The sequence below is a fragment of the Dehalococcoidia bacterium genome, assembly GCA_022449765.1.
Taxonomy (GTDB): Bacteria; Chloroflexota; Dehalococcoidia; order Lucifugimonadales; family Australimonadaceae; genus UBA2963.
The window spans coordinates 57,672-115,342 of record JAKUPZ010000004.1; the positions used below are offsets into that span (position 1 = coordinate 57,672).

At 42.3% G+C, this 57,671-nt stretch carries 58 protein-coding genes and 1 other RNA gene (2 of these 59 cut by a window edge); 28 read left to right on the plus strand and 31 right to left on the minus strand.

Annotated features, from left to right (window positions below):
• The 4 genes in view from MK127_02835 to MK127_02850 are tightly spaced (at most 29 nt apart) and all read right to left on the minus strand, a layout consistent with a single transcriptional unit that may run on beyond the window.
• Positions 1-452 carry the start of an ornithine cyclodeaminase family protein gene (locus MK127_02835; protein MCH2531734.1) on the minus strand. The gene continues 661 nt to the left of window position 1, outside the view, so the window shows 452 of its 1,113 coding nt (coding positions 1-452); the start codon lies at positions 450-452; the stop codon falls past the left edge of the window.
• Between the two features lie 11 nt (positions 453-463).
• The gene (locus MK127_02840) at positions 464-1,672 is read right to left on the minus strand and encodes a Gfo/Idh/MocA family oxidoreductase (protein ID MCH2531735.1); all 1,209 of its coding nucleotides are present in this window, start codon (positions 1,670-1,672) and stop codon (positions 464-466) included.
• Between the two features lie 22 nt (positions 1,673-1,694).
• Positions 1,695-2,192 (minus strand): VOC family protein, encoded by a 498-nt coding sequence (locus MK127_02845; GenBank protein MCH2531736.1) that lies wholly within the window; start codon positions 2,190-2,192, stop codon positions 1,695-1,697.
• A gap of 29 nt (positions 2,193-2,221) precedes the next feature.
• A complete protein-coding gene (locus MK127_02850; GenBank protein MCH2531737.1) occupies positions 2,222-2,758 on the minus strand; it encodes a hypothetical protein in 537 nt (178 codons plus the stop codon).
• A gap of 89 nt (positions 2,759-2,847) precedes the next feature.
• Here MK127_02850 and MK127_02855 point away from each other — a divergent pair, with 89 nt between their 5' ends.
• Both MK127_02855 and MK127_02860 read left to right on the plus strand, forming a co-directional pair.
• Positions 2,848-4,368, plus strand: coding sequence for an FAD-dependent oxidoreductase (locus tag MK127_02855; protein ID MCH2531738.1), 1,521 nt, complete (start codon positions 2,848-2,850; stop codon positions 4,366-4,368).
• A 14-nt stretch (positions 4,369-4,382) separates the two neighbouring features.
• On the plus strand, positions 4,383-5,906 hold the full coding sequence (locus tag MK127_02860) for an FAD-dependent oxidoreductase (protein MCH2531739.1): 1,524 nt from the start codon (positions 4,383-4,385) through the stop codon (positions 5,904-5,906).
• A gap of 26 nt (positions 5,907-5,932) precedes the next feature.
• On the opposite strand, the gene MK127_02865 is transcribed toward MK127_02860, so the two are convergent.
• The 7 genes from MK127_02865 to dapF all read right to left on the minus strand — a co-directional run bounded on the left by MK127_02865 (position 5,933) and on the right by dapF (position 11,927).
• Positions 5,933-6,154: a hypothetical protein gene (locus MK127_02865; GenBank protein ID MCH2531740.1), complete on the minus strand. Its 222-nt coding sequence runs from the start codon at positions 6,152-6,154 to the stop codon at positions 5,933-5,935.
• A gap of 46 nt (positions 6,155-6,200) precedes the next feature.
• Positions 6,201-6,551, minus strand: a transfer-messenger RNA (tmRNA) gene (gene ssrA / locus MK127_02870).
• Positions 6,552-6,604: 53 nt separating this feature from the next.
• Complete coding sequence (gene smpB, locus MK127_02875; GenBank protein ID MCH2531741.1) at positions 6,605-7,114, minus strand: SsrA-binding protein SmpB; 510 nt, start codon at positions 7,112-7,114, stop codon at positions 6,605-6,607.
• Positions 7,115-8,422 (minus strand): S41 family peptidase, encoded by a 1,308-nt coding sequence (locus MK127_02880; protein ID MCH2531742.1) that lies wholly within the window; start codon positions 8,420-8,422, stop codon positions 7,115-7,117.
• A 110-nt stretch (positions 8,423-8,532) separates the two neighbouring features.
• Positions 8,533-9,690, minus strand: a complete 1,158-nt coding sequence (hflX, locus tag MK127_02885) for a GTPase HflX (GenBank protein MCH2531743.1) — start codon at positions 9,688-9,690, stop codon at positions 8,533-8,535.
• An 83-nt stretch (positions 9,691-9,773) separates the two neighbouring features.
• On the minus strand, positions 9,774-10,952 hold the full coding sequence (locus MK127_02890; protein MCH2531744.1) for an LL-diaminopimelate aminotransferase: 1,179 nt from the start codon (positions 10,950-10,952) through the stop codon (positions 9,774-9,776).
• A gap of 72 nt (positions 10,953-11,024) precedes the next feature.
• Positions 11,025-11,927: a diaminopimelate epimerase gene (gene dapF / locus MK127_02895; protein MCH2531745.1), complete on the minus strand. Its 903-nt coding sequence runs from the start codon at positions 11,925-11,927 to the stop codon at positions 11,025-11,027.
• Between the two features lie 42 nt (positions 11,928-11,969).
• Here dapF and MK127_02900 point away from each other — a divergent pair, with 42 nt between their 5' ends.
• Entirely contained in the window at positions 11,970-12,548 is a 579-nt protein-coding gene (locus tag MK127_02900) for an isochorismatase family protein (protein MCH2531746.1), read from the plus strand.
• Between the two features lie 29 nt (positions 12,549-12,577).
• On the opposite strand, the gene MK127_02905 is transcribed toward MK127_02900, so the two are convergent.
• Both MK127_02905 and MK127_02910 read right to left on the minus strand, forming a co-directional pair.
• Positions 12,578-13,588 (minus strand): amidohydrolase, encoded by a 1,011-nt coding sequence (locus tag MK127_02905; GenBank protein MCH2531747.1) that lies wholly within the window; start codon positions 13,586-13,588, stop codon positions 12,578-12,580.
• Positions 13,589-13,611: 23 nt separating this feature from the next.
• On the minus strand, positions 13,612-14,628 hold the full coding sequence (locus tag MK127_02910; protein ID MCH2531748.1) for a hypothetical protein: 1,017 nt from the start codon (positions 14,626-14,628) through the stop codon (positions 13,612-13,614).
• A gap of 109 nt (positions 14,629-14,737) precedes the next feature.
• Between MK127_02910 and tcuA the strand changes: the two genes are divergently transcribed.
• Positions 14,738-16,219, plus strand: a complete 1,482-nt coding sequence (gene tcuA, locus MK127_02915; protein ID MCH2531749.1) for an FAD-dependent tricarballylate dehydrogenase TcuA — start codon at positions 14,738-14,740, stop codon at positions 16,217-16,219.
• Positions 16,220-16,226: 7 nt separating this feature from the next.
• Here tcuA and MK127_02920 read toward each other — a convergent pair whose 3' ends face one another.
• Entirely contained in the window at positions 16,227-17,606 is a 1,380-nt protein-coding gene (locus MK127_02920; GenBank protein MCH2531750.1) for an MmgE/PrpD family protein, read from the minus strand.
• A gap of 14 nt (positions 17,607-17,620) precedes the next feature.
• On the minus strand, positions 17,621-18,118 hold the full coding sequence (locus MK127_02925) for a MaoC family dehydratase (protein ID MCH2531751.1): 498 nt from the start codon (positions 18,116-18,118) through the stop codon (positions 17,621-17,623).
• 126 nt (positions 18,119-18,244) lie between these two features.
• On the opposite strand from MK127_02925, the gene MK127_02930 reads away from it, so the two are divergent.
• Positions 18,245-19,312 (plus strand): tartrate dehydrogenase, encoded by a 1,068-nt coding sequence (locus MK127_02930; GenBank protein ID MCH2531752.1) that lies wholly within the window; start codon positions 18,245-18,247, stop codon positions 19,310-19,312.
• Here MK127_02930 and MK127_02935 read toward each other — a convergent pair.
• The 5 genes from MK127_02935 to MK127_02955 are packed head-to-tail and all read right to left on the minus strand — an operon-like array spanning position 19,309 to position 24,213.
• Entirely contained in the window at positions 19,309-20,115 is an 807-nt protein-coding gene (locus MK127_02935) for a hypothetical protein (GenBank protein MCH2531753.1), read from the minus strand. The genes MK127_02930 and MK127_02935 overlap by 4 nt on opposite strands.
• Before the next feature lie 2 nt (positions 20,116-20,117).
• Positions 20,118-20,849 (minus strand): hypothetical protein, encoded by a 732-nt coding sequence (locus tag MK127_02940; GenBank protein ID MCH2531754.1) that lies wholly within the window; start codon positions 20,847-20,849, stop codon positions 20,118-20,120.
• A 40-nt stretch (positions 20,850-20,889) separates the two neighbouring features.
• On the minus strand, positions 20,890-21,783 hold the full coding sequence (locus MK127_02945) for a CoA ester lyase (GenBank protein MCH2531755.1): 894 nt from the start codon (positions 21,781-21,783) through the stop codon (positions 20,890-20,892).
• Entirely contained in the window at positions 21,783-22,946 is a 1,164-nt protein-coding gene (locus MK127_02950) for an acyl-CoA/acyl-ACP dehydrogenase (protein MCH2531756.1), read from the minus strand. Before MK127_02950 ends, MK127_02945 begins: the two co-directional genes overlap by 1 nt.
• A 37-nt stretch (positions 22,947-22,983) precedes the next feature.
• Positions 22,984-24,213: a CoA transferase gene (locus MK127_02955; protein ID MCH2531757.1), complete on the minus strand. Its 1,230-nt coding sequence runs from the start codon at positions 24,211-24,213 to the stop codon at positions 22,984-22,986.
• An 89-nt stretch (positions 24,214-24,302) separates the two neighbouring features.
• On the opposite strand from MK127_02955, the gene MK127_02960 reads away from it, so the two are divergent.
• Positions 24,303-24,722: a pyridoxamine 5'-phosphate oxidase family protein gene (locus MK127_02960; GenBank protein ID MCH2531758.1), complete on the plus strand. Its 420-nt coding sequence runs from the start codon at positions 24,303-24,305 to the stop codon at positions 24,720-24,722.
• Positions 24,723-24,731: 9 nt separating this feature from the next.
• The gene (locus tag MK127_02965; GenBank protein ID MCH2531759.1) at positions 24,732-25,565 is read left to right on the plus strand and encodes a transglutaminase-like domain-containing protein; all 834 of its coding nucleotides are present in this window, start codon (positions 24,732-24,734) and stop codon (positions 25,563-25,565) included.
• Here the strand turns inward: MK127_02965 and MK127_02970 are convergent.
• Both MK127_02970 and MK127_02975 read right to left on the minus strand, forming a co-directional pair.
• The gene (locus tag MK127_02970; GenBank protein ID MCH2531760.1) at positions 25,555-25,959 is read right to left on the minus strand and encodes a heme-binding protein; all 405 of its coding nucleotides are present in this window, start codon (positions 25,957-25,959) and stop codon (positions 25,555-25,557) included. The two genes, MK127_02965 and MK127_02970, sit on opposite strands and share 11 nt — an antisense overlap.
• A complete protein-coding gene (locus MK127_02975) occupies positions 25,952-26,200 on the minus strand; it encodes a hypothetical protein (protein ID MCH2531761.1) in 249 nt (82 codons plus the stop codon). The genes MK127_02970 and MK127_02975 overlap by 8 nt, the downstream gene beginning before the upstream one ends.
• A gap of 232 nt (positions 26,201-26,432) precedes the next feature.
• On the opposite strand from MK127_02975, the gene ilvB reads away from it, so the two are divergent.
• The 4 genes from ilvB (at position 26,433) to recJ (ending at position 32,365) form a co-directional block, all read left to right on the plus strand.
• A complete protein-coding gene (ilvB, locus tag MK127_02980; protein ID MCH2531762.1) occupies positions 26,433-28,193 on the plus strand; it encodes a biosynthetic-type acetolactate synthase large subunit in 1,761 nt (586 codons plus the stop codon).
• A gap of 317 nt (positions 28,194-28,510) precedes the next feature.
• Positions 28,511-29,347, plus strand: a complete 837-nt coding sequence (locus MK127_02985) for an MBL fold metallo-hydrolase (GenBank protein ID MCH2531763.1) — start codon at positions 28,511-28,513, stop codon at positions 29,345-29,347.
• Between the two features lie 88 nt (positions 29,348-29,435).
• Entirely contained in the window at positions 29,436-30,647 is a 1,212-nt protein-coding gene (fabF, locus tag MK127_02990; GenBank protein MCH2531764.1) for a beta-ketoacyl-ACP synthase II, read from the plus strand.
• 5 nt (positions 30,648-30,652) lie between these two features.
• Positions 30,653-32,365 carry a single-stranded-DNA-specific exonuclease RecJ gene (recJ, locus tag MK127_02995; protein MCH2531765.1) on the plus strand — a complete coding sequence of 571 codons (1,713 nt, stop codon included), beginning with the start codon at positions 30,653-30,655 and terminating at the stop codon, positions 32,363-32,365.
• A 45-nt stretch (positions 32,366-32,410) separates the two neighbouring features.
• Here the strand turns inward: recJ and MK127_03000 are convergent, their stop codons facing one another.
• Both MK127_03000 and MK127_03005 read right to left on the minus strand, forming a co-directional pair.
• Positions 32,411-33,673 (minus strand): DUF1501 domain-containing protein, encoded by a 1,263-nt coding sequence (locus tag MK127_03000; protein MCH2531766.1) that lies wholly within the window; start codon positions 33,671-33,673, stop codon positions 32,411-32,413.
• 9 nt (positions 33,674-33,682) lie between these two features.
• Positions 33,683-35,497 (minus strand): DUF1800 family protein, encoded by a 1,815-nt coding sequence (locus MK127_03005; GenBank protein MCH2531767.1) that lies wholly within the window; start codon positions 35,495-35,497, stop codon positions 33,683-33,685.
• A 141-nt stretch (positions 35,498-35,638) separates the two neighbouring features.
• On the opposite strand from MK127_03005, the gene MK127_03010 reads away from it, so the two are divergent.
• The 4 genes from MK127_03010 to uvrC are packed head-to-tail and all read left to right on the plus strand — an operon-like array spanning position 35,639 to position 39,637.
• The gene (locus MK127_03010) at positions 35,639-36,589 is read left to right on the plus strand and encodes a tyrosine recombinase (GenBank protein ID MCH2531768.1); all 951 of its coding nucleotides are present in this window, start codon (positions 35,639-35,641) and stop codon (positions 36,587-36,589) included.
• Positions 36,590-36,624: 35 nt separating this feature from the next.
• Positions 36,625-37,317 (plus strand): cytidylate kinase-like family protein, encoded by a 693-nt coding sequence (locus tag MK127_03015; protein MCH2531769.1) that lies wholly within the window; start codon positions 36,625-36,627, stop codon positions 37,315-37,317.
• Positions 37,318-37,334: 17 nt separating this feature from the next.
• Positions 37,335-37,691 (plus strand): hypothetical protein, encoded by a 357-nt coding sequence (locus MK127_03020; protein ID MCH2531770.1) that lies wholly within the window; start codon positions 37,335-37,337, stop codon positions 37,689-37,691.
• 38 nt (positions 37,692-37,729) lie between these two features.
• Positions 37,730-39,637 carry an excinuclease ABC subunit UvrC gene (uvrC, locus tag MK127_03025; GenBank protein ID MCH2531771.1) on the plus strand — a complete coding sequence of 636 codons (1,908 nt, stop codon included), beginning with the start codon at positions 37,730-37,732 and terminating at the stop codon, positions 39,635-39,637.
• 6 nt (positions 39,638-39,643) lie between these two features.
• Here uvrC and MK127_03030 read toward each other — a convergent pair whose 3' ends face one another.
• Entirely contained in the window at positions 39,644-40,444 is an 801-nt protein-coding gene (locus MK127_03030) for a hypothetical protein (GenBank protein ID MCH2531772.1), read from the minus strand.
• Between the two features lie 239 nt (positions 40,445-40,683).
• Here MK127_03030 and bcp point away from each other — a divergent pair, with 239 nt between their 5' ends.
• Genes bcp through MK127_03055 form a run of 5 tightly spaced genes read left to right on the plus strand, consistent with a single transcriptional unit; the run spans position 40,684 to position 44,175 of the window.
• Positions 40,684-41,145 (plus strand): thioredoxin-dependent thiol peroxidase, encoded by a 462-nt coding sequence (gene bcp, locus MK127_03035; protein MCH2531773.1) that lies wholly within the window; start codon positions 40,684-40,686, stop codon positions 41,143-41,145.
• A gap of 2 nt (positions 41,146-41,147) precedes the next feature.
• Positions 41,148-41,960, plus strand: a complete 813-nt coding sequence (gene modA, locus MK127_03040; GenBank protein MCH2531774.1) for a molybdate ABC transporter substrate-binding protein — start codon at positions 41,148-41,150, stop codon at positions 41,958-41,960.
• A gap of 14 nt (positions 41,961-41,974) precedes the next feature.
• Entirely contained in the window at positions 41,975-42,637 is a 663-nt protein-coding gene (gene modB, locus MK127_03045) for a molybdate ABC transporter permease subunit (GenBank protein ID MCH2531775.1), read from the plus strand.
• Between the two features lie 45 nt (positions 42,638-42,682).
• Positions 42,683-43,573, plus strand: a complete 891-nt coding sequence (locus tag MK127_03050; protein ID MCH2531776.1) for a cytochrome c biogenesis protein CcdA — start codon at positions 42,683-42,685, stop codon at positions 43,571-43,573.
• Positions 43,574-43,581: 8 nt separating this feature from the next.
• The gene (locus MK127_03055) at positions 43,582-44,175 is read left to right on the plus strand and encodes a DUF3105 domain-containing protein (GenBank protein MCH2531777.1); all 594 of its coding nucleotides are present in this window, start codon (positions 43,582-43,584) and stop codon (positions 44,173-44,175) included.
• A gap of 18 nt (positions 44,176-44,193) precedes the next feature.
• Here MK127_03055 and MK127_03060 read toward each other — a convergent pair whose 3' ends face one another.
• Genes MK127_03060 through MK127_03070 form a run of 3 tightly spaced genes read right to left on the minus strand, consistent with a single transcriptional unit; the run spans position 44,194 to position 46,627 of the window.
• Positions 44,194-45,693, minus strand: coding sequence for a hypothetical protein (locus MK127_03060; GenBank protein ID MCH2531778.1), 1,500 nt, complete (start codon positions 45,691-45,693; stop codon positions 44,194-44,196).
• Complete coding sequence (locus MK127_03065; GenBank protein ID MCH2531779.1) at positions 45,690-46,118, minus strand: hypothetical protein; 429 nt, start codon at positions 46,116-46,118, stop codon at positions 45,690-45,692. Before MK127_03065 ends, MK127_03060 begins: the two co-directional genes overlap by 4 nt.
• 2 nt (positions 46,119-46,120) lie before the next feature.
• Complete coding sequence (locus MK127_03070; protein MCH2531780.1) at positions 46,121-46,627, minus strand: hypothetical protein; 507 nt, start codon at positions 46,625-46,627, stop codon at positions 46,121-46,123.
• Between the two features lie 54 nt (positions 46,628-46,681).
• Between MK127_03070 and MK127_03075 the strand changes: the two genes are divergently transcribed.
• Complete coding sequence (locus tag MK127_03075) at positions 46,682-47,146, plus strand: EVE domain-containing protein (GenBank protein ID MCH2531781.1); 465 nt, start codon at positions 46,682-46,684, stop codon at positions 47,144-47,146.
• A 10-nt stretch (positions 47,147-47,156) separates the two neighbouring features.
• Positions 47,157-47,957, plus strand: a complete 801-nt coding sequence (locus MK127_03080; GenBank protein ID MCH2531782.1) for a DUF4097 domain-containing protein — start codon at positions 47,157-47,159, stop codon at positions 47,955-47,957.
• Here the strand turns inward: MK127_03080 and MK127_03085 are convergent.
• Positions 47,954-48,910 (minus strand): LLM class flavin-dependent oxidoreductase, encoded by a 957-nt coding sequence (locus MK127_03085; GenBank protein MCH2531783.1) that lies wholly within the window; start codon positions 48,908-48,910, stop codon positions 47,954-47,956. The two genes, MK127_03080 and MK127_03085, sit on opposite strands and share 4 nt — an antisense overlap.
• Positions 48,911-48,941: 31 nt before the next feature.
• A complete protein-coding gene (locus MK127_03090; GenBank protein ID MCH2531784.1) occupies positions 48,942-49,910 on the minus strand; it encodes an LLM class flavin-dependent oxidoreductase in 969 nt (322 codons plus the stop codon).
• A 105-nt stretch (positions 49,911-50,015) separates the two neighbouring features.
• Here MK127_03090 and MK127_03095 point away from each other — a divergent pair, with 105 nt between their 5' ends.
• The 4 genes from MK127_03095 to MK127_03110 are packed head-to-tail and all read left to right on the plus strand — an operon-like array spanning position 50,016 to position 54,206.
• Positions 50,016-51,260: a Gfo/Idh/MocA family oxidoreductase gene (locus MK127_03095; GenBank protein MCH2531785.1), complete on the plus strand. Its 1,245-nt coding sequence runs from the start codon at positions 50,016-50,018 to the stop codon at positions 51,258-51,260.
• Between the two features lie 24 nt (positions 51,261-51,284).
• Complete coding sequence (locus MK127_03100; protein MCH2531786.1) at positions 51,285-52,538, plus strand: Gfo/Idh/MocA family oxidoreductase; 1,254 nt, start codon at positions 51,285-51,287, stop codon at positions 52,536-52,538.
• 26 nt (positions 52,539-52,564) lie between these two features.
• On the plus strand, positions 52,565-53,647 hold the full coding sequence (locus tag MK127_03105) for a hypothetical protein (GenBank protein MCH2531787.1): 1,083 nt from the start codon (positions 52,565-52,567) through the stop codon (positions 53,645-53,647).
• 13 nt (positions 53,648-53,660) lie between these two features.
• A complete protein-coding gene (locus tag MK127_03110) occupies positions 53,661-54,206 on the plus strand; it encodes a hypothetical protein (protein ID MCH2531788.1) in 546 nt (181 codons plus the stop codon).
• Here the strand turns inward: MK127_03110 and MK127_03115 are convergent.
• Positions 54,196-54,999 (minus strand): hypothetical protein, encoded by an 804-nt coding sequence (locus tag MK127_03115; protein ID MCH2531789.1) that lies wholly within the window; start codon positions 54,997-54,999, stop codon positions 54,196-54,198. The two genes, MK127_03110 and MK127_03115, sit on opposite strands and share 11 nt — an antisense overlap.
• A gap of 165 nt (positions 55,000-55,164) precedes the next feature.
• Between MK127_03115 and MK127_03120 the strand changes: the two genes are divergently transcribed.
• Together MK127_03120 and MK127_03125 are read left to right on the plus strand one after the other, a co-directional pair.
• The gene (locus MK127_03120; protein ID MCH2531790.1) at positions 55,165-56,682 is read left to right on the plus strand and encodes an ethanolamine ammonia-lyase reactivating factor EutA; all 1,518 of its coding nucleotides are present in this window, start codon (positions 55,165-55,167) and stop codon (positions 56,680-56,682) included.
• Between the two features lie 47 nt (positions 56,683-56,729).
• Positions 56,730-57,671 carry the 5' portion of an MFS transporter gene (locus MK127_03125; protein ID MCH2531791.1) on the plus strand. It continues 345 nt past the right edge of the window, so the window shows 942 of its 1,287 coding nt (coding positions 1-942); it begins with the start codon at positions 56,730-56,732; its stop codon lies off the right edge, out of view.

A 57,671-nucleotide genomic window follows, 5' to 3' on the forward strand; every position in this document is an offset into this window, starting at 1 on the left:
GATCCCAACATTCCAACTGTTTGAGAATCTGGTCGGGAAAGGTACCTCACTCCCAATCCAGCTCCACCGCCAACACGCATATGCTGCAAAATGCCGTCGTTAATTATCGCCAATGGCTCTCCATTTTTTGTACTAAATAAGAATATCAAACCACAATATAATCCAGGCTCTACAGAGTATTTATCTTCTTTCCAGTATCCATGTTCATCGGTAGGCCAAAAGAGGATGTCTGATTTCATTCGGATTGCAAAGACACCAAGTTCTTTACTTGCCCCTTCCATTGTGCCCCATCGGTAATAACCGTCTGTTCGTTCCGCAGGCATGTACAAATCAATCCTCGGCCTATGAACTGAGTCCCCAGTTGGTAATCCGCGAAATGCTCTATCCTGAGCATCTATACAATCAATCATAGGTAAAAGTTTTTCTACTTCAGCATTATTAATAAGTAACATTCTCTACTCCTTTAATCTACCGTGGCAGTTTGGTGTTCTAGGAAAATTTCTTTACGTTGAATACCTGAGTTTTCTACTGCCAGTAATAATTCTAATGTCGCATTACCCCAAGAACCATCTGCAGGTAGAGGTCTGTCTGTCGTTATTGCGTCATAGAAAGTATTTATCCTGCCATCTCTACCGTCTTCGTACGTAATCAGAGGTATTTCAACTCTTTCTTTATCTCCATACACTACTAGACCTTCAGGAGTCATTCTCACGTCACCATGGTCAAAACTGGCAACAAATGGGCCGCCCAAAATCCAGCCCGCTGATGAAGGACCGGGTTCTTCAAACATATCGCCTGAGCGATCAAGTCCATACCGTTCTGCTCGTGCAGCCAATTCTTCCCAATCGGCTCCATTTGATGATGCAAGCTCCTTACGTGCAGCTGCATGCTTTTCTGGGTTTGGGAAAATACCTTCTTTGCCAACACCATGAACCAATTCACGTGAGTCCCAATGGTCGTAACCACTATAAACAGCTGTCGCAAAAACTCCGTTCTCAAAATCCACATATGCTGCGTGCGCACCGGGTACCCGCCTTTCAGGGTCCCAAGTCGCTGCCGTACCTCGCACGCTACGAACTAATCCGCCCCCAATGGTTCTGATTATGTCGAATTGGTGCGGTCCCTGCCTCCAGAGAATACCTCCGCCAGGACCAGGCGTTAATTCTTCACCAGAGCGAGGTCTGTATAACCAATCTTGGTATCTCCAGTGATTGATCATTCGCAATTGGCCTAATTCTCCAGTGCAAACCATTTCTCGAATTCTAAGAATTCTTGGTTCAAAGCTATGCTTTACGTTCACTCCTAAAAGTACTCCGTGCTTTTCGGCAGAAGCTACTAGGGATAGTCCTTCTTCAACATCTACTGTCATTGGCTTCTCAATAAGAACATGCTTTCCAAATGACATCGCAAGCTCACAATGAGTTGTATGCAGGTGATTTGGCGTGGCAATATACACTAAATTAATGCCGGGCTGGCTACATAATTTTTCAGCATCGGTAGTTACCATTGCGTTTGGAAAATCTTCTTGAAAACGACTTAATATCTCAGGGTCTAAGTCTGCAGCGCCTCGTATTTCGAATTTCGGATTTATTGCAAATCTTGGGATCATAGCAACTGCAGCACCGCCCAAGCCAATGATTCCTACGCCAATTACTGTCTGATCAATTGTCACTCTATTCTCCAGTTATACAGGTTTATTTATTGTTTTTCGAAGTTACGTCTTGGATTTGTTTAAGAATCTGGGCATCATTTTGTTTGATGTCCAATGCGACTCGGAATGGTTGAGGCCATGACACTGGATTCCCGGTCGCATCTTTAAGGCTATAGTAAATTTCAAGTCTATTTAATTCAGGGTCACGAAAATAAATACTTGCGGTGTTTCCGTGAGTAACAATTGAATCAATTGTTACTTCATCCGCAATAAATCTTTCATGAAACTGCCTCACTTCCTCTAAGCTATCAACATGGAATGAAATTTGCTGGATAATTTTCGCTTCTGCATCAGTATTTCGCCCTGCAGTTAAGAAAAGCTCGTGGTGTTCTAACTCTGGATTAGACGACAAAAAGACCATCTGCCTTTCATTACTATAATCAGTAACAGTCATTCCAAGTGTATTTTCATAAAAATCACGCATTACTCCGATATCATTACAAAACAACCCGACGTGTCCTAGTGAAGTTACTTTTGGCATAGCTACTCCTTACACTTTTTCAGTTACTTTTAGTCCAAACTAGCCATTACATCTCTAGAGTCGAATCCCCCCTCCAAAATCCCAAATATCAAATCCCATTGGCCTTGTCGGTAAGTGAGGCAAGGCACTTGATGATTTCCGTCGGGACTTTTCCAGACGGTTCCAGGAAATACTAACGAAAATCTTTGGAATTCATCAGACAATTGATCTTGATGTTCTAAAGCGTATTCAGCTTGCCATTGGCCTAATAGTCCGTTCATTTCTAAAATCAGATTAACCATAGGGTCGCCAATAATATCTTCTGTCCCTTCTGCAAATGCATTAATCTGGAGTTCCTGAACAGAGAAATTAGTTGGCTCAAGCACATCTTTTATTAGTTCCCAACCGTCATTAGTTTTGTCGTTCTTCAAGGTTCCTGGAATTGTGGGATTCGACAATTCGTTAAGGATTTTTTTTAATCCTTCCGGGTTCTCTATCCATTTTTTTGCAGTGTCCTCATCCAGGTTCTCTGGAATTGACATGATCAATGAAGAAACAAAATTTGAGTACCAACCAGGGAAAGACATTCTATGCTCCAATAAATTACTTATTTTTAATCAACAAGAGTATGCTTCAGCAAGATGAGAAATGCACGCTATTTATTGAGGTGTGAGTAATGACTGAAAATAATTATTACGACGTAATTGTAATTGGTGGAGGATCAGCAGGATGCGTTGCAGCAACGAGGCTCTCTGAGGATCCATCAAGAAAAGTTTTACTTTTAGAGGCTGGCCCAGACCCTGACCCAATCCCTCATATTATCGCAGACGGTACCTCAAGTAATCGCCCCATACTTGAATCACCTTTTGTCATTATGTACCCAACCGAAAGAAAAATTGATGGAAGTGAATATTACCCAATTAGCGGCCGGGTACTTGGTGGAGGCTCGTCAGTGAATATGATGGGGGTAGTGAGGCCGACTCAGCATGATTTAGAAAAATGGGAGTCTCTAGGAAACCCTGGTTGGTCATATGAAGACTGTTTACCTTTCCTTAAACGAATAGAAAGTGATCAAGATTACCCAAACGCCCCGCACCATGGGAACAAGGGCCCATTGACAGTAAAGCGCCGTCTTTCATTTGACAATCCACTTGATGCGCCGCAAGAAGCATTCAAGCAGCGAGCTTTAAACCTAGGATACCCATTGCTACCTGATCGAAACGTCCCCAATCCTTTTGGGATTTCAATGGGTGCATCCAATGTCAAAGATGGAATCCGGCAATCCACTGCCGTAGCATATTTGAACCCTGCTCGAGAAAGACAAAACTTAACAATCATTGCAGATGCTCCAGTCTTATCCTTAGATTTGGTTAATAACCAAATCCGATCCGTTAAATACAAGCATGGATCTCAAATCAAAGAAGCATCTGCTGATACTTATGTCCTTAGTTCGGGTGTATACCACAGCCCTCAAATACTTATGCTTTCGGGTATAGGCTCAAAGGAAGACCTTGAACCATTGGGCATAAATATTGTCCACGAATTACCTGGGGTAGGGCATAACTACCAAGATCACGCGGCAGTTAACATGGTCTTTGAAAGCACTGAAGGGTTTGCTGCTGACTGGGTTGTATCAGGTTTACAACTTATCTATAAGAGTGATCCTCAATTACCCAATGGGGATTTCCATCTGTATATGCGGGCACCTATGGTAATTGAAGGCTTGAAACCTCTTATGCCTTTTGCTGCTAATTTAATTGAGCAAAAATCGAGAGGTCATGTATACATCACCAGCACTGACCCTGATCAATTACCTATCATAGACGATGGGCTCTTGCAGCATCCCGATGATACAAAAGCCATGCAAAGGGCTATGGAATTTATACAAAATTTCGTGGATGACGATACTATGCGTCCATATTTTGGAAGATTAACGCAACCTGGGCCCAGTGACGATTGGATTGAATACGCCCAATCAACTTATGATTGCTACCATCATGGAGTTGGGACCTGCATGATGGGACCGTCTTCAAATAACATGTCTGTAGTAAATAATCGACTAAAAATGCATGGAATTGAAAATTTATACGTAGCAGATGCATCCATAATGCCTACGGTAACCCATGCAAATACCAATATTACTTCAATAATGATTGGTGAAAGAGTTTCAGATTTCATTAACGAAGATTCTGCATAATTTAAGGAGTATTCATGGAAAATAATCAATTTTACGATGTCATAATTATTGGAGGAGGTTCTGCAGGTTGTGTTGCTGCTACACGCCTATCAGAAGATCCTCGTCGTAACGTCTTATTGCTTGAAGCTGGACCTGATCCGCAGCCTATCCCTGAAATGATCGCAGATGGAAAAGGGAATAACCGACCAATTCTTGAATCTGAGTATGTCGTAATGTACCCCACAAAGCGAAAGATTGACGGGAGCGAATATTTTCCTCTAAGTGGACGCGTGCTTGGAGGTGGCTCGTCAGTGAACATGATGGGCGTCTCTAGGCCTACACAGTATGACTTAGATCGATGGGAATCTTTAGGAAACCAGGGGTGGTCCTATGAGGACTGCCTGCCGGTTCTGAAAAGAATTGAAACTGATGAGGATTTTGGTCATTTACCGTATCACGGCAATCAAGGACCTCTAACGGTACAGAGAAAATTATCATTTGATGATGGTGAGCTAGCTCCACCAATGCAAGCATTTGTGGACCGGGCAACTAACTTAGGTTTCCCTATAATGCCTGATAGCAATGTGCCGACCAGGTTCGGACTTTCTCCTTCAGCATCTAATGTTAAGGATGGTAAGCGTCAATCTACCGCAGTAGCTTACATAGGGCTGGCAAGAGACCGAGCGAATTTGACAATTATTGATAATGCGCCGGTTGTAGGCATAAAAACTGATGGCTCGCGCGTGACGGAAGTACAATACGAACAGGGAAATGAAATTCATACAGCGGGCGCAGACACTTTTATTTTAAGTGCAGGAACATACCATAGTCCTCAAATATTAATGCTTTCAGGCTTTGGCCCAATATCTGAGCTTGAAAAGCATGGAATTAAAGTCGTCCACAACCTAGAAGGAATTGGCTCCAATTATCAAGATCATGCGGCAGTAAATATGACTTTTGAAGGGGCAGGGGAGTTTTCTCCCGACTGGGTCGTTGCAGGGTTTCAATTAGTTTATAAAACACACCCAGACCTACCTGTAGGGAATTTCCATATCTATATGAGAGCTCCTATTGGCGTAGAAGGACTTAAGCCAATGATGCCGGTCGCTATGAACCTTGTGGAACAAAAATCTAGAGGACGTATTTCCTTAAACTCTACTAACCCCCATGAACTTCCAATAGTAGATGATGGAATGTTGCAGCATCCAGACGATATCGCAGACATGCTAAACGTAATGGAATTCATACGAAACTTCATGGATGATTCAGTTATGAAACCATATTACGGCAAATTAATGCTTCCATCTGAAGACGAAGATTGGACAGAATACGCCCAGTCAACTTATGACAGCCATCATCATGGTTCTGGTACTTGTATGATGGGATTAGCTTCTAATCCCATGGCAGTAGTAGATAACCGGTTACGCATGCATGGTATGGATAACCTATTCGTAGCAGACGCATCCATATTTCCGACTGTCCCGCACAGTGCTACAAACGTCTCAGCCATTATGGTTGGCGAAAGAGTTTCAGATTTTGTTAAAGAGGCTGGCCATTAGAGTAACGTTACCAGCCCTCTGAAAGATTAATCTATATCAAAGTCTTCAGCGCTTTTTCCTCGCTTCGGACTATTATTAAAGCCAACATTTTCTTCAAAAGGCTTAAATTCTCTCGAGGCTTGGCAATATTTACAAATACCAGCCATCGACGCACTGGGCATACCCAGAACCCAATGGTGAGCATTTGTGGGTGAGTTCGGGCACAAAACATCGCGCTTAGAATTACTCTCTGAAATCTTCGTTGTCACTTGCATTTCTCCGTATCTGCAACCCAAGGATTACCTAAGTTGGTTTTGGTGGAGATGGGGGAGGGTCGAACTCCCCGTCCAAGAGACGTTTAGTACAGATATACTACAGGTTTATCCGGTGTTTATATGGTACATCAGGCGAACCCACCGGCGGGTTGCCTAAATACCTGCCGCCAAATCTTAAGTGGTTCACAGCGGCAACAGAACCACTGCACCTCGGCTATATATCGCCTTCATAGACCGTCGAGGTTAGTCCACGAGACGTAGTTGCGTTATTTACGCAGCTAGAGCGACTTGTTCGTCGGCATTTAATGTTTTGCCGCGTGATTTACGAGTGTGCGACAAACTCGACCTGCAATCCTTCCAAACTAATCCCCTGTCGAAACCACGCATCCCCTTAATATATTTATATATATTGTACTACGTACGAAAAATCAGAGATTTTCTACCTTAGTACGTACGATGCCGGATTGATCGAGCAATTTCTCTATCTGTCTCACGTTGCATAATTACCCGTCTTTTATCGTATCGATGGCGACCTTTGGCAAGTGCAATTTCTACTTTCGCATGGTGCCCTTTGATATAAAGGCGAATTGGTATAATAGTTAGTCCTTTTTCACCAGCTGACTGACCAAACTTGCGAATTTGATCAGAGTGAAGCAAAAGCTTTCTCGAGCGGGTAGGTTCATGCCCCCATGGACCAGAAGACTGCCATTGCGCGATATGAAGGTTATGCAACCAAATTTCGCCATTTCGAATATTTGCGAAAGAATCTCTAATATTCACCCGACCAGCACGGATAGCTTTAATTTCCGTACCGGTTAAAGCTATCCCAGCTTCTAAATGATCCAAAATATCATAATCAAATCTAGCCCTGCGATTATCGGCAATTGTTAAGATGCGAGGCTTGTCGTTCAAACCAGTATTTTTCTGAGGTGTTTTCTTTTTCTTAGAAGCCATCTACGACCTCAACATCCTATCCATCTCAATTACTGCCGTATCAAGAAACAAGTCCGTTAGCTTCTGCTGTTCGATATCAGGTTGGTAATTACAAAGCTGATTTAGTGATTTTTCTAAATTAGGATAGTCTTCCATTTTTACTGAATATTCTGCATGAATTGCACATAAATCAGTAACATGAGTACCTATTTCGCTCAATGTTTTCGGATTCAAAGGGCGCCCTAGAACAATATCAGGCTCAAGCCCATCGCCTTCAATTTGTCGGCCTTTAGGAGTAAACCATCTAGCCATAGTGATATAAAGTCCTGCCCCTGAGTCTAAAACTTCTAAAGTGTTTACTGAACCTTTCCCAAAGGTTCTTGTTCCTACAATCTTAGCTCTTCCATTATCTTGTAACGCTCCAACTACTACTTCAGAGCCCGAAGCGCTGAAATTATTAACTATGGCTACTAACGGAATATCAAAGGCTATTCCTTCACCTGTTACATTCATTACGGTTTCAGCACCACTAGATTCTACCCAGCGTAATACTTCGCCAGTTGATATAAATTCGGAAGCAACAGCAACCGCCGCAGTAACAAGGCCGCCTCCATTATTACGCAGGTCAATTATCAAGCCTTTTGCACCAGCGTTCGTTAAATCTTGAATAGCAGTTCTGAAATTTTCGGCAGTTGTAGCATCAAATCTAGATAGTTGAATATATCCAATGTCATCACTCTGCATGCGTGCAAGCACTGAACTAATAGAAATAGTCTGGCGCAGAATTTGTATGTTAAATGGTACGGGGGTACCAACTCGAGAAATAGTCAAACGAACAATCGTACCTTGAGGACCTCTCACTTGAGTAACCACCTCATCCAAAGTTTTACCCTTAACCAAATCTCCATCTACTGCCAGTAGCTTATCTCCGGGTTTAATTCCCGCCTCCTGAGCTGGGGAGCCAGGAAGAGGGCCTAAAATAACAATTTCCCCACCACGTTCAGTGACGCTTGCACCGATCCCTTCGAAGTCAGAGGCCATGCCTTCCAGTGCGCTATTGAAATGCTCTACACGGGTCTGCGACATGTAGGTAGTGTAGGGATCATCAACAAAATCGATGACTCCTTGTATCGCAGCGCGGTTCAGGTCGTCTGAATTGAGAAGGTCTTGGTCAATAAAGCTGGACTGTAAGCGCTCAATAACAGCGTCAAGTTCATCAGTTTTAATTGATGAGCCTTGCGAGCATGCACTTAGAACGATATGCAAAAAGCAAAAGGTACATACAAATGCAATTTTAAGAATTCTAGACTGCCATAATAAGGTTGGCATAAACACTCCGTAGGTTAGTAGCAAAAAATACTACATAATCAATTATATCGGAGGTGAATCAAAAATACCCTTCACTTTACATAACATAAATAGTGCGTCGTAATAAACTATTATTCAATCGCAAGCAATTTGCCTGGTTCAACCCCTGAGCCAAGATTGAGTTCAGACACTGTTTCTTCAACCGCGATTAGCAATTCTCCCAAGCCAAGACCAGAAACCGCTGAAGTAAGCACTGCAGTTGAACTGCCTATATCTTCGATAAAGCTCCGACTTACATCGGGGTCAAGCAGATCAGCTTTATTCATGCCCAAAATTCGAGGCTTATTTGATATACCTAGTCCATCAATTATTGCTTCCACAACCTCTACTTGCTCTGCTGCATTAGGATGGGAAATATCAATTACGTGAAGTAAAATATTAGATTCTTGGACCTCTTCAAGAGTTGCCCTAAACGCAGCAATTAACGTTGGAGGAAGTTTCTGTATGAAACCAACAGTATCCGTGAACAATGCGAACTTACCACTGGGTAGTCGTACTTTTCGAGTTACAGGATCCAGCGTGGAAAACAATTGGTCCCGAGAAAGAACTTCAGCACTAGAAATAGCATTCAATAAACTGCTTTTTCCTGCGTTCGTATAGCCTAAAAGCGAAATGACTGGAACTCCATTCCTAAAGCGCCTTGACCGGTATTGAGATCGATGTCTTCTCACTTTTTCTAATTCTTGTTTCATCCGATGAATGCGTAAATTAATTAACCTGCGATCTGTTTCTATTTGTGACTCACCTGGGCCCCGAGTTCCGATTCCTCCGCCCAGTCTTTCTAAATGACTCCATTGGCCAGCCAAGCGAGGCAACAAGTATTCAGCTTGCGCAAGTTCTACTTGAAGCCTTCCTTCATGAGTACGTGCGTGCCGGGCAAATACATCAAGAATCAGCGCCGTTCTGTCAATAACCTTCACAATTCCATCGAACGAACGTTCTAAATTACGTTGCTGTGTAGGAGTTAATTCATCGTCACAGATTACCGTTTCAAAGTTAACTACGCTTTTTAATGTTTTCAGTTCATCCAACTTACCCTTACCAAGGTAAGTCACTGATGGAGCCTCAAGATACTGCGTAATTGAACCCACTACCTCAGCGCCCGCAGTAGCAGCTAATTGCGAGAGCTCCTCAAGTGAATCATCTAACGGCCAAGTTGCCGCGCGTGACTTAATGCCCACCCCCAGAAGCATTGCTCTCTCAGGTTTATGTGCTGTTTCAACAGTCATGTTACGTCGTGCTATAAGGCTTATACTCCGTATACATACCTAAACAAGTTTTCCCATTTGAAAAACAAGACGGTAAGTTCTAATTATTCGGTAGGCTTGGTAGGCAATTTCCAACCTTCAAGCCTCTTTAGCCCTTCTTCAACACGTTCATCTGGAGTTGTTAATGACAACCGTATGTAGCCTTCCCCAGCCTCTCCATACCCTCTACCAGGAGTAACGACAACCGCATGCTGATCCAATAATTCTGTCGCAAGTTGCGCAGAGCTCCAGCCTTCAGGGCACTTGGCCCAGATATAAAACCCTGACTTGGGTCGGTTAACCTCAAGACCTATATTCAAAAGAGTATCGACTACACGATCACGTCGACGGCGATATATTTCGTTATTGCTTGCATGCCAGTCACTCGTAGTGACGTCCAAGGCTTCAATACCCATATATTGGATAGCCTGGGGGATGCCTGAATCCAAGTTTGATTTAACTCGCACGAGAGCGTCAATTAAATCTTTATTTCCAACAGCCATCCCTACTCGCCAGCCAGTCATATTGTATGTCTTTGATAGTGAATGGAATTCAATTCCAACGTCTTTTGCTCCGTCAGTCTGCAGGAAACTTGGCGCAACGTATCCATCGAAAGTAACTTCTGAATAGCAGGCATCATGGCATACTGCAATATCGTATTCCTTTGCAAACGCCACAACTTCTTTAAAAAACTCTGGGGTAGCTAATCCACCCGTAGGGTTATTCGGGTAATTGATCCACATAACTTTTGCTTTTTTAGCAATGTCTACGGGAATTAATGATAAATCTGGGCGAAACCCATTAGATTCCAGAAGTGGCATCATATGAGAAGTTCCCCCTGCAAACATTGTCCCAACGCTGTAAACCGGGTAAGCAGGATCTGGTACTAGCGCTATATCACCTGGGTCAATAAGGCACAGGGCCATATGCCCAACACCTTCCTTTGCACCAATCAAAGGAACGATTTCTTTGTCCTCAAGCTCAACATCAAATCTGTTGCCGTACCATCTTGCGATTGATTGTCGTAATTCTGGCAAGCCGTCAGACTCGGGATATCTATGATTTGGAGCATCGTCAATGGTCTTTTTTAAACCGTCCAGTACATGATCTGGTGTTGGGACGTCGGGGTCCCCGATACCGAAGCTAATTACATCAACACCTTGCGAGCGTTTCTCGGCAATTTTCCGGCTGATTTCTAGAAATAAATACGGTGGAAGCTGGTTAAGCCTGTCAGCTATCTGCATCGTCTACGAACCTCCAAATAAGGAATTTTTAAATATACCTGAGATTATACGTGTTACCCGGCAAGAGTACGACTAAAGAGCAATTTGGCCAGAGAAAACTTCAACAGCGTCACCGTCCATCAATATCGATCCTTCTCCTGACCAACTAATTGTCAAATCGCCCCCAGGAACACCCACTTCAACTTGTTCGCTCAAATAACCATGTAACTGGCCGGCAGCGACCATAGCAGAAGCTCCCGTACCGCATGCAAGAGTTATTCCTGAGCCACGTTCCCATGTTCGTGAAATAATTTGGCCTGAACTTACTACATTGACAATGTGAAAATTCACTCGGTTTGGAAATGCTAGATGGTGCTCTACTAATGGACCAATTCTAGTCAAATCGAATTGATACACATCTTCTTCTAAAAACGCGACAACATGCGGGTTACCCATTGATACAGCTGTAAGTATTAACTCCAAGCCTTCAATTTCAAGCGAAGCATCAAAGGTTAATTCGTTTTGATCAACGCTTAACAATGAAAAGGTTTTTTTGTCTAATAGAGCAAAATTGCTTGGCCCAAGGTGTTCTGGGTTTACCGGAATATCTAATGACCTAAAAATTGGAGGGCCCATATCTACTCTAGCCCCATTAATAATGGAGCCATCCTTCAAAGGGATGACTTTCAATACCCCTGCCCCAGTTTCAATCTCTAAAGGTCTCTCGTTCACTTGCACCAAATCACTCTCAAGAACATATTTGGCAAAGCAGCGAATTCCGTTCCCACACATTTCTCCTTCAGAACCATCTGCATTGAACATTCGCATCCGAACATCCGCTAAAGATGAATTCGTAGCAATAATTAGCCCATCTGCCCCGATCCCAAAATGTCGATCAGAAACTTTTCGTGCTACTTCTGCCCAGTCTTTTTCCTGTTCAAAAGCATTCATATATATGTAGTCGTTACCAGTGCCTTGAAGCTTAGTGAAATCCATAATTACTCCTCCTGTATTCTAACATGCTGATACAATCCGGTTATGAATATTTCAAGTACGGATGCCCTAATCATTTTGGATGTTCAAAATGATTTCTGCCTCGGTGGCACTATGCCTGTCCTAAATGGCGAACTTGTTGCAGAGAGATTAACTTTGGTGGCAAAAAAATTTATACAAAAAAAAGCTTTTGTCTTTGCTACACAGGAGTGGCACCCAAAAGACCATTCTTCATTTCTTTCCGCAAATGGGCAATGGCCTGACCACTGCATACAATTCACTAGTGGTGCGGATTTTCACGAATCCCTTCAACTTCCAGTGGAATCAAATATTGTCAGGAAAGGTTCGAACAAAGATATTGATGCCTACTCAGGGTTCGTCGATTCGCAGCTTAGGGAATTGTTATTAGAAAAAAAAATAGCACGCCTATTTATTGGTGGGATCGCTACGGATACATGCGTACTGAATACAGTCATAGACGCCATCAATTTTGGGTACTCAACTCATGTATTAACCGATGCAGTTGCCGCGTATGACGTAGAGCCCGGTGATGGAGACCGAGCTCTGCATCTAATGCATTTTAATGACGCTGAATTAATTAGATCGGATGATCTTTCTAATTAGCATTATTGGGGTACATATCTATAGTTGTTTTATTTGACTCCCGGCAAGTTAGGGTCTAGCAAGGGAACTGCTCTAAAAATATTCTCTCTAAAGATATCCTTCTTATCTTCGTCCGAAAGAAACTCCATCTCTCCTATCACAGGAACCAAGTCATCACTAGGAAGCCCTGACTCAGGTCGCTTCGCGCCTCCTGAGCCTGGTGCTTCAGTGCCAAAAAGTACTTGCTGAGGTGTTTTTTGCTTAATCATCGCCTCTAATACGTTTTTCTCAAGAACACAGGAGTCAAACCACAAATTATTACTTAGATCGCGACTGCCACGATGGTAATCTTCTTTGATGAATCTGTGGAGTGCTCCTCCTCCATGGCAAATGAACACTTTTAAGTTAGGGAAGTCATCAAATACGCGTCCGTGCTCAAGTAACTGCATCGCAATGTATTCTTCCACAACATTATTCATTTGATAGTTGGCAGGGACAATTTCCCATCGTTTGTCGTAACTCATGGATGGGTGAATCATCAACACTGCATTCAACTCTTGCGCCTTTTCGTAGAGCGGGTACCAATATTTTTCATTCATACCAGGTGTCAGGCGGTCCCCTCCAGGGTCAGGGTTAACTAAAGCACCGACGAATCCCATTGTCGTAACAGTACGCTCAAGCTCTTCCACTAAATGGGATCCATCCAAATCTCGATTTTGAGGTAATTGTGCAATTCCTCCAAATCGTTCTGGCCATAGCCTCATTATTTGAGCAATTGTGTCGTTGGTAAAATGAGCCCAGTCATATTGGAGATGAGGGCGCATCCAATGCCACATAGCTATAGGCCTCGGTGAAATCAATTGGTAATCAATACTATGATCATCAAGCATATCCAAATGGCGTTTATTCGCACCTGCCATCGCTTCATCAGATAGTTCAGGAAATGCCCCATGATTGCTTGGCCCCGTGTTCTGTGAAACCCAATTTGCAATTGCCCCGCGAAAGCCGGGCGGAGTAGTCATGTGCCCGTGGCAATCAATAACCTTAGTATTTTCAAACATAATCTTACTTGTTCCTTTCTTGCTTACAAATCTAACAATTGTTCTGCAAACAGTTCGTCAATCCCTGGTTTCCTGGGGATAAATCCTTGCTCATGTGAAAAATCAATCATCGTATTAATCATTTTTTCGTTATCCCGTACTCCATATGTATAGGGATCTTGTCCAAAAATTGACCTCGTTTGATTCATATATTGTGGCCCAAAAACCAAATCTGTAGGAATTTTACTTGGAAGCTCTTTATACCAAGCTTCTTTTGCAGCTACGAATGCAGCATATAAATTAAATGCCAGCCATGGATGCTGTCGGTAAATATCTCCTCGAATTGCGTAGCAATGATTAGCAGGAATATAACCATGAGTTTCAAAAAAGCGTTTACCTTCACTTATAAAATCAGGGAAAAGCGGTTTTATTTTAGTTAGTTCTTCGGGACTCGGACGAATAGTGGTAGAGCGATCAATAACGTTTTTCTCAGGAGTAAATACTCGACCAATAGATGCGGCGTCAATCTCTCCGCGTACAAGCATTGTAGCCAAACTTTTATCTGTTGGGATTCTATTAAAATTGATGCCATCCATTGGCTTGAAACCAGTGGCACCACCATGGCTTAACTCCTCTGAACGTTCCATCCACCATTCAACACTAAATTGATCAACTCCGAAGTCATGCTGTAGAACGCCTCTAGTCCATAGTGATGCTGTTTGTTGGTACTCCCCCACCCCAATGCGTTTTCCATATAAGTCTTTTGCACTGTCGACTCCAGAGTCTACATTTACTGATAGCAGCGCATGCATGAATCGTCTCGAGGGGAAAACAGGAATACCTACCATGTCATTTCCTTGTGATTTTGCAATAAGCAAAGAGGAGAATGACATTTCAAAAACTTCAAATTCATGAAATTTCAGTTGTCTCCAGAATGTTTCGGAAGGATCAGAATTAGTCCAAATTAAATCAACTCCCTCAGGCTTAATATGCCCATCAAGTAATTGATTAATCCTCTCATTCCTTGCGGAAACAAAGCTTAGTTTTAATCTTTCTGCCATTTCTTCCTCCAGAATGATGTTGATACACTCGCGACATTACGCGGGCGCATACCTCATGTCAAACATTTAGTAGTTACTGATTTAAGATTCCTCTGCTAATCTACAAACCATGAGTAATTACGATGCAGACATAATTATAGTTGGAGCAGGAAACGCTGCCCTATGTGCGGCAATTGCGGCACGAGAACAAAATAAATCAGTAATAGTACTGGAGAAAGCACCAGAGCCAATGCGTGGTGGCAACACTTACTTTACTGGCGGAGCAATTCGCTTCTCTTACAAAGGTATTGAAGATGTAATCGCTTTAGTTCCAGATTTATCTCAAGCCGAACTGGATGTCATGGAAGTAGGCTCATATACCGATGCAAAATATTTTGAAGACCTTATGCGAGTCACAGAAGGTCTATCTGATCAAGAAATGGCTAATACTTTAGTAAGGCAATCATTCCCAACTATGCAGTGGATGTATGCACAAGGTGTACGTTTCGTACCATCCTGGACGCATCAGGCTTTTAAAGTAGACAATAAATTTAGGTTTTGGGGAGGGTTATGCCTGCAAGCTGTGGGTGGAGGAAAAGGATTATCAGATCAATTATTTGAAATAGCCATTGAGCGCGGAGTAGAAATCAAATATGCCCATACGGCAATGAAGCTAGAGCAGGACACTTCAGGAAAAGTGGCGGGGGTAACCGTTCGCAACCCCGGTGGGATTATTAAATTGGAATCTAATGCCATAGTACTTGCATGCGGAGGATTTGAAGCAAACCCTGAAATGCGTGCACGATATCTTGGTCCGGGTTGGGAATTAGCGAAAGTAAGAGGCGTTCGGTACAACACCGGAGATGGTCATCGAATGGCGTTTGAAATTGGCGCGCAAGCTTACGGCCATTACAGTGGATGCCATGCAGTTGCATGGGATCTCAATGCGCCGGATTTTGGCAACCGATCAATCACAGACCTATATCAAAAGCATTCCTACCCGTTCGGGCTCATAGTAAATGCTCATGGAGAAAGGTTTGTTGACGAGGGTGCTGATTTTAGGAATTACACCTATGCAAAATATGGCAAGCAAATTTTATTTCAACCTGAACGAGTTGCTTATCAAATTTTCGACCAAAAAACTTTACATTTATTGAGGGACGAGTACCGAATAGAACAGGTTACAAAAGGCGAAGCTAATACTATCGAAGAATTGGCCCAGCAATTAGATATCAATCAAGAAGGTTTAGTTCGAACTATTACTGAGTACAACGCGGCATGCCAACCGGGAGAATACAACCCAACAGTATTGGACGGAGTGCGTACCCATGGAGCCTCTCCGGAAAAAAGTAATTGGGCTTTACCAATTGATTCCCCTCCTTATCAAGCATATGCGGTGACTTGTGGCATCACTTTCACGTTTGGCGGATTGAAAATTAATGAACGTGCTCAGGTAATGGATACATCTGATACCCCTATCCATGGGCTGTATGCCGCGGGGGAACTAGTCGGAGGTCTTTTTTATCATAATTACGCAGGCGGTGCCGGCCTAATGCAAGGCTCAGTATTTGGGAAAATTGCCGGAACTTCAGCCGCAGAAGATCTTAGCTAAGCCAATACTATTTACTTAAGCTGGAGATCAAGTCGTCCATGTTTACTATTGATTCAAGTTCAGTAACTTGAGAAGCAATTACATCAGTTTTTTCCAGCCCCAGTGCAATACCTGCCCATTCACTAAATTTCCCGGTCATTTCTTTCCAACTCATTGGGTTTTCAGGCTCCCCTTTTGGGTATTCAACTCTTCGCTGTAATTTACGGCCATCTGTAAGAAGGATCTCGACATCAGACTCCATGCCAGCTCCCCAGGATTCTTCTAAATTAACCGTTGTTTCTTCCATCAATCTTTGAATTTCTGAGTCATGCATTTTTTCATAATCGGACCATGAATATGCTGCGGATCTTGCAGATGCGGCAGCTGCAAAATAAACACTAAATTGACCTTCCACAACGTTCGTTGGTTTACGCTTCATTTCTGCTGGAGATCCAACTAGGCCGTAGCCAGTAGAACCCATGGTGATGCCTATCGATTTGATATCGGTAGTGGCTAGGTTTTCAGCAACAACCATATCTGTTACAGCGTCAATAGTTGCATGGCTATATCGACAACACGGATAGGGCTTAACTGCAGTGTTCATCACTTCAAAATCTGTCCCAAGCTTGTCAAGTGATCGATCAGCTTCATTAGAGCCATTAGCGTACAATTCAAAATAACCCTGAGATCCCTCTAGCGGAGAAGATGAGCCTAAGTAGTCATGGCGGGCCATAATTAGGCTAACTATTGAATTATGAGCGGCCCATCCGGTATGGAATCTTTTGTTCCAAGATCCATTTTCCAAAAATTGTGTGGATCCAGATGCTTGGCTGATATTCAGACCCAATGCATTGGCGGTCTGCTCTTTTGTATAACCCAAGAGCCGTGCTCCGGCAGCTGTACATCCAAAAATACCTGTGGTTGCAGTAGGGTGAAATCCACGGGCATGAACTTGACCGCCATGAGCCTTCCCTATTTTCCCTGTAACGTCATACCCGACCACCGCTGCAGTTAGAAAATCTCTACCCGATATCTCAGTTCCGTGAGCTAAAGCAAGTAAAGTTGAAAATAGTGGTGTGCCAATATGAATCACCGCGTCACGATGGGTATCGTCAAAATCCATACTATGAGCAAAAGTAGCATTCAGTAACGAAGCGTACTGGGCAGGTAATTTTTCACTACGACCAAGAACTGTGCAATCACCGGTTGAACCTCTGCTTAAATCGAGGACTCCTTGGATAATGGGCTCTGAAGATTCGGCGGCTACTAGCCCTCCGTAAGCAACTCCCAAATAATCAAGAAACATTTGCTTTGTTCGCTCAATCACAGCCGGAGGAATATCTTCATATTTTAGATTCAATGCGTAGTCAATTAAGGAGTTTGTAATTTCATTTTTCTTGTAGCTCATAGTTTTTCCTTTAATTAGGATGATTGAGGAAATACACCGACATTAGGAGCATGTTTTCGCTTCCATATCATTACATCTCGCTCAAACTCAATCACAGTAGCGCCGTCCTGCTGTATACCCTTGGTCTGGATATGAATGATTCCTCGCCTTGGGTCGGATTTCGATTCTCTGATATTAATAACTTCCGTCTCTGACCAAAGAGTATCACCTGCAAACACTGGGTGTGGCAGCCGGACTTTGTCCCAGCCAAGGTTAATTCCGTTTCTACTGATATCTGGGACAGTAAGCCCAGTTACAACTGCTAATGTGACTAAGCTGTTCATTAGTGGGCGTTCAAATTGCGTGTTCTTTGCATACTCCGTATTGAAATGAATCTGGTTGTCATTATTTGTAAGTAATGTCATCCAAGTATTATCTGCATCCAGTAAAGTCCTACCTACGGAAGAGCGATAGATATCTCCAATTTCAAAATCCTCCAGGAATCTTCCTTCCCATCCTGTTTTTATACCCACTTGCTATCTCCTTTTTTGTACTATGCAGAGATTATCATCTCTTGGTTCTTAGGGTTTAATCTCCAAATTATGAAGTATTGATCGATTTGAGTTAGCATCCTATAAATAATTTTTTATTGAGGGCTTATGGGAATTTACAAAATTGCTGTCATTCGAGGAGACGGTATAGGAACAGAAGTAATCGAAGAGGGAATTAAGGTCATGAGTGCTGCTCAAGAAAAATTCCCATTCCAAATCGAATACACCGAATTCCCATGGGGATCAGATTACTACTTCAAGCATGGGAAAATGATGGATTCCAACGGACTAGATGCATTATCTGGTTTTGACGCTATTTTTTTTGGCGCTGTTGGTCATCCCGACATCCAAGACCATGTCACACTAAATGGGTTACTTTTGCCGATGCGACGCGGATTTGACCAATATGTCTGCCAAAGACCAAGTGTTCTTCTCCCTGGAGTTGAGTCTCCATTATCTGGCAAAAAACCAGGAGATATCGACATGGTGGTCATACGAGAAAATACCGAAGGTGAGTATGCAAATGTAGGAGGGTTCCAATACAAGGGATTCCCCGACGAGGTTGCAATTCAAACCTCAGTATTTACCAGAAGAGGGATTGAACGGGTCGTTCGATATGCATTTGAACTTTCCAGAACTCGAAATAAGAAGAAAAAATTAGCATCTATTACTAAATCAAACGCTCAAGGCTACGGAATGGTACTTTGGGATGAAATATTTGATTCAATCGCCGTTGAGTATCCAGACATAGAAACAGAATCACTACTTGTAGATGCAGCCTGTATGAATTTCATTCGAAGGCCCGAGTCCTTTGACGTAGTTGTAGCAAGTAATTTATTTGGAGATGTACTGACAGATATTGCAGCAATAATTACAGGTAGTATGGGCCTTGCACCTAGCGCAAATATCAACCCTGAAAGAAAATTCCCTTCTGTCTTCGAGCCAGTACATGGAAGTGCCCCTGACATTGCAGGAAAAGGGATTTCAAACCCAATGGCGACAATTTTCTCTGCAGCAATGATGCTTCGCCACCTTGGCGAGAGCGAAGCTGCAAATGAGATTGAAAGTGCGACAGAAAATATTTTGCGACTGGGGGAGACGATTCCAGGGGACTTAGGAGGTTCCGCATCGACAGAGGACATCGGTGACGCAATAGTTTCCTCGCTGCTTAATTAGTCTAATGAATAACTATTTGCAGTAGGAACCTGGAACGGTAATGAGCCTGAACTGCGAGCCTCATCCAATGCTACAAGTAGCTGATATTCGATATCTAATCTCTCTCTAAACGCTCGCGAAGCACTTAACTGTCGCTCCGTAGTGCAAGCCCAGTAGCGCAGCCCTTCTTCTTCCCAGTGAATATGCGATTGCGCGTCCTCCAATAGAACATTGATAAAAAGCTGCAATTGGTTTGGAATTTTATAATTGTTATTCAATGCATTTTGTATTTTTGTAAACTGATCAATCCAATAGAGATCCGCCGCATACCACGTTGCAATACCATCCAGCCAGCTCCAGTCCCAATAGCGAGAGTACGTCATCAACGTCCTCATAGAAAAATACGTGCGCGTAAATTGATTCCATTGAAGAACCTCACTACGGTCAACACCCAGTAATTCTCCAAATTGGAGCCATAATTCTTCATACGAAGGAGTGTTCCAGCCAGTTAAATCCTCAACTACATCCTTCCCTTCAACGTCGACCATCCTTCTCAGCATTTGCGTACGCAAGGGTTCATCATTGGTCTTTATGTATATTGCACCAATCGAATATACAAGGGCCTCAGACCAGTACGGGTACAAGTCTTTTACCCACATAATAAGATCTTCTTGGGTTAAATTACTGTCGTACATTGCTTGCAAGAAAGGAGGAGGATTTGAGCATTTTCTCTTTTTTTCTTCATGTAAAAACGCTATGAATGCCGCTCCAGTCACAGGTGGTTTGCTCAGCTCATTTGGTCCAAATGGAGTTTGATTCCCCATAACTAAATTTTCCCTTTTGCGTTTCTTTGCATCGTGAGTATAAAAGCCTTAAGTATCGCTTTTTGCAATTCGGTAGTAGTCGCATTTTCACGTACGACTTCTTCACCGAACATTGCGTGCTCCATATCGGCGCCGAAGGGAGCATGCTCAATCATTAATTGCACCGCCTTATCAATGTCCTTGATGCCCATTCGGGCATACTCTTCACGAGCGTTTTCGATTAGTTTCTCGTAATGCTCGACAGCTCCCGGCAACCGTTTCGATCCTTCCCCTACAAGTGCACTTCCTAATGCAACTGCCCAATGTGAAGACCGTTGTAAATCAAACCAAAATCCATCTTTTACAAGCGTTTCTGGAGGTGTGTCTTCCATTTCAAGTGCATTTATTTCTTCTTCAGATAAACCCATTTCTAAGGAATGCCAACGTGCCAACGTTGGGTGGCTTGGCATCGGTCCTCCAACAGTAGTCTGCCCTCCTTCGTCAATTAATTTACGTAATTGCTTCCGCCTAATCTCTTTATTAGGTGTGTTTAAATATCTCTCACCTTCGAACCTATGATTTGGGTCACCACCTTGGTGAAACTTACGTTTAGATTCTGCAATTTCAAGCTTGGTTCTTCCTGTGAGGTTATCTCCTCTATATGGAGATTTTCCATTAAGGAATTCAGTCCGAGTTTGCTCAAGGACTTCAATGAACTCCCCAGGAGTTAGGGCGTCTTCGTGATTACTCTTCATGATTCACCATCCTTGATCAGGTTTTACTCTATAAATAGAATCAAATTAGGCCAAATCGTTCAGCTAGTTCAATTGTCCTTCTCGCACGAGCCACGACAGGTTCTTCGATAAAAACCCCATTGTAATTAACAACCCCAGTTCCTTCGGCTATAGCCCTTTCCAGAACGCCAATTACCTCTTTCGAGTAAGCCACTTCTTCAGGAGTTGGATTAAATGCGTTATTGATAATATCAATCTGCGATGGGTGTACTGCCGCTTTTGATGTGAATCCTAAACGACGAGCTTGGGCGGCTTCTTGCTGCAATCCTTCTAAGTCATCAAGTGCAGTCCATATAACATCAGTGGATTGAACATTCGCTGCAGAACTAGCATTTGCCACGTGCGATCTCTGGTACAAAAGCTCTTTATCTTCTCTTGTCCTGACTAGCGGTAGTCCCATTTCTCGAGAAAAATCTTCACCACCAAACTGCACTGCAATGATACGTGGATCCGCTGAGCAAATATTATAGGCGTTCACGACGCCTAATGGACTCTCAATCAGGACAATCATCCTCGTCTTACCAGGCTCAATACTGTGCTTCTGTTCTAAGAAATTTATTTCTGCACTTACATGTAGCACTTGATCCACTGTTTCCATTTTGGGTACTACTATGCCTTCAATATTCAGACTCAAAGCTGCATCTATATCATCTCTAAAGAGATCCACATGCCTCGGGTGATTTACGCGAATATACCTTCTCGAGGAACCAATAGGCGGAATAGTGGGTAAGTTCTCTTTCAAAACTGAGCGTGAGAAGATTTTTTCTGCCGGAGGAACTGCATCTTCGTAATCATATATAACTATATCTGCAGGAAGTGAAAGTGATTTCTCTATCATTCTAGGTTTGTGAGCGGGAACGTATAAGAATGAACGAGCCAAAAGGTCTTCTTGCATCAGTAAGACCTCGGCATTTTCAAAATATTTTGACCTATATAAGCCAAAATCAAATTATTGTTTACGGGTGCGGTGATAAACAGGCGAGTTTCACGGAATTTACGCTCTATGTCATATTCCTTTGCAAATCCATACCCTCCGAATGTATTCAAGCAGGCATTACCTGCCTCCCATGCCGCATTAGCAGCCAAAAATTTTGCCATATTTGCCTCTGCCCCGCATCGCTCATTGCTATCAAATTTAGCTGCTGCATCAAATCTCATTAAATCCGCTGCTTCAGTATGAGCATACGCCTGGGCAATAGGTAATTGGACTCCCTGGTTTGCACCTATCGGCTTACCAAAAACTATACGATTGGACGCATAATCTGCTGCTTTCTCAATGAAAAATCTGGCGTCCCCAATTGCTTCTGCAGCTATAAGAATTCTCTCTGCGTTCCACGAGTCAATGATGTAGCGAAAGCCTTTTCCTTCCTCGCCAATCAAATTCTCTGCAGGTATTTCTAAGTTGTCGAAAAATAATTGATTCGTGTGTCGATTAAAAGTCATATCTATCGGGCGTACTTCCAGTTGTTTACCTACATTACGCATATCCACAACAAATACAGATAAGCCCTCAGTCTTGTTTTCTAATTCTTCATAAGGGGTCGTTCTTGCCAGCAATAGCATCAAGTCTGATTGAGCAACCCTAGAAATCCATATTTTTTGCCCGTTTACAATATATTTGTCACCGCTGCGCACTGCAGTGGTTTGTATTCTTGTTGTCTCTGATCCTGCATCGGGCTCGGTTACAGCAAACGCCTGTAGCCTAAGTTCACCGTTTGCTATAGACGGCAAGTATTTCTGCTTCTGGTATGAGTTACCATGCCTCAAAATCACACCCATTATGTACATTTGGGCATGACAAGCCGCAGAATCTCCGCCAGAACGATTTATTTCTTCTAGTATCACACTCGCTTCAGTGACAGACATCCCTCCCCCGCCATATTCCGCTGGAATCAAAGCTGAAAGCCATCCTAAATCAGTCATTTCAGCGACAAATTCTTCGGGGTATTTCCCCTCCTTTTCTAGAGAGCGCCAATATACGCCGTCGTATTTTTTACATACATCACGTACTGCATTTCTAATGTCATTTAAGTTTTCTGCTTGTTGATTCATAGGCATAATCGCATTGGACAGTTTAGAGTACGAGTTGTCAACATTAACCCACCACTTCATTTTCGTAGAACCACTTTATTTGCTCCGGTGAATAATTGAGCACTTCTGCAAGGATCTGTTCAGTATGCTGACCTAAAGTCGGTGGAGGGTTAAATATTTCATTCTCTGAATTCGACATCTTAAAAGGATTCCCGGTGGCCTTATAACTTCCGCCTTCAGGGTGCTCTATAGAGACAATCATATTCCTACTGAGAACTTGTGAGTCCTCTACAGCCTCCCCTAAAGTGTTGACCGGTGCAACAGGAATACCAGCTTCAGTCAGTTCTTTTACCCAATGTCCTTTACTGCAAAATGCAATTATTTTAGACATATTGCGGTTGATTAAATCACGGCTTGCGATTCTTGCCTCACGCTCAGACAATGAACCATCTTCTAATTCATGCACGCATAGTTTCGCAGCTGATGGCAACTCCATAGATTTAAGTTTTTTAATCAGTCCATCCCAGTGTGTATCTATAGTTACGGCGACAAAAATCCATCCATCAGTTGCTTGGTATGAATTGTAAGGAACATGGAGTTGCATCTCATTACCAGTCCTTGGAGCAGGGATTCCTGACATTATCTGCATCGTTGCATGGTAATTAATTAATGCCATTTGTATATCTAGCATTGATATATCAATATGCTGCCCCTCCCCTGTTTTTTCTCTCCCTATCACCGCGGCTAGGATAGCTAAAGCACCTCCCATACCTGCTGATAAATCTCCATAAAGTGGCCCAGCACGGACAGGGGAGCCATTGGGGTCGCCTGTCATGCCCATGACACCCGCATATGCCTGAACAGTTGCATCTAATGCGGCTCTGTCCTTCTCTGGCCCTGTCAAACCAAAGCCTGTTATCGAACATGCAATTACTTTGGGATTGATTTTTTTTAGTGATGCATAATCTATTTTCAATCTTGTCGTTACCCCTGGGCGGTAATTGTCTAAAACTATATCGGCCCAAAGCACAAGTTCTGAAAAAATTTTCAAGCCTTGTTCGTTGCGAAGATCCAAAACCATAGCTCTTTTATTACGCTGAAGGTTCATTATATGAGGCGTCAATGAACCCATCATGAGAGAAGGATCAGGACTAGAAAATTTCCTTGCATTTTCTCCACCAGGTGGTTCAATTTTTATGACATCTGCCCCAAAATCTGCCAATATCGCAGCCGCGAAAGGACCAGACACAATTGTGGTTAGGTCAAGAACTTTAATTCCATCAAGAGCTCGCATTTTATTTCCAAACTAACATTTGACTTGGTAAATTTAAAAACATGTCAAACTTGTTGCATAATACTATCCCACAATAAAAGGAGTTCGTATTGGCTATTGAATTAACACCTGAAATGAAAGCCTTGATTGACAATGCTTTCGCAGAAAAATGCCCCTGCCTGCTTGGAACAGCATCTAAAGAAGGTGAACCCAATATATCTTTTAAAGGAAGCATGATGGCTTTTTCGAGTCATGAATTAGCTTTTTGGGAACGCTCTAAAAAAGGTGGCTTTGCTCAATTAAAAGACAATCCTAAGGTAGTAGTCTTGTATCGTAATCAAGTGGCTGGAAAAGCGTGGCGCTTCTACGGAACAGTGACCGTTTTCACAGAAGGGAGCATACGTGATCAAGTAATGGCTCGTACAATTCAAGCTGAGCTTGACAAAGACCCCGAACGTGCAGGAGCAGCAATCATCATAGATATTAGCCGCATAACTTCATTAGGTGGGGAAGCAATACAAGAGAAGTAAATTATAGATATGGATAACAGTACTGTAATGAATTTATTGAAAGACCTAGTTAATGAAGGTCCTTCTGTAATCCCTCTGGACAAAGGTTCCCTACTCATAGCTGCTGCATTTGATAAAACTCTCAATATTGAAGAGCAAATAAAATTACTTGATAGCCTAGCAAAAGGCGTAGAACGCGACATTGATACTCAGCAAGATCCTTTATCGCTTATCAATGGGTTAAATAATTATCTCTTCGATCATGTCGGACTGCATGGAAATGAATCTGATTACTATGATCCAAAAAACAGCTTGATTCACCATGTTCTTAGCACTCGAAAAGGAATACCTATTACTTTGTCCCTTATCTATATTGAAATTGGCAGGCGTTTAGGAATACCCCTTAGAGGCGTAGGTATGCCAGGTCATTTTCTGGTTAACCATGAAAAGGAATCGTCATTTTTTATAGACACTTTTCATCAAGGTACAATTTTGTCAAAATCCGAATGTGCAGAATTAATGAGTAGGACTAATCCTGCAATAAGATGGAGTGAGTCGTTTCTAAATCCAATCTCCAACATTGAATTTTTAGCAAGAATTCTCCGAAATCTATCTGCGATATACGTAAAACTAAGAGAGCATACCAACGCGATTTCATCTCTTACAATGCTCACTATTTTGCAGCCATACGAGCCTGGCCATTACAGGGACCGAGGTATGCTTTTATACCAAGCTAACCAGAAAGAGCAGTCCCTTGATGATCTTTTGTTTTACCTCTCTGAAACTGTAGCTGCACCAGATAAATGGTACGTAGAGCGCCTTATTGAATCTATAAGGTCGGGTGCCGATTCATCTACGCTATAGCGTCTGCTCCAAACTGTGCCACTTCTTCGTCTTTCTCTGGAGGCCCACCCCCAGCACCAACAGCGCCCACAAGCTGCCCTTTTTTGTACAAAGGAACTGCTCCCTGAACCCATGTGATACGCCCGCCATACAAATCGCGGACATTTTCCAAAAGGGATGCGGGGAATCTATTGGCTGCAATGCCACTCGGTGTTCCTTTAGTCACGGCAGTTGCTACAGCTTTCCCTCTAGTTACGTCAGGGGTGAATGGATTGGTTCCATCCATTCTTGCAGAAGCTACTAAGCTAGTTTGAAGATCAACCACTGCAATTGCCATATTGAATCCTAGTTCTTTAGCTTTACCAATAGCAGCAGCAATAACTACATTTGCGTCATCCAAAGTTAATTCATTCATTTTTCTCACCTAATAAATTAATCAGCTCAGCTTTCAATGTGGGCAACCAAGACTCTAGATCTAGGGTCAGTGGAATAGTTATTTCAATCGTATTTTTTTTCATCATGCCCCCTGAACCTAGGCTACATTGGCCAGGGTCTTCTTTCCCCAAATCTACATTTATAGCCTCTCGATCAATCCCCAAGCTATCTGTTAGTTCAAAAATTAATTCCATGTCTTTAGTGGTAATTATGTCTTCCATTTAACCTTTACTTACACAAAATAGTATTTTATGGCTTATATCAGCAGCTCTCAGCAGCCTGACTAAACTGCAACCATAATCACAAGCTTAACGTATTCCGCTTTCGTTGACACTTTCACACTCAAATTGATACGATTACATGGCCGTGGTCTGCTAAATGAACTTTACATTTGTCAATTCTGAACAAGTGACCCGTTAATTAATTAGTTGCCACTGGCAGTGGGGTTCTACAATGAAAATTATTGGTGCAAGCGCCGTCTGCGAAGCTCTTTTAAGAGAAGGTGTGGATGTGATTTTTGGGCATCCCGGTGGTGCAATATTGCCTTTTTATGACTCACTGTGGCATTACCCTCAACTCCGACATATTTTAGTTCGGCATGAGCAGGCTGCAGCACATGCGGCAGAATCCTATGCTCGACTGACCGGTAAGGTAGGCGTGTGCGTTGCAACCTCAGGACCCGGAGCAACGAACCTGATGACTGGGCTTGCAGCAGCCAAGATGGATTCCACTCCAATAGTTGCTATAACTGGACAAGTCGCACGACCGTTCATGGGAACTGAGGCCTTTCAGGAGTGTGACACTGTTGCAATGTCAACGCCTGTTGTGAAAAAAGCTTTTCTGGTAATGAAACCTGAAGATATCGGTGAAATTTTCAAAGAAGCTTTTAGAATTGCACGAGAAGGCCGGCCCGGGCCTGTTTTAATAGATTTGCCAAAAGATGTACAAGCAGAGGCCTTCGATTACGACACTACAAATCAACCGAAGCAAGATATCTCAGCAATAAATTCCGAATTAGCGACTGATATTGACCGTGAATTAGAGGAGCATTTAAAAGAGGCTGCAGATCTTTTGAATCAGTCTAAAAAACCCTTGTTGATTGTAGGACGTGGAATTCACGCGTCCCAAGCATGGGATGAACTGCAGGCCTTCGCTGAAAAAATCAACGCGCCTGTTCTAAATACTCTTCATGGAGTATCTGCGTTCTCACGTCACCATAGATTAGCTTATGGAATGCTTGGTATGCATGGTATGTACTGGAGTAATATCGCAACCACTGAAGCTGATTTGATTTTTGGAATAGGAATGCGATTTGACGATCGAGTTATCGGAAAACCTGGAACGTTCGGACCCAACGCTAAGATAATTCACCTGGATATTGAGGCTTCTCAAATAAATAAGAACGTGAAAGCAGACGTTGGCTTGGTTGCAGATGTAAAACAAGCCTTAAGCTTCCTAGCTGATTTAGTTGAAAAGCGAGATGTTCCAAATTCTGAATGGCTTGAACGTATGGACGATTTAGTTAATGGCCACCCCAGTATTGATGTACCTGATGTAGAGGTCATTACGCCGCAGTATGTCTTGCGCGAGCTTAATAAAATTGTTGAATTGAGCCCCTCCCCTGTTGTAGTAACCGGAGTAGGCCAACATCAGATGTGGACTGCTCAGTTCATGTTTATGCCACAGCAAAATTCTTTTGTATCCTCTGGTGGGCTAGGTGTAATGGGATTTGAAGTTCCAGCTGCGATTGGTGCACAAGTAGCGCGGCCGGGTTCTACGGTATGGGCTATTTGCGGAGATGGTGGTTTTCAGATGACTCTCCAAGAACTAGCAACTATAGCGCAGGAGCATCTACCAGTTAAGTTAATCATTATGAATAATGGATACTTAGGCATGGTTCGCCAGTGGCAAGAGCTTTTCTATGACCATCATTACAAATCTGTTTCCATGAGCAGTCCAAATTATGTGAAGCTTGCTGAGGCATATGGAATCCCAGCACTAAATGTAAACTCGAAAGATGGCGTTGGAATGGCATTAGCCACCGCTTCTGAACACCAAGGTCCTTACCTGCTCAATTTCCAGATCTCTCCCGAAGAGAATGTTTACCCGATGGTGCCACCCGGTGCATCTCTGGCTGAGACAGTAGAAGATCCGCGAGTGATTCATTACAAGGAACCTGTGCATGTTATTGAAGGGCTTGTTTCCTATCCATAGCTCTTTAATATTTTCCGCAGCAGATTTAATAATCCCACAGAATTACAGCATTGCTAAAATAAGTAATTAATTTGAACATTATTGATTTAATTCGTAAATAATTACCTATATTTCATATTTATTCGATAATTTTAATAAGTTTTATTAATTTATCCGTTATTTTTTTATTAGTTTTTTCCCATTGACACAAAATTAGCGCAGAATTACAGTTCAGTAGCTCGTTAGCTACTCTTAGCCAAGGTAGTGGAACCTGTAATCTTAAAAGAGATTAAGGCAGTCCAGCGGGCAATATATTTCTAATTAGTTGAGGTTCTGCCATGAGCGGTAGAACAGAATTGCATTTGATTTCTGATGGGTCCATCCGCATAGATGGGGGTGTTCTGTTCGGGCAATATCCAAAGAGCCAATGGCAAGAATGGATGTCTGCTGATAGACGAAATCGCGTCAAATTAGGCTTAAATTGCTTATTAATTCGTATTGGGGATCAAAATTTTCTTGTGGACACCGGCGTAGGCGTAAAGCACACAGCGGAGGACAAAGAAAATTACGGCCTTTCCACAAGCCAGTTACTGTCTGAACTGCGAACCTTAGGACTTACGCCCCAAGACATTAATGGTGTAATCCTTACCAGTCTCCATTTTGAACACACTGGTGGCGCTACACGCACAAGCAGAAGAGGCGAAATAGTACCTACATTCCCTAAAGCATCTTACTTCGTGCAACGAGAAGCACTTGAAGAGGCTTTCTCTCCTACAGAAAGAGGCATTAATGGATTCGTCCCTGACGATTATTTGCCACTTCAGAACAAGGATAAATTGGAGTTAGTGGACGGAGAAGATACTATAGTTCCCGGCCTTCAGGTAAGAAAGGCATCAGGCCCCTATGAAGGGCATCAGATTGTATTACTCACACACGGTGGGGAACGCGTAGCTTTCCTAGGAGACTTGGTACCAACACCGTATCATCTGCAACTTGCCTGCATCGCAGCTAGTGACCGGCAGCCGGAAGAAACCTTAAGTGTTAAGCGTAAAATTTTAGGTGATGCTGTTCGCGAAGGCTGGCTTCTGGTTTTTAGCCACGGAGTCAATGAAAAAGCTGGATACCTCCAGGATCGCGGCGGCAGGCTCTATTTACGTCCAGTCTCATTACATTAAGTATTGATAACTGCTTTCAGGTAACGCTATTTTTCCTTAGTATTCGTCCAAGGAGTTTATTTTGAAAGTCTACATAACTGGAATAGGGATGGTCACACCCCTAGGTCTAGATACAAAATCTTCATGGAATGCATTATTAAAAGGCAAATCTGGCATTAAAACTATTAGCGCCTTTGACCACGAAGGATTTGAGACAACAATAGCTGGTGAAATTCCGAGTTTCGATCCCACTGTCTATGTTGATAGAAAACAAGCAAGGCGACTAGATAGATTTGCTCAATTTGCCGTTGCTGCAACCGCACAAGCGTTACAGCAGGCCGAGTTGGATTTAACAGATCCTGATGTTGACGCAACTAGGGTTGCGTCTGTTATCGGCAGTGGAATCGGAGGAATCATAACCATGTCAGAACAATGGTCGGTCTTAAACGAAAAGGGCCCATCACGTGTAAATCCATTCCTTGTGCCGATGATGTTAGGTGACATGGCTTCCGGCCAAGTGTCTATTCTTTTTGGCGCCAAGGGACCCAATTACTGTACTGTGACAGCATGCTCAAGTGGAGCAGATGCAATAGGTATCGCAGCTAAAATGATACTAAACGGTGAAATAGATATTGCTATAGCGGGAGGAACGGAAGCCCCTATTTGCCCGATTGCAGTTTCTGGTTTCAACGCATGTATGGCTTTATCTAAAAATAATGATGAACCTGAAAAAGCAAGCCGCCCTTTCGACAGTGGAAGAGATGGCTTTGTTATGGGGGAAGGCTCGGGAGTACTTATCTTAGAAAGTGAAAAGAGTGTAATCAATCGTTCAGTTAATCCGATAGTCGAGCTAGCAGGCTACGGGGCATCATCGGATGCATTTCATGTCACCCAACCCGCAGAGGGAGGAGAAGGCGCAGCTAGGGCAATGCAAATAGCATTTGATGCCGCATGTATGTCGCCTTCAGATATCAGTTATATCAATGCTCATGGCACGAGCACACCAATGAATGACAGGCTTGAAACTCAAGCAATGAAAGCGGCTTTTGGAGACGAAGCTTATAAAGTAAAAATAAGCTCCACTAAATCAATGACAGGGCATTTATTAGGAGCAGCTGGCGGGGTTGAAGCGGCAATTGCTGCTTTAACAGTTTCAGAAAGTGCTATTCCACCGACAATCAATCTAGAGAACGTCGATCCGGACTGCGATCTAGACTACACTCCTCACCATAGCCAAAAAGGCGTAGTAAAAGCTGCAATGAGCAATAATTTAGGCTTTGGTGGTCACAACGCGTCTTTGATTTTCAGGAAAATTGACTGACTCAAGTGACAAACGACAATAATTATTTCATTGGACAATTAAAAAGATGGCGTATTGCGGATAAGCTTGACTACCCGAACTTAGGAAATTATCCCCCTATAGTTACGCATCTTTTACGACAAAGAGGGATTCAAGATGATTCTGAGGCAGACGAATTCCTTTCAGTCTCTGAGACTTTATTTGAAAATCCCTTCACTCTCCCCGATATTGAAATAGCAGTAAATAGGTTACATAACGCCCAGCTCGCAGATGAAACAGTGGCCGTCTATGGTGATTTTGATGCTGATGGAGTAACAGGTACTGCTCTCCTAATAAAAGCCTTGGGGAAATTCAAGCTCAATGCGTTAAGTTATATTCCCCACCGGGTAGATGAAGGGCACGGGCTTAACAATAGCGCCATCGATATACTTTCAAAAAAGGGAGTCAAATTAATCATAACCGTTGACTGTGGTGTTACGAACATTAATGAAATTAGCTATGCCAAATCATTAGGTATCGACACAATAGTTACGGACCATCATTTAACCGCAGAGAACCTCCCGGAAGCAATCGCGATTATTAATCCTCACGCCGAAAATTCAAGATACCGCTACGATCACCTGACTGGAGTAGGCATGACATTAAAATTGTCCCAGGCCTTACTCCAACCTATCTACCCCGAATCTTGGAGTGAAGGCTTAATAGAGTTAGGTGCAATAGGAACAATCACTGATATGGCACCTTTAAGCCGAGAGAATCGCTATATCGTCGATAGAGGAATTAAAGATCTTCAGAAGACTAAATCCCTAGGGCTCAAAACCTTACTCGAATCTACAAAAACGCCCCTGAACACTGTAAATGCACAAACTATAGGATTCACCATAGGGCCACGAATAAATGCAGCAGGTAGATTAGATCATGCTGATACTGCATTAGAGTTAATGCTTACAGAAAATTCTGATCGTGCCCAAGAATTAGTACAAGAACTAGATTCCTATAACCTAGAACGACGCACTCTTACGGAGCGCACCTTACAGGAAAGCTTGTCTCATATCCCCGCTCAAATCCCTCCCCTTCTCCTCATAGGTCAAGAAGGTTTTAATCCTGGAGTTATTGGATTAGTAGCAGGTAGAATTTCCGAGCAATTCGGAGTGCCTGCCGCAGTCTTCGCTGTAGAGAATGGCTTGATTATGGGAAGCTGTAGAAGCGCAAATGGGTTTCATTGGTCTGACGCTTTGACAAAATGCGACGACCTTTTGATTAAGTACGGCGGTCATGCACAAGCCGCAGGCTTCTCTTGCTTTCCCTCTAATCTAGATGAGTTGACGAATAGGCTACAAAGCGTCGCATCTGAGCAAATGGAGGAAACCTCTGCTATATCAGAAAGTGTTATTGAAGCTGAGATACAGCCTGAAAATTTGATGGGGAAAACTTTTGAGCATTTATCGATGTTTGAACCTCACGGCATTGGGAACCCATCGCCAGTATTTCTTGCACGCAAAGTAGAAGTTTTAAAAATGACAAAAATTGGAAAAGGTGGTGCTCATTTCAAGTTATCGGTAAGAACTGCAGGGGTCAATTGGGACGCTATTGCTTTTAAACAAGAATGGATCGAAGGCACTAAATTCATTGATTTAGTGTATTCAATAGAACTTGATCAATGGCAAGGCAAAAATCAGCTCCGTTTAGGCATAAAAGATTACGCACCGAGCTTACAGGCTAAGCTCAATCTTAGTTAAATCGCTGAAAAACAGCCAAGATTAAAGATATTTTCACAGATCATGCTACGGCTTATCCACACCGGCATTAAAAAATGGAATATGCTCATATCTCCCCCCAAGAACTATTTCTGCAGGGGCTCCTAGCCAGTTCTCTAGTACGGACGAGTAAACTTGACGAAAATCTGTTGTAAATTTCAAATTATTCTTGTATATGTCGGTAAGGCTTGATCTTTCTCCATATAACCCGCCCTTAATTGGAGTACCAACTAAAAACATTGGGCCTGCAGAACCATGATCTGTTCCGCCGCTAGCATTCGCCTTCACCCGGCGCCCAAATTCAGACCAGGTCATAATTACAACATTCTTGTCCCTGCCATGCGCTTTTATGTCCTTGTAAAAAGCAGCTATCGAATCTGCAGTGTCTTTCAACAAAGCCTCTTGCCTTGGGATTTGTGACGCGTGGGTATCAAACCCTCCGATTTGAACATGCCCTACCCTAAGCCCAAGGTCAGCATCAATAGCTTCAGCAACGAATTTGAGTGATTGGGCCAGCTTGGAGCTTCCATATTCGACCGCAGGGATATATCTCTTATGAGCCTTTTGGATTGCAGTTGAGCTTTTCACCGCGGCATCTAAGGTGTTATCCAATAATGCACTAAATCCAGAAATATCCTTAGCAGAAGCGTATATATCTAAGAGCGCATCAGTACGGGCCTCTAAGTTACTTCTACTTCTCGGATCAGCTTTTAGCATATATGCGGCCGGCGTTTTTGCCATTGGAACTGTGACTTTTGATGAAGCTAATGCCCTTGGCATTTTAGAGGCAACAACTAATGAATTAAGCTCTGCTTGTTCTGCAGCAATTCCCTCAAGGTATCGTCCCAACCATCCATCTGGTGAACGTGTACTTTCATATTGTCCAGTTTCCCAGATATCCATAGATTCAAAATGTGAGAAGTTTTGTTTTGGATACCCAACACCCTCTACCGCAGCTAATACCCCGTCATCCCACAATTCTTTAAATGCATTCAATATAGGATGAAAGCCAACTTGACCATCAATAGGTAAAACATCATTTTGTGGTATGGCTAGCAAATCACGGTGTTCATAATAAGCTGGGTCATTAGCAGGAACTATAGTGTTTAGGCCGTCGTTCCCACCTTTCATTTGAACGATTACCAGTGTACGTTCACCCATGGGAGCAACAGAAAAGGGTTGTTCGTGTACTGCTGCAGCAACTGCTCTACTAAAAACGGCAGGCATTATGGTCGCAGCCGGGACCACTGCAATACTTCCTTTAAGGAACTGTCTTCTGCTAATCAACATAATTATTCCTCATGAAAGCTGAAAATCCGGCGACGAAATCATTAAATAAACGAGTGTCTTTATTTTCTCTTCAAGCGAACGCTTCTGATTAGGGAATTTGGTAGTACTCGCAAGGTTTTCAAAAAGTGAAACATAGAAACGTCGTTCTTTCTCTTGCATTCGACCTCCGAAGAGGAGTTGATCAAAGCTACCGACTATCGCAGAGCCAGCCTGTATTTGCGGATTATCCAAAAGAGAAACAGGGTTAAAGTCTATCCGCGATTTATTCTTAGTCGTAACAATCTCATTTGCTGCATTAATTCTTGCCATAAGCGTCTGACTGTTAAGCCACGATGTACCTCCGTCCCAACCGGCTACGTCAGGGGGATGGAAAAGCTCTTGCCCCATGCTAGTAACATCACCGTTCAAAGTCTGAAAATTTGTTTCTATTTCCAAGACTCGGACGATACCAGCAACGTACTCTGCAGGCGATTTCACTAATGCACCAACAGCTTTATCACCATAAAATTCTGGGGACTCAAATATTGCACGTAAAACAGGCTTAATATTGGTATTATTCTTACGGAAAATTTCGGCAAGCCTGGATATTACCTCCGGCTCAGGAGATTCGTATGCAAAATACTGCCATAACCGCTTCGAGATATATTCAGCTGCAATAGGTTGTTGCATAATTATGTCTACAACATCATCACCATCAAAATCTCCAGTCTGTCCAAGAAAAGTTTTCTGTCCATAATCATGCTGTTTTGAATTGAACCGAAATAGAGTTTTCTTTTTCAATTCCCATCCAGTGAACGATCTCGCAGATTCGCGAACATCTTCTTCCGTGTATTGATCGAGGCCTAATGTGAATAATTCCATTAGCTCTCGTGAGTAATTTTCATTAGGTGCTTTCTTTTTGTTTGACCTACTATCTAGGTAAATCATCATTGCAGGATCACGAGAAACTGCTTTAAGAAGCTGATCGTATCTTCCAGTCGCATTATCACGAAACAAATTGTTCTGCTGTATTGTCTGGGGACCATCTCCCGTAATTTTGTCTGAACTAGTTAAGATCCCATGCCAAAACAATGTCATTTTTTCTTGCAATGGCCTAGATGAATAAGCCATATTCATAAGCCACCACCGCTGCTTGTGCGATAAAGAATCATTCAAATTAAATGTCTGCTTTGACAGGCGTTCTTCTAAAGCACTGTTATCTCGATTTTCGTAATTTAAAAAATGATCTATCGTACCTTGAAGCCCAAGTTTGTTATAGGTATCAAGCTCAGCTTTAGTCGCACCAAAGCCGGCACGCCATGCAAGGTGTTTTATTTTTTGCTCTTCGGAATTCAACTTTACAGACGGCCGAAATACATTCTGTGGAGGCGGCACTGGCGTAGGTGACGGTGTCGGTGACGGTGACGGTGTCGGTGACGGCGTTGCTGTAGGAGCTGGTGTTGCGGTAGGTGCAGGAGTTGCCGTTGGGCTTGGCCTAGGAGTAGGTGTCGCAGTGGGCACGGGTACAGAAGTTGGAGTTGCAGTTGGCATTGGCGTAGCGGTAGGAGTCGCAGTTGGCGACAGTACGGACGAGCCCTGAGGTAATGGCGTAACTGCGGAAGAATCGAATGGAGTGGGAGTTGGAAACATTTCAGCAGTAGTTGCTGAAGGTACTTCAGGCCCAGCTTCTAACTGCTGGCAGGCAGCAAGGAACGCAGGAAGGGCAGTAGCTGCTAACCCAAGCCCTGCTGCCCTAAACAGAAATTGGCGACGATTTATTCCAAGATCCGCGATCTTATCTTGATCTGATTCTTCTTCGCCAATATGCCCGTCAGTTGGAATCATTTCTCACATTACCACTAAATATAGGTAAATTATATGAATTTTCATTAACGATGAAAAGGCACTAAATTTCGATTGTCTTACAATTTAATTACATTCTCCTAAGCAATATATGAGCCTATATTGCAAGAGTAGATTGATGAATTGGATGTAATAATTGAAAAAATGTTCTTAGATCCACAAATTCAAATTTTTATAAATCATCTCCGGGCGGAGCGCGGGCTATCGGCAAACACAATAGATGCATATAGCAACGACCTGAACCAACTATCATCACTGTTACTCGCGTCCACAAAGGCGAAGGAGATAAGTTGGAGCAAAGTCAACGAGCCTACTTTAGAAACTGTCATAATCGAACTAAAAAATGCCTATTATTCCGATACCAGTATTGCTCGGAAATTAGCTTCCTTAAAATCTTTTTTTCGGTTTTTACATGAAGAGAATATCGTTCACTCAAATCCTGCTGAAAAACTAAAAGTTAGAAGGCCCACTAGAACTCTTCCTAATTCTCTTTCTGAGCAAGATGTCGTACGAATTTTAAATGCTTCAAGCAAACGATCAGGACTGGAGGGGTATAGAGATAGAGCTATGTTTGAGGTAACTTACGCTGCGGGATTAAGGGTTTCCGAAGTGGTAGGGCCCCAAGGCTTGCAGCAATCATCGTTGAATTTGGACGATGGATGGATAAGAGTAACAGGTAAGGGGTCAAAGGAGCGGCTCGCGCCTGTTTATCCAGGTATCATTGAGTTATTACGCTTTTATCTTAACGACATACGTCCAAATTTACTTGCGCGGTCGAAAAAATCCAGGAGACTAACCTCTGCACTATTTGTTAATTCGCAGGGCTCTTCTATGACCCGGCAAGGGTATTGGCTAATTCTCAAAAAAACAGCGGCAAGAGAAGGCTTAGAAGGGAAAATATCACCTCATACCTTCCGGCATAGTTTCGCCACACACTTACTAAATGGAGGCGCTTCTCTAAGGCATGTCCAGAATCTGTTGGGACATGCTAATATCTCGACTACTCAAATTTATACACACTTAACAGATAGCCAAGTTCGGGAAGCATTTAATAAAGCTCACCCAAGAGCATAGTCCGATAAAACATCGGCCTACAATAGGAGGAAACAATGCCTACCATCACAATTACAGGACCTATTGGTAGCGGAGCGCTTGAGGTAGGCGCAATGCTTTCTGATGAGCTAGGCATTGAATATATAGATAGGCTGATTTTATCTTCTATCGCTGAGAAAATCGGCTTTTCTGTAACTGATATTGAAAATAGAACCGAACGGGCACAGTCATTTTCAGAAAAAATCGCAGCTTTTGCGCAGTCCGCGCTTGAGCGCTCAGCCTTGGCTGGAGGCGGCTCTGATCCTTATTTCGGTAGTGGGCTAGATGCCCTTCTTATAAGAGAGTATAAAGATTTTCCTCAGCAATCCACCGGAGACAATAATCCCTTAAGTGACTCGAATCTGATGGAAGTAACTTCAGGTGTTATAAACGAACTCGCATCTAGCAATAATGTAATCATTGCAGGGAGAGGGGCAAATATCATTTTAGGCGAACGGCCTAATACGTATCATTTTGGACTTGCTTCGTCTCATAAATTGAGACTAAGCAGAATTATGCAGCGATTCAGCGTAAATGAGATAGAAGCAGAACGAAATCTTTTAGAAAATGACCAAGCGCGAATCGCTTATTTTAAAAGATTTTTTGCTGTCGATCCCAATGACCCACTCTATTACCATCAAATCTTTAATACAGATATGCTCAGTCTAAATCAAGTAACACAATCAATCGTGTCTTTAATTAAATCATAGGGTAGAATGAGGATAGTATGGCAGGAAAAACTTCTAAAAACAGAGCAGCCACTGCTCAAGCTAAGGCAAAAGAACGTGCACGAAAGAAGGCCCGCGGGACGGGAACATCTATTGCAAAATCAGCTTATATTGCTCCGTCAACTAATGAGGAATCTACTTCAGATTCGAATGCAATTGAGCAATTGACGGATTCGCCATCCCCTGTATCCTCAAAAGCTCCTCCCGTCACTTATAACCGCCAAACCAGGCAAGCCACTGCAATTACTGTCGCAGCAGGTGGTTTAAAAAGAGAACTCGCTCTCATTGCGAGTATGGCAGTATTGGTATCTGCCCTTCTAGTCGTACTCAAGCTTTACACGGATCTCGGAATTTGAAATTTCAAGAATAAAAGCAATTTAAGTTTTCAATAATTGTGACCACTGAAATAGAAAGTTTCTCCAATAGTGATTTAAGGGATCGTATCAGCGCATTACCTATTTTGCCTGGTGTATACCTTATGAAGGACTCTGCTGGAAAAATCATCTACGTTGGTAAAGCATCTGTACTGCGCAACCGAGTACGATCATATTTTCAAACCTTAACTAATAAGGAACCTAAAGTTCGAGCAATGGTTGCAAAAATTCACGATTTTGAATTTATTGTTACTCAATCGCCTCAAGAAGCGCTCTTACTTGAGAATCTTCTCATAAAAAAACACAAGCCCTATTACAACGCAAGGCTTAAGGACGATAAAACTTATCCATATATAAAAATTGATACTACTGAAGAATTCCCTCAAGTGTATTTCACTCGTAGAGTAAACCCTGATGGAGCTAAATACTTTGGCCCTTTTGCAAGTGCAAGTTCAGTCAGAAAAACAATGGGGTTGCTAAAGAAGTTATTTCCTTATCGTTCATGCACCAAAACTATCACTGGAAATGATGAGAGTGCCTGCCTCGAATACCACATTCACCGCTGTGTTGCTCCTTGCATAGGCAAAGCAGATAAGCAGGAATACCACGATGTTATTAGGCAAGTAATAAAATTCCTCCAAGGCGAATCCGAAGAAATTGTTCGAAATATACGTACTCAAATGTCCCATGCTTCGGAACTACTACAATTCGAAAAAGCTGCAATATTGCGAGATCAAATACATGCAATCGAAGCAGTTACTGAGCGACAAAAAATCGTTTCTCAAAAAAATAATGACGCAGACGTCATTGCTTTAGCAAATGATACCCGTGAAGCGTGGGTAGAGCTTTTCAAAATACGCAAAGGCAAACTAATCGGCCGAGATCATTTTCTGATGGAAGGCGCGTATTTTGAAAATGAATCTGGGTTAATTGAGCAATTTATCCAACAATTCTATGAAACTACTACAGATGTACCTAAATCCATAATGATTCAGTACTCAATATCTAATGTTGAAGCTATTCAAGATTGGTTAAAAAATAAATGCGGACACGGAGTAATAATAAAGCGTCCACAGCGTGGTAGTAACTTGCAAATGGTATCAATGGCGGCCACTAATGCTACTGAGGCATTGCAGCAACGAAGACTGCAATGGCTCAACGAGTCGGACAAAGTGCTCCAGGCTCAAGTGCATTTACAAGAAGTGCTGAATTTACCCCAATTACCAAAAAGAATTGAGTGCTATGACATATCAAACATTCAAGGAACTAATTCTGTTGGAAGCATGGTTGTCTTTGAAAATGGTAAACCAAAAAGCTCTCAATATAGGCGATTTCAAATCAAATCAATTAACACAATAAATGATTATGCATCAATGCAAGAAATTCTCCATCGAAGATTTAAACGCCTTGGCATTGCTAGCCAGAACAAAATCGACACTACCGAAAAAATAAGCCCAGAAAGCTTAGATAATTTAAGCGATTCTTTCGAAAATACCCCTCAGTTGGTCATAATTGATGGAGGAAGAGGGCATCTCAATGCAGCATTAGAGGTTTTTTTAAACTTGGGTATAAGTGACATACCGATTTGCTCACTTGCAAAGAGAGATGAAGAAGTGTTTCTTCCAAATGTCCCTGAGCCAATCAATCTTGGTGCGGGTTCGCAGAGTCTATATCTAATACAAAGGATTCGCGATGAGGCACATAGATTTGCCATCACCTACCACCGCAATCGAAGATCAAAATCAGGGCTGAAATCAGAATTAGACCAAGCTCCAGGAATCGGTGCAAAAAGAAAACGCCAGCTTATAAAAAAACTTGGAAGTTTAAGCGGAATACGAAATGCATCAGTTGCGGAAATTGCTGAAGTAGAAGGGATGTCCTACGCATCCGCCGCCAAATTAAAAGAGTTCTTAGGCGGCGGAGCGTAAGTAGAATTAAATTTCTAACTGGTCAGTATCACCCATCTCGATTTGAGCAGCTGATCGCGGTGAAACTTCAAAAAAGCCTGTTTCAGAGCTCGAGTCGATAGATTCATCATTATCGGTAACTAAAGCTTCGTTTTCAGATAACTCATTTTTCAACGTCTGAAGCAGAGTAATAGCAACTTCAATGTATTCCGATGTGAGTGGAACAGACAGATTACGTCCTGCAGCAATCAGTTGGAGTTCATTGCTTGAAGCAATGGGAAATGGATTGGAAATTGCGTCAGGCAAGCTTGATTCAGAAATATTCTGGTTTTTCATAGAATATTCTGGTTTTTTATCTGCTAAGACTGGCCTACCTAAGACACGAATTGCATCAGTAAGGTGTTTTTGGATCAAGGGTGCACGTCGAACGATTTCATCACGTGGAGCCCTCGAAATTTCTTCTAACCCAACAAGCATGCTCATATCGTCAGGGACCTCTCCTTCGAATCGCGTGTAAAGTTGGCGTAACAGCTCTACTCTTTGAAAAGCCTCTGCGCGTGCCTCATGGCCCTCATCGCTGTTGGCAGGATGAATAACTCGTTGAGCTAGAGGTGAAATACGCAATTCACCTCGGCCCTCTATAAGTCCAAAATCGCGCAATGCAGCAACTTTAGCGAACAAAGTTCCACTTCCCTCGGACATGCCAAGCTCCCAGGCAAGGCCTTTTACACTAACAGTACCCTTAAATTTAGATAAAATCCGGCCAGCTATCTCAACTGCGTCGCCAAACCTAATATCGGGATATGAATACGGTCCTAATTTAGCCATTTGCACCCTCCATAAATATGTAAAACAACCGCCGGCTCCCCAACCAGCTCGATTATTATAGCAATTTGCTGCCCATTGTCAACTATATTCTGTGCATATTGCTAAATATTCTTATCTATATATAGATTATTGCTATATAAATTGCTAAATATTCTATATTTACTCTAAATATTCTTCTACTATGGAGCAAATTCATAGGGACACTGTAGAATCTTGAAGAGACTAAGGAGGTCTAAGTCATGTTGAATATTGGTGATCTCGCTCCAGACTTTTCCGGAATGGCAGATAATGGAGAGGAATTTAAACTCAGTTCCTTATTAGGATCTAGGGTTATTCTTTACTTTTACCCCAAGGACAATACTCCTGGATGCACGCAGGAGGCTTGTGATTTTCGAGATCTGTACGATGACTTCTCGAGCCAAAACGCTAAAGTCATTGGTGTCAGCACAGACAGCGTAAAATCGCATCAAAACTTCAAAGCCAAATTTGACCTGCCCTTCCCTTTAATTGCTGACCAAGATCGCCAAATAGTGAATTCCTATGGAGTCTGGGTTGAAAAAAAGAACTACGGCCGGGTTTATATGGGAATAACACGTACCACATTTGTAATTGATGAAACAGGACACATAGCTGAAATATTCGGTAATGTACGAGTTAAAGGCCATGTGGAAAATGTCAGTTCAGTTATAAATAGTAAATAGGAATGCTAAAGCCTTACTCGGATATAAGCCGCTATTTTCTCAAGCTAATACTAGTAGTTACCTTGATACTATTGCCTTTAAATTTGGCAGCTTGCAACAATACCGGATCTTCACAAAAGTCACTGACTATTGCGGTTGCATCTAGTTTGAAACCAGTGATTGAAGATTTCACCTCGCTCTTTCGCAATGACTACCCTGAGGTGCACGTTACTCTTGCAGCAGGTTCATCAGGTGCATTGGCTGAGCAGATTAAAAACGGTGCGCCTTATGATTTATTCATTTCTGCTAATCAGCACTACTCCCAACGGCTAGGAAGTGAAGGAATGCTTGACCCCGCAGATTCCAGAAAACTGGCTCGTGGAAAATTAACAATTATTAGTAAATCTCAGCAGCATACTAAAAACATAAAAGCTATCCTCACCGATCCATCTGTAACCTATATTGGTATCGCAAATCCCAGGCTTGCACCTTATGGTTCTTCGGCAATTAAATTCATGGAATCAGAAGGAGTACTGAATTCCCTTCAAACAAAATTGGTCTATACCGAAAATGTGGCACAAACCCTGCAATTAGTACTTAGCAAAAACGCTGAGTTGGGATTTGTATCAAAATCTCTGGTAGCGTCACAAGGAGTGGAGAATTTCGGCCTCGTCTATGAACTTCCCAGCGACTATAACTCTAATTTGGTTGTTACATCAGGGGCAGTCTTGAAAAAAGATTCGCATCCTATGACATTGAATTATCTTGATATGCTATCTAGTAGCGATTACAAACATATATGGGAAACATTTGAGTACGAAATGCTCGGAAGTTAATATAGAGAGAAATATTGGATTTTGATGCGGTCCGACTAACCATACAGATAAGCGTTGGCAGTACACTAATTGCAGTACTAGTAGGTGTACCTTTTTCGTGGTGGCTTTCAAGAAAGACTAATTGGTTGCGAAATACGATTTCTCAATTAGTTATTTTACCTATGGTTCTCCCCCCTACAGTCCTTGGTTACTACTTACTACAACTCTTTGGTCGGAATTCTTTTATAGGCAACTTATTAGATTCCTTCTTTGGACTGTCTCTTGTTTTCAATTGGGTAGGAGCAGTTATTGCTGCGTTCCTTGTGTCGGCCCCGTTTTTAATAAAAATCGTCCATACAGGAATGGAAAACATTGATCCTAAATTAGCTGAAATTGCTCGAACCACGGGAATGTCTGAATTAAGTATATTTTTTACAGTTATATTGCCTGTATCGTGGAAGTACATCATCGCAGGTGCAGCACTTTGCCTGGCAAGGTCCATGGGTGAATTTGGGGCAACATTAATGGTTGCCGGAAGCATACCTGGTAGGACCAAAACTTTATCTCTCGCAATTTACGATGAAGTTCAGGCAGGGAATATTTCTGAGGCAAATGTGATGGCAATAACACTGTCTTTGCTAGCTTTTGGGTTATTAATAATCTCAACAATTGTTCTTCGAGGAAAACGATCATTATAAATTTAGATGTCTATAGACATCTAAATTTAAGTTAAGCTTACATAAATGAAAATTAATAATAATTATACTGCCGCTATTTTGCTCTTCATATCCTCTACCACTATTGCTATTTTAGGCGCTCTTCTTACTGGCGCAGAATTTAGTCCCATAACTAGGAATATTGAGCATGCTTCAAGTGGTTCTGCCAATTTTTTAAACTCGATAACCAGCTTCCTACCTCTAGGCTTTGCATTCACTGCTGGAATGGTTGCATCCGTTAATCCCTGCGGATTCTCTATGCTCCCTCCCTATCTTGGAATCTTCCTAAGCGACAATAGTAACCTGCAGGCTGATGACAACGCATATCTTCAAACCTTCTTAAAAGCACTTAAAGTCGGCTCTACCGTATCAGTGGCCTTCGTACTGACCTTTACCGTATTTGGCCTGCCAATTGGGTTAGGTGCCAGAGGAATCGTAAGTTACTTTCCCTGGCTCGGACTAATAATAGGGATACTGTTAATTGCCACGGGAGCATATATGGCAAATGGCGGTACGATTTACACAAACTATGCAGCGGTAACCGCAAGGCGCATCATCCTCCCGAATGATAAGCAAAATTACAAAAGCTATTTTCTTTTTGGAATAGCATATGCAACGGCATCACTTAGCTGCACATTACCCATTTTTCTTGCCGTAGTTGGTGGAGTTTTCTCATCCGAGACTATATTCACTGCTGTTATGCAATTCATCCTTTATGGACTTGGAATGGGTTCCATTATTTTAGTACTGACTGTTTCAATTTCATTTTTCAAATCTGCATCTTTTTCCGTATTAACGAAAACATCAAAGTACATTCACCCTGTGAGTTCGGTTTTACTACTTATCTCTGGTTCATTCATCGTCTATTATTGGTTGACGGTTGGTGAAATCATTCTAAAATTCAACTTTAACGACTAAAGGAAGCTATGACATCCTCACGCAAAAATAGCAGCCCAAATTCCCCATCATCTAAGCCACCGAGATCGTTTAACAGGAAATTTCTGTACAGCTCTATTTTGTTCGTTTTTCTCGGGGTAATAGCGTTTATTACATATTCGATACAATCAGAATCTCCCGAGTATGGATTTAAAATACCATTACGCGAAGGGCTTCATTCTCCTCCATATATCTATACCTTAGACATTACTGTAGAAAATCAATTAAAACGAATACCCCCAACTTCAGGCAATCATTTCGAAGCACTAAGCCCTTGGGGGTTTCTAGGTACTCCTGTAGTACCAGAAAACGCAGTACATAATATGGAGCATGGCGGTGTTGTGCTTTGGTATAAGCCGAATAACCCCGCACTAGCAGGCTCTGTTAACCAACTCATCGATCAAATTGGGCGAAAATGCATCGTAGCGGGGTCGTACAAAGATATGTCCTATGAAATTTCTGCAACTGTATGGGGTCGTATTTTACCGTTAGAGAAATTCGATGCTACGCAGTTAAAGGATTTCATAGCTAAATACAGAGGAACCCAGGGTCCAGAAGCTCCTCTATGTAAATCGCAATCTTAAATATTTTGCGCAATCAGATTAATGAGAAACAATCGGCTGAGCAATTATCCATAAGCTCAAAACCGTATAGCCGACCATGAGTACCATCATGGGTACCTGCGATCGTAAAGTTTCTGCTAAAGACCCGAAGGTTTTACTTGCAATAACATGTGAAGAGTAAACTGCTATCACATGTCCAACAACTATAGAACATAATCCAACAGCCCAAGCCAGTTCAGCATCTACAATTGAAATATCTGGCGAATAATTAGCAGTACCAATGATGTTCCAACCCCATCCAAACGGGTCTGAAATTAACGCTATCATCCGCTGTCCTTGGATGAGTAGATAGCTGAAATAGTGAGCAACGTGATAGGCAAATGCTATTGGCATCAACGATATCGAAAATTGCGTAATAAGGTCTGCCAAGGGAGTTTGTACACCTGCCAATCTCCTTCCAACCCAGATAGCTGAAGCGAAAGCGGCACCAAGCAATACAGGAGCAGTAATCAATCCAAACGTCTTAATTCCAGAAAATGCATAAACACCCAACCAAGCAAATGAATCATATGAAACAGCGACAAATTTGGACCATAGGTCAGTTTCAGCAAATCCATCAAACGAGACGGTAGAAAGAAGAAGGATCAAAAATATTCCTTCTGATGGCTTTGATTTTTGTTTGCTTAATAAACCACTACCCCAAACACGAATATTAATAATCGACCGCCGCCTGTATCGGTAATCGACTTCATTATTTACTTCTTGAGAATCAGAAATAGGCAATACTTCAAAAGGAGCTAGCTTTGCAAAAAATTGCATCGTTATTGAAAAAATTTCACAGTTCTTTAGCCAAATGTTGGGCCCAAAGTAAAACATTCCAATTAAAGTGAATAAGGAGTAGAAACAGACTATTACTGACAGAGCAAAAGGGTCACTAACGTTAACCCATACATTCTCAATCCAAGCGAATATAAAAAATGTTAATACTGCCGGATAGCTACCTAATGATTTGGGATAAGCTACATTTCTTGTTAACTTTCTATTTGAAGCAATCTTGTAGGAAAATTCGATTACTTCATACAGGACTACCCATGGGCACAACAACTGCCATATGTTGCCCACAAACCCGCTTATAAATACCATCCCCACCCAAAAAATTATCCATATAAAGGTTGGGGCAATATTTTGATTAGGGTCAGCATTTCCAATAAAGCCTGCTGTGACAACAAGGAAAAACGCAAAAAGTGAAACTATCTGCATTAAGCGAATAAACCAACGGCTCGCGATCAAATTAATTAAAGGCCAATTACTGATATTTTTCCGTGGGTATTTATCAATAAGACCTTTTTGCGTTACCCATGCAACTATAACGAAAGATAATACGACCGTACTCACTGCTCCGAAGATGTACGTTCCAAAAGGTATTGGAAGATCGTAACGCTCCCCAAAACCATGTGCATATGCGGGAGTTGGTAATGCAATGCAAAAAAATATTGAAACAGGCAAAAGTGAAAGTCGAGTCACTTTACCAATACTCACCTAGGTCGAACCTCCAGAATCGCAACCACCTTTTCTTTTTCATTATGGCCATGGTTATCACCTTTAGTATTGGTTGAATGGTTATGGCTACCATGATGCTCTGCAGAAGAATGGGTCACTATTTCAAATCTCCCGGTAGCAGTCGCGGTAAAAATAAAAACTTCAGGCACGTTTGCTTTAACTTCCTTAATCAGATCGTATCCATGAATGTGAAAAATAGTATCTTCATATGAATCAACAAAAATACTTACGGTATCTTCCTCAATTGCAATAAATTCATATGGTTTTTCAAGCGGCTCCTCACTTGAAATAGCTGCTGCAAAAACGAGGATTTCAGGTTCTCTTTCTGGGCCACACGCAACCATAAGTATAGAAAACAAAACTAAAGCTGTAGTGATTAACAACCCCTTCCCTAACTTACTCACCTTTACCTCCTCCGAAATCTTACATAAATTAGCCATATTACAGTTAATGCAATCGAAGTTGCTGATCCTATGACTAACCAGGGGATAGAATTGCCTGATTTGATATCTACGGGCAATATGAAATTAATATTACCCACGTGAGAATTGATATTAAAGAGGAGTTCCCAGGAATTTTGAGTAGGTGGGTGCAAAAGAGCAATGTAATTAGCTTCTTGTGCCGTAAACGTTCTCGTTGCTACGACCGGCCCTAAGCTTAAATTCTCTTGAGCTGCACTTACCGTAATTTGTGGAAAAAACGTTGAGGTTTGATCGTCATAATTTTCAAATAAAATCACGATTTCAAGGTAATTTACTAGAGGCACCACCGTAATAGTTACTTCATACGGACCTTGTTTTCCAGCGAAGAGCAGTTCCTCCAGTTCATGATTTTGACCGTGCGCCGATATAACTGCACTTGGAGTTGCTAGCATAAAAAAAGTAATTAAAAATGCTGTAAAACGAATAATCATCTAGTAATGTTGATTTAATTATATGAAAAAACATCAATGATGATGAGAGGGATTATGTCTAATTTTTGGCTATTCAAAAGTGAACCAAATGCATATTCATTTACTGATCTGATGAACGACGGAATAACCGAATGGGACGGTGTTCGTAATTTCCAAGTACGAAATTGGCTGAGAGATTCAATTAAAACCGGTGATCAAATATTGTTCTGGCACTCAAATACTAATCTTATCGGAGTAGTTGGCACTGCAATCGTTGTAAAAGATGGGTACCCTGATCACACTGCATGGGATCCTTCCTCAGATCATCCTGACTCAAAAAGCTCTCCTGACAAGCCAATCTGGTATATGGTCGATATCAAACCTCAAAAACAATTTAAGCATGTCGTTACTATGAGCACATTGCGCGAGCACCCCAATCTTGTAGATATGATTGTTCTAAGGAAGGGTAATCGGCTTTCAATCACGCCGGTGACTCAATTTGAATTTGATACCGTCGTCGAAATAGCAGAAGGCCTTTAGTTCTGCCTGTATGAAAAAACATTACTCCAGTTTTTTGTACTTCCTCTTTTTTTGCCTGCCATTACTCTGGGTTGGTTGTAACCCAACTCTAGTAGAGCAAAAAAATGATTTTGATTTTAAAGTTATTGAAACTGGGTCTATTTCTAAGCTACGTGTAAAAGCATTTAATGGAGGTATTACAGTTAGACCTAGTAGTGATAGCAAATTGCACCTCAAATCAATTCTTCGCCAGCCAGACCAAATCGATTACACCATTAAAAAAAGCGATACTGAAATACTTATTGAGGCAGAGCAAAATAAAAGAGACGTGCGGCCTATACCAGGTGCAACCTTTGAAATTCAAGTGCCCTATTCAATGCAATTAGACTTAAGTAGTAGTAATGGGTCAATCATTCTTAGTTACTTAGAATCTGATGCGAAAATAAAAACCTCTTATGGGTCAGTTTCCATAAATGAATCTACGGGCTCATACGATATCGAATTAAAAGACGGAAGTATTTATCTTGATAGTGTCCAAGGGGAACTTAAAGTACGAACAAACAAAGGGGACATAGAGCTTAAGAGCCCCATATCTGCAACCTCAATTTACGACTTACAAACAAAAACTGGAGATATTTATCTATCTCTGGCTAACAAAGGGCTTTCAGAGATAAGTATTCAAGCAATTACTAAAAACAGTCCTGTTCGCAATTTTAGTTCCATCATAGACATTGACCCTGATGAACAAAAATTCATCAGCCTCAAAGGCAAGTCAAGCCCCTCGTTAAAAGCCAAATCTAATAATGGATTTATCGAAATTGATTCTTATTAGCTGAAGTGAGGGATTACTTCTTTTGCAAACCGCTCCATAACCTTGGGATCAAATGGTCTAGGGGTCATTAAAATGAAGTGGTTAACACCAATTTCTACCCAGCTATTTAATTTTTCTACCATCTCACTTGGGGATCCAAGAAGCATACTGTCTCTGACCTGATCCTCAGGATTGTCATAAAAATCAGTCTTCTGGGTGGCCAAAGTAGCACCTTTTGCGATCGTCTCATTTACCACTGATTTATCATCGGTGAGATTAATCTGGATCTGGACAGAACGCCTCATTAATGAAAAATCTCGGCCAATAAGATCGCATGCTTTTTTCATGCGCTCCAGGTTGTGTACAGCTTCTTTTAACGGTGCAATTTGGTTGTAATCGTCCGCATGTTTAGCTGCGATTTCTAACGTCCTATCACCTCTTCCGCCAACAATTATCGGCGGGTTGGGCTTCTGTATAGGTTTTGGCATTTGCGGTGCATCAGTAATTGAATAATATTTACCCGAAAATGTAGCAGGCTCATCATGCCAAATTGCCTTAATGACTGATAAGGCTTCGTCCAAGCGATCCACTCTTTCAGCGAATGGAGGGAAGTACATCCCATGAACATCAAACTCATGCTTGACATTACCGCTACCAATACCCATTTCCGCTCGACCTCCCGAGGCATGGTCGATTGTATTTACAATTTTCGCAGTCATCACAGGGTGCCTAAGATTATTATTGATAACAAGCATCCCTAACCTTAAATTTTTTGTATGCCCAGCCATTGCAGCCATCACTGTAAGGCCTTCTAGCCTGGCAGGCGTAGCACCTCGAGCACCATGAATTTGCATGAGGTGATCCGAAGGATAGAACCCGTGAAACCCAAGTTCGTCACAAGTCTGGCAAATTTCCAAGAAATCTTCCCAACCTAATCCGGAACTTCCACCAACGCTAAAGAGAACTTTACTCATCAAAACCTCCGTGAAACATTTTTTATAATCGTTAAAGAAAAGCTTGTCCTACTTTTGACATAAATTTTTCAATAATATTTTGATCAAATGGCCTTGGCGTAGTGAGGATAAAATGATTTACACCTGCAGCTTTCCAGTTACCAACTTGCTCGATGATCTCATCCACATTGCCAATTAGCCGAGAGTCCGCAACGTGCTCTCTCAAATCTTTATATCCTTCGGCTACTTTGTGTGCACCATAATTGAAATTGGCTAAAGCCCTGTCAATAATGTTGTCAGCCTCACTTTTGCTTGTTACAAAATCAAATGGAACTTGAACTGAAAAGCGCATGTTTTCAATGTTTCTATTGATTTTTTGAGCCTCTATTTTAAAAGATTTAATATTTCTCTCCACTTGCCGGAGAGGAGCAATTTGGTCCCAATCATCAGCATGCTTCAAAGCAACTTTCATCGTTCGAGCACTGATTCCGCCAACTATAATCGGTGGGTAAGGTTTCTGCACAGGCTTGGGCATTTGAGGCGCTTCATTAATTTGGTAATACTTACCGTCAAAGCTTGCTGGTTCATCTGTCCATATAGCACGGATAACTTCAAGTGCTTCATCAAGCATCTCTATCCGCTCAGATGGTCGAGGAAACGGAAAACCATGGACTATATGCTCTTGCTCTGACCACCCTGCACCAAGTCCAAACTCGGCCCTACCATTTGAGGCGTGATCTATGGTATTGAAAATCTTTGCAGTCATCACAGGATGGCGAAAGAGATTATTGGCAACCAGAACGCCCATTCTCAATCGTTTGGTATAACCAGAAACTGCCGCCATAGCCGTAAGTGCATCCAAACGATCGGGCGCAGGTCCTTTACCAGGCTGTACTGTCATCAAATGATCAGAAGGGTAAAATGCGAAATAGCCAGAGTCTTCGCAACCCTTGCATACTTGCAAGAAAGATTCCCAACCCAAACCTGAACTACCGCCGATTGAAAAAATTGTTTTGTCCATAAAGCAAATAATAATGCTTAATAATAAAAATAGGCATATTTTTTGATTTTAATGTAGGGTTCAATAAATTACTTTAATGAAATTAGCATAGAGGTACCGAAAATTATGGCGAATACGAAACAACTAGGCCTAGCAATGGTTGGCATAGGTGTAGGTGGAACGGAAATGCTTCCGGCAATGGAGGCAATGCCCGAATTAAAGTTAGTTGCAGGATGCGATATAAACGAGGAAATACTGAATGAATTTAGCGCTCGTTACAACGCAAAAGGGTACGGCGATTACGATCAAATGCTTGCTGATCCCGAGGTCGAAGCCGTCTGGGTGTCTACTCCCAATCGCTTCCATGCCGAACATTCAATAAGAGCAATGGAGGCAGGGAAACATGTTGTAGTAGAAAAACCAATGGCATTAAACATAGAAGATGCCAAGAAAATGGTAGAAACTGCCAACCGAACAGGAGTGAAATTCCTCGCAGGTCATACTAGGTCATTCACACCTCCAGTTAGAACAATGTGGAAAATCATTCAATCAGGTGAAATAGGGAAAGTTAGGGCGATCAATACTTTTGCATATACTGATTGGATGCTACGCCCTCGTACATGGGAAGAGTTAGACATGGACCAAGGCGGAGGATTACCAATGCGTCAGCTTCCCCACCAGATTGACAGCGTAAGACTACTGGGAGGAGGGATGGTCAAAAGCGTTAGAGGCTCTACTGGGCAATGGATGCCTGAGCGACCAATCCCTGGGTACTACACTGCATTCCTGGAATTTGAAGACGGAACCACTTCTTTGGTTTGCCATAACGGATACGGCTATGTAATGGGCGCTGAGTTTGTGACTTGGGGCCATGATCGCCAGCGGTATACTTCTGACGAGCGAGTTGAGGTTCGAAGGCAAATGCGTGAGGGAATTAGAGATGAAGGTGCAGACAAACAGGCCCTTCGTATTGGGGGGATGCAAGAGAGAGAGATATTCAAAGCAGAAAATGATGAGGTTTGGGTACCAGAAGATTTAGGCCTATTACTTGTAAGTTGCGAAAGAGGAGATATCCGACATGGACCTTCAGGATTAATACTCTACAACGACACTGGGACTCACAATATCGATCTGCAAATTGATCGTGATATGGGACCTGGGTATCGTAGGGCAGAACTTGAAGAATTATATGATGCGGTCGTAGAAGATCGTCCTATTTTCCACACTGGAGAATGGGGGTTAGCTACATTAGAAGTAGTTTTAGGCATAATCCAATCCGGGCAAGACCACAAAGAAATTCAAATGCAATACCAAGTACCAGTTCACGAGAGGTATGGGGAAGCTAGGAATTTCTCACCAGTATCACTATAGAATTTTTGTAAAAGGGAGCCAACTATGACAAGCGAAATTAAACCTTTAAAACTTGGGGTAATAGGGGTAGGTGTAGGCGCAGCAGAAATGCTACCTCCAATGGAGCGTGCTTCGTATATTGAGTTATTTGCAGGTGCTGACATTGACCCTGATGTCAGAGAGCGATTTAAATCTAGGTACCCAAACGCAAGGGTCTACGCCAGCGCAGAAGAACTAGTATCTGACCCTGATGTTGAGGCAGTCTGGATTTCAACCCCCAACCGCTTTCATGCCCCGATGACCATATTAGCTGCCAATCATGGAAAGCATGTCGTCGTAGAAAAACCAATGGCGCTTGATATGAAGCAAGCTGAAGAAATGGTTGAGGCCTGTGAGAAAAACGGAGTGAAACTAGTTGCGGGTCATACTCAAAGCTTTCAACCTCATGTTCGGCTAATGAGGCAGATTGTTGCCTCGGGTGAGTTGGGCCAGCTTGGTGCAGTAAACGCTATTGCATATACCGACTGGGTAATTCGACCACGTACCGCAGATGAACTCGACCCCAATCAGGGAGGAGGGCTGGTCTATCGGCAGACACCTCACCAAATAGATAGCATTCGATTAATTGGCGGAGGTAAAGTTCGAAGTGTACGAGGCGCATACGGGCAATGGATGAAGTACCGCTCTATCCCAGGTTATTATTCTGTTTTCCTTGAATTTGAAAACGGCGTTACTGGAGTAGCAATCCACAATGGATATGGATATTTCGTTGCTTCAGAATTAGTGCCATGGGGCGATGCCAACACTAGGTATACACCTACAGAACGAAATGAAATACGTAAAGCAATGGCTGCAGGTACTAGGCCTGAAGATGCTGAAAAACTCTCACTACGAATTGGCGGTGAAGCCGAGCAAGCAATCTTCCGCAGCGCAAGAGGCCCAGAAAACTGGAAGCCTAATGATCTTGGTATCGTCATAGTAAGCTGTGAATTCGGAGAACTGCGTCAAGGCCCTGAAGGTCTTTATAAGTACACAGATGATGGGTTAGTAGAATTAATGGTTGATTCAGACCCCCTACACCGTGATCAAGAATTAGAAGAACTTTATAATGCGGTACGACTTGGTCGGCCAGTCTTCCATAGTGGAGCATGGGGCATGGCTACTCTCGAGGTTGGTCTTGCTATAAATGAGTCTACCAAAACACATAAGGATATTGTTCTATCACATCAGATAGAAATGCCTTCTGAATATGACCAAGAATACAAAGTCGAAGTGCTATCGGAAAAAAGGATCTATTGATCTAGGTCTTTAAGAAAGGATTACTTATGACTATAGCTGTTTCACATGGTGGTGGCTCTAATATAATTGAATCTTCAAATCTCTCCTCTGAATTACTGGTTGGATCAATTGATGGAGTTATTCGACTGGCAAAAAGAGGCTCAGATTGGATAGTTAGCGAAAAAACACTTGAGGGTAATCATGTTCACGCTTTAGTTCAAGAGCCCCAAAGTGGAATATGGTTCTGCGGGGTCGAAAAAGGTGGGATATTTGCAAGTGAGGACGATGGTCATACATGGATTAAACGTGATGTTGGCTTAGCACATACCAATGTCTACAGCCTTTCCGTGTCTGCAAAAAATGGCAAAACTTATATTTACGCTGGAACAGAACCCGCCCATCTATTTGTAAGTGACGACCTAGGGCTTACATGGATTGAAAAGCCTGCGTTACATGGCCAAGAAACAGATGCATGGAAATTTCCTGCACCTCCCCATGTTGCACACCTGAAACATATTAGCTTCCACCCTGCGAATCCTGCGATTATTTTCGCAAGCATCGAACAGGGAGGATTGTATCGTTCAGATGATGGTGGTGATTCTTTCGAAGAAATCAAGGGAATGTATAACGACGTCCATCGCTTGATTACAAATCCAGATGATCCTTCCCGAATGTTTGTTACAGGGGGAGAAGGGCTATGGCTTTCAAAAGATACTGGTCTTAGCTGGGAAAATATATTCAGCCGAGGGAGTGAATATGGGGGGTACCCAGACCAACTTGTTTTTCAACCAAGTAATCCAAGCTGCATGATCGTCACTGCAGGGCAAAAAAGCCCAGGCCAATGGCATCGCGAAGGAACGGCTGAAACAAGAATTTCTCGAAGTACTGACGCAGGAGAAACTTGGGAAGTAATTTTAAATGGGCTTAATGACAAGCTAACTCCTAGCATTGAGGCAATGACTTTAGAGGAATCTAATGGAGTAGTACAAATTTTTGCAGCAACATCTCACGGAGAGCTATTATGGTCTGAGGACGCGGGAGAATCTTGGAATTCATCTGCCAACGCTTTCCCTCCTGTATCAAAAGGCAATCATTACGAGGCTTTCCAAAGGGATGTTCGCCATTCTTAACAAATAAAAACTTATGACAAACGAAGAACTATTAATCACAGTAGTGCGCCTTTTAGGCGCACTATTCGTTTTGAAATGGGCAATAGTTGGCTCAATAATAGCTATTGCCGTAGATTTCTCAGATTTGTTTGTAATGAATTTGGTAGATCTTGGAGGAGTACGAAACTACCAAGCGTTAGATAAATGGTTAGACCTAAGCTACATGGTGACGTTTCTGTATGTGGCAATGAAGTGGAATAGTAGGCTTGCGCGCTTAAGCTTAGGCTTATTTACTTTTCGCATTTGTGGATTATTACTGTTTGAAATAACGGGAAATCGATGGATATTACTTGCTTTCCCTAATTTTTTTGAATTTTATTTCGTAATAGCTGCAATCGTCTGGAAAAAAGAACGGCTCCAATTCAACAGCAAATTAATCAAAGGATTTATGTTAATGCTGTTTCTTTTAAAAATGTTGCAAGAATTCGTCTTGCATGGTGGGCGGTGGCTTGATAACTACAGAGCAACCGAAGTAGTCATAAATTTATGGCAAATCGCTACAAAATCACTCATGCCTTAAGCAAGTTTAGAAGTTGCTCATGCAACAAACTATTTGATGACAATGAGCTGCCTGTATGAATAGATACCTCACCTGCAAGATCAGAATATTTTCCGCCTGCTTCTTGGATGATTGGTAGTAATGGTGCTGTATCCCACACATTCATTATCGGATCAATCATTGCGTCAAGCCGGCCTGTTGCCACTAAATAATGCCCATAACAGTCTGACCAGCCACGATACTGCTTAATTAGCTTCATTATCTCGGAAAAATTAGCATACATCCCTAATGATCGGAAATCTAAAATATCCGTAGAAGACAACGTGGCATCAGAGAGAGACGCTGTTTGTGATACTCGTGCAGGCGATGTTTCAAAAGAATTATTCAACCCGTCAACTCCAATAGCAAATTTTGCTCCTTCGTCCTTTGCGGCAAAAATAATTTCTTTCAATGCTGGGAAATAAATAACACCTATTTGCGGTTCATTGTCTTTTTCTATACCTATCATTGTGCCGAATAATGGAACCCCACGGACAAAAGATTCCGTGCCATCAACAGGGTCAAGGTACCATTTGTATCCTGTAATCCCTGTTTTTTCACCGTATTCCTCACCCAAAACAGCATCATCAGGGCATTCAGAAAGTAATCTATCCCTGATCATTTCTTCAGCTTCACGGTCGGCCCTAGTTACAGGAGTCCTATCCTCCTTAAACTCAAGGCCAATTTCTGTTGACTTAAAATATGCCATTGAATGCCTACCAGCTTCCAATGCCAGCCGAATTGCGAAGTTCAATCTTTCAGTAATTTCGTTCATTTGGTCTTAGTCTACGCTTATATTCTCTAACAATAGTACCTTAATATTAACTTTTTCCTTGCTGCTTGCATCATGTAAGCATAATATTGTCCTAATCCAACTGCAGGGTTTACTGAACTACAATCATGTAGAAGTGAGCTGCTGCGTCTACTTGAAAGGCACATCATGCATGACGATCCATGGGAGCACGGTCATTACGGGGAAATAGATGAAATTGTATTCGGTTCCATCGCAGACGATGGATTTCCAATAAACCCTGACTGGCTTCGACTAACCAGTGTAGGCATAGATATAGGCTCTTCTACGTCCCACCTCATGTTTTCCAAATTAGTTATGAGACGCAGAAGCACTGAAATGTCGAGTGAATTTGAAGTTGTATTCCGTGAAATCGTTTACAAATCCCCTATTCTCCTCACTCCTTATTCAGATCCGGACACGATAGATACTGAAACATTAGGGAATTTCGTTACTACGAGTTATGCAGAAGCTGAATTAGAACCAGATGACATTGACACTGGGGCAGTAATTTGTACGGGGGAAGCTGTTCGTAAGCATAATTCCGAGGCAATAATTCGAATGCTTGCTGCTGCCGGTGGAAGATTCGTATGTGCTACAGCAGGACCAAACCTTGAAGGAATACTCGGAGCACACGGTTCCGGTGCAGCTGCCCGATCATTGAAAATTCGCGCTGGAATGAATGTTGATATGGGTGGGGGTACTTCCAAAATAGCAATTGTGAAAGATGGAAAAGTGGCAGAGACCATGGCAATTAATGTCGGTGCTCGGCTTATAGCTTGGGACAGTGACAATATCGTTGAGAGGATTGAAGAAGCTGGTCGAGTAGTCGCCGAAAATGTAGGTGTAACTGTAAAAATTGGCCAAAAAATAGAAGACGACGACAAAGCGAAAGTCGCTGAAAAACTTGCGGATATTCTGTTTGAAGCGTTAGCACGAGAGTCGTATTCGCCTTTGGCTTCTGACCTAGTGATATCCGGACCTTTAGAAATAAAAGACCCTCTCGATGAAATAGGCTTCTCAGGTGGTGTTGCTGAGTATGTATACGACTATGACACTGAAGACTATGGAGATATGGGTCCTCTTCTCGGCGCAGCCGTGCGCAGTAGATTGCCGAAATTAGGAGTTCCTTTAGCTGGAAGTTCTGAGCGAATCCGCGCAACGGTAATCGGCGCATCTCAATACACCGTCCAAGTGTCTTCCAGTACTGTTTTTGTTTCAAACAGCGAGCTTTTGCCTCACTTAGATCTTCAGGTTGTTCCAGGGTATTTACCTGACGATCCCAACGATTTAACAAGAGAGGCAGTAGAACAAGCGCTTGCTGAGAGCTTCGAAAGATTGGACATAGCACGTCAAGAAATAGCCAAGCCCATAGCAATAGCTCTCCTTGGCCCAGTAATACCAACATACGATTCGATCAAAGCCATATGTGATGGCATAGCAACCGCACTGGAGCCTATGAAAGAATTCCCTTGGACTATTGTCCTTAGTGCAGATGTTGCAGGCTTAGTAGGTTCTATGTTGAAAAATGAACATAAAGTCGAGCAAGATGTCATAGTAGTTGATGGAATAAACGTAGGCGAATTTAATTTCATTGACTTAGGGGAGCAACTTGAATCCGTCGAAGCTATTCCAGTTGTGGTTAAGTCCCTTGTATTCGAAGGGTAATTGAAATTGACGCGTAATACTTATTGGGCAAAGGGCTTCTTTACTAATTGAGGAAGAAATCCCCTCTTATTAGGACGTCAAAACCGTTTTACGGATGGTGGATAGTTCTATCCACCATTGCCTTTCACGGGCTATCTGGAGCAGCATTCGGGTTTACCTTCGGGCAGTATTTGCTCCAAATAGAACGTCAATTCGGCTGGAGTAAATTTGCAATTTCTAGTGCATTTTCTGTATCGCAACTTGCCGCTGGAATATTAAGCCCTATCCATGGTTGGCTCTTAGATAAATTTAGCCCAAAGATCGTGACGCAAGCCGGGATTCTTTTATTTGGAGGAGGGTTTCTAATTCTACCTCTAGCGAATAATTTCACCTCGTTCTTTGCAATAATTTTCATCATGTCTATAGGTACGAACCTTGCGGGGTGGCTTACCTTGACTACCGTAATAACACGATGGTTCCAAAAAAGCAGAGCGTTAGCTCTTGGCCTTAGTTCAACTGGGATAGGGCTGGCTGGGGTTCTTTCACCTATCATTGCCTGGTCATTAGTAACTCATGGTTGGAGACCTACTGCATTTGGCACTGGTGTCGCAGTATTGATAATAGGGCTGCCTCTAGCCCATCTTTTGCGAGGATTCCCAGAAGATCATGGGATGAAACCTGATGGGATTTTACTTAGTGAGGATCTTTCGACAGATAATATAAGCAATGAGGAATTTGACTCAGATTTCCTCGTTTCCGAAGCTCTAAGGGATAGAAGCTTCTGGTTCATATCTCTCGGTCATGGAATAGCATTAATCTCAGTATTTGTAATGCTCGTGCACTTCGTCCCATTTCTTGTTCAAAATCACGGATGGCAAGAGACTTCAGCTCAAGCCATGCTCACAGTTGTTACGGTAACAAGTATCATAGGGCAAATCGGTGGAGGTTTTTTAGGAGACAGATATAGCAAAACACGTATAGCAGGATTATGCATGCTCGGACATGGAGTT

What these genes read in the sequence shown, in the direction of transcription:
- MK127_03015 (MCH2531769.1), top strand. Translation starts at nt 36,625, where the DNA reads ATGCCTACCATCACAATTACAGGACCTATTGGTAGCGGAGCGCTTGAG.
- MK127_02880 (MCH2531742.1), bottom strand. Translation starts at nt 8,422, where the DNA reads ATGCCAACCTTATTATGGCAGTCTAGAATTCTTAAAATTGCATTTGTA.
- MK127_03000 (MCH2531766.1), bottom strand. Translation starts at nt 33,673, where the DNA reads ATGTTGATTAGCAGAAGACAGTTCCTTAAAGGAAGTATTGCAGTGGTC.
- MK127_02850 (MCH2531737.1), bottom strand. Translation starts at nt 2,758, where the DNA reads ATGTCTTTCCCTGGTTGGTACTCAAATTTTGTTTCTTCATTGATCATG.
- MK127_03005 (MCH2531767.1), bottom strand. Translation starts at nt 35,497, where the DNA reads ATGATTCCAACTGACGGGCATATTGGCGAAGAAGAATCAGATCAAGAT.
- MK127_02930 (MCH2531752.1), top strand. Translation starts at nt 18,245, where the DNA reads ATGGGAATTTACAAAATTGCTGTCATTCGAGGAGACGGTATAGGAACA.
- MK127_03095 (MCH2531785.1), top strand. Translation starts at nt 50,016, where the DNA reads ATGGCGAATACGAAACAACTAGGCCTAGCAATGGTTGGCATAGGTGTA.
- MK127_03085 (MCH2531783.1), bottom strand. Translation starts at nt 48,910, where the DNA reads ATGAGTAAAGTTCTCTTTAGCGTTGGTGGAAGTTCCGGATTAGGTTGG.
- hflX (MCH2531743.1), bottom strand. Translation starts at nt 9,690, where the DNA reads ATGACTGTTGAAACAGCACATAAACCTGAGAGAGCAATGCTTCTGGGG.
- MK127_03020 (MCH2531770.1), top strand. Translation starts at nt 37,335, where the DNA reads ATGGCAGGAAAAACTTCTAAAAACAGAGCAGCCACTGCTCAAGCTAAG.
- MK127_03120 (MCH2531790.1), top strand. Translation starts at nt 55,165, where the DNA reads ATGCATGACGATCCATGGGAGCACGGTCATTACGGGGAAATAGATGAA.
- dapF (MCH2531745.1), bottom strand. Translation starts at nt 11,927, where the DNA reads ATGGATTTCACTAAGCTTCAAGGCACTGGTAACGACTACATATATATG.
- MK127_02900 (MCH2531746.1), top strand. Translation starts at nt 11,970, where the DNA reads ATGAATATTTCAAGTACGGATGCCCTAATCATTTTGGATGTTCAAAAT.
- MK127_02985 (MCH2531763.1), top strand. Translation starts at nt 28,511, where the DNA reads ATGAGCGGTAGAACAGAATTGCATTTGATTTCTGATGGGTCCATCCGC.
- MK127_02910 (MCH2531748.1), bottom strand. Translation starts at nt 14,628, where the DNA reads ATGGCAGAAAGATTAAAACTAAGCTTTGTTTCCGCAAGGAATGAGAGG.
- MK127_03105 (MCH2531787.1), top strand. Translation starts at nt 52,565, where the DNA reads ATGACTATAGCTGTTTCACATGGTGGTGGCTCTAATATAATTGAATCT.
- MK127_02860 (MCH2531739.1), top strand. Translation starts at nt 4,383, where the DNA reads ATGGAAAATAATCAATTTTACGATGTCATAATTATTGGAGGAGGTTCT.
- MK127_02970 (MCH2531760.1), bottom strand. Translation starts at nt 25,959, where the DNA reads ATGAATGAATTAACTTTGGATGACGCAAATGTAGTTATTGCTGCTGCT.
- MK127_03050 (MCH2531776.1), top strand. Translation starts at nt 42,683, where the DNA reads ATGAAAATTAATAATAATTATACTGCCGCTATTTTGCTCTTCATATCC.
- fabF (MCH2531764.1), top strand. Translation starts at nt 29,436, where the DNA reads ATGGTCACACCCCTAGGTCTAGATACAAAATCTTCATGGAATGCATTA.
- MK127_02890 (MCH2531744.1), bottom strand. Translation starts at nt 10,952, where the DNA reads ATGCAGATAGCTGACAGGCTTAACCAGCTTCCACCGTATTTATTTCTA.
- MK127_03030 (MCH2531772.1), bottom strand. Translation starts at nt 40,444, where the DNA reads ATGGCTAAATTAGGACCGTATTCATATCCCGATATTAGGTTTGGCGAC.
- MK127_03115 (MCH2531789.1), bottom strand. Translation starts at nt 54,999, where the DNA reads ATGAACGAAATTACTGAAAGATTGAACTTCGCAATTCGGCTGGCATTG.
- MK127_02945 (MCH2531755.1), bottom strand. Translation starts at nt 21,783, where the DNA reads ATGCAAGAAGACCTTTTGGCTCGTTCATTCTTATACGTTCCCGCTCAC.
- MK127_02845 (MCH2531736.1), bottom strand. Translation starts at nt 2,192, where the DNA reads ATGCCAAAAGTAACTTCACTAGGACACGTCGGGTTGTTTTGTAATGAT.
- MK127_02950 (MCH2531756.1), bottom strand. Translation starts at nt 22,946, where the DNA reads ATGCCTATGAATCAACAAGCAGAAAACTTAAATGACATTAGAAATGCA.
- MK127_02955 (MCH2531757.1), bottom strand. Translation starts at nt 24,213, where the DNA reads ATGCGAGCTCTTGATGGAATTAAAGTTCTTGACCTAACCACAATTGTG.
- MK127_03110 (MCH2531788.1), top strand. Translation starts at nt 53,661, where the DNA reads ATGACAAACGAAGAACTATTAATCACAGTAGTGCGCCTTTTAGGCGCA.
- MK127_03090 (MCH2531784.1), bottom strand. Translation starts at nt 49,910, where the DNA reads ATGGACAAAACAATTTTTTCAATCGGCGGTAGTTCAGGTTTGGGTTGG.
- MK127_02855 (MCH2531738.1), top strand. Translation starts at nt 2,848, where the DNA reads ATGACTGAAAATAATTATTACGACGTAATTGTAATTGGTGGAGGATCA.
- MK127_02965 (MCH2531759.1), top strand. Translation starts at nt 24,732, where the DNA reads ATGGATAACAGTACTGTAATGAATTTATTGAAAGACCTAGTTAATGAA.
- MK127_03055 (MCH2531777.1), top strand. Translation starts at nt 43,582, where the DNA reads ATGACATCCTCACGCAAAAATAGCAGCCCAAATTCCCCATCATCTAAG.
- MK127_03080 (MCH2531782.1), top strand. Translation starts at nt 47,157, where the DNA reads ATGAAAAAACATTACTCCAGTTTTTTGTACTTCCTCTTTTTTTGCCTG.
- ilvB (MCH2531762.1), top strand. Translation starts at nt 26,433, where the DNA reads ATGAAAATTATTGGTGCAAGCGCCGTCTGCGAAGCTCTTTTAAGAGAA.
- MK127_02940 (MCH2531754.1), bottom strand. Translation starts at nt 20,849, where the DNA reads ATGAAGAGTAATCACGAAGACGCCCTAACTCCTGGGGAGTTCATTGAA.
- modA (MCH2531774.1), top strand. Translation starts at nt 41,148, where the DNA reads ATGCTAAAGCCTTACTCGGATATAAGCCGCTATTTTCTCAAGCTAATA.
- MK127_03075 (MCH2531781.1), top strand. Translation starts at nt 46,682, where the DNA reads ATGTCTAATTTTTGGCTATTCAAAAGTGAACCAAATGCATATTCATTT.
- MK127_03100 (MCH2531786.1), top strand. Translation starts at nt 51,285, where the DNA reads ATGACAAGCGAAATTAAACCTTTAAAACTTGGGGTAATAGGGGTAGGT.
- smpB (MCH2531741.1), bottom strand. Translation starts at nt 7,114, where the DNA reads ATGGCTTCTAAGAAAAAGAAAACACCTCAGAAAAATACTGGTTTGAAC.
- MK127_02920 (MCH2531750.1), bottom strand. Translation starts at nt 17,606, where the DNA reads ATGAGCTACAAGAAAAATGAAATTACAAACTCCTTAATTGACTACGCA.
- MK127_03070 (MCH2531780.1), bottom strand. Translation starts at nt 46,627, where the DNA reads ATGATTATTCGTTTTACAGCATTTTTAATTACTTTTTTTATGCTAGCA.
- MK127_02935 (MCH2531753.1), bottom strand. Translation starts at nt 20,115, where the DNA reads ATGGGGAATCAAACTCCATTTGGACCAAATGAGCTGAGCAAACCACCT.
- MK127_02905 (MCH2531747.1), bottom strand. Translation starts at nt 13,588, where the DNA reads ATGTTTGAAAATACTAAGGTTATTGATTGCCACGGGCACATGACTACT.
- tcuA (MCH2531749.1), top strand. Translation starts at nt 14,738, where the DNA reads ATGAGTAATTACGATGCAGACATAATTATAGTTGGAGCAGGAAACGCT.
- MK127_02975 (MCH2531761.1), bottom strand. Translation starts at nt 26,200, where the DNA reads ATGGAAGACATAATTACCACTAAAGACATGGAATTAATTTTTGAACTA.
- bcp (MCH2531773.1), top strand. Translation starts at nt 40,684, where the DNA reads ATGTTGAATATTGGTGATCTCGCTCCAGACTTTTCCGGAATGGCAGAT.